This window comes from Acinetobacter sp. SCLZS86 (genome assembly GCF_021560715.1).
GTDB classification, from domain to species: domain Bacteria; phylum Pseudomonadota; class Gammaproteobacteria; order Pseudomonadales; family Moraxellaceae; genus Acinetobacter; species Acinetobacter towneri_A.
This window is the reverse complement of sequence record NZ_CP090864.1, coordinates 173,015-230,685: the sequence shown is the minus strand read 5'-3', so window position 1 is coordinate 230,685 and position 57,671 is coordinate 173,015. Positions and strand designations below refer to the sequence as shown.

At 41.9% G+C, this 57,671-nt stretch carries 45 protein-coding genes, 3 tRNA genes, 3 rRNA genes and 3 pseudogenes (2 of these 54 running past the window's edge); 16 read left to right on the top strand and 38 right to left on the bottom strand.

Annotated elements, in window-relative coordinates; translation table 11 throughout:
- The 9 genes and pseudogenes from LZP46_RS00895 to def form a co-directional block, all read right to left on the bottom strand.
- Nucleotides 1–471 (bottom strand): annotated as a pseudogene (locus tag LZP46_RS00895) (MFS transporter); its annotated part reaches 78 nt to the left of the window's first position; the annotation flags it as partial.
- A gap of 284 nt (nt 472–755) precedes the next feature.
- A 5S ribosomal RNA gene (rrf, locus tag LZP46_RS00890) occupies nt 756–870 on the bottom strand.
- Between the two features lie 191 nt (nt 871–1,061).
- Nucleotides 1,062–3,955, bottom strand: a 23S ribosomal RNA gene (locus LZP46_RS00885).
- Between the two features lie 345 nt (nt 3,956–4,300).
- A tRNA-Ala gene (locus LZP46_RS00880) sits at nt 4,301–4,376 on the bottom strand.
- Nucleotides 4,377–4,431: 55 nt separating this feature from the next.
- A tRNA-Ile gene (locus LZP46_RS00875) sits at nt 4,432–4,508 on the bottom strand.
- Nucleotides 4,509–4,567: 59 nt separating this feature from the next.
- Nucleotides 4,568–6,105: ribosomal RNA gene (locus LZP46_RS00870) — 16S ribosomal RNA — on the bottom strand.
- The 16S, 23S and 5S rRNA genes sit together here with 2 tRNA genes alongside, the layout of an rRNA operon.
- Before the next feature lie 601 nt (nt 6,106–6,706).
- Nucleotides 6,707–8,725: a TonB-dependent copper receptor gene (locus LZP46_RS00865; protein WP_236094363.1), complete on the bottom strand. Its 2,019-nt coding sequence runs from the start codon at nt 8,723–8,725 to the stop codon at nt 6,707–6,709.
- A gap of 62 nt (nt 8,726–8,787) precedes the next feature.
- Complete coding sequence (locus LZP46_RS00860; RefSeq protein WP_236094362.1) at nt 8,788–9,228, bottom strand: DUF2946 family protein; 441 nt, start codon at nt 9,226–9,228, stop codon at nt 8,788–8,790.
- 101 nt (nt 9,229–9,329) lie between these two features.
- Nucleotides 9,330–9,860 (bottom strand): peptide deformylase, encoded by a 531-nt coding sequence (def, locus tag LZP46_RS00855; RefSeq protein ID WP_236094361.1) that lies wholly within the window; start codon nt 9,858–9,860, stop codon nt 9,330–9,332.
- 119 nt (nt 9,861–9,979) lie between these two features.
- On the opposite strand from def, the gene LZP46_RS00850 reads away from it, so the two are divergent.
- From LZP46_RS00850 to LZP46_RS00840, 3 genes are read left to right on the top strand one after another with little or no spacing between them, the layout of a single operon-like run.
- Entirely contained in the window at nt 9,980–11,137 is a 1,158-nt protein-coding gene (locus LZP46_RS00850; protein ID WP_236094360.1) for a LysM peptidoglycan-binding domain-containing protein, read from the top strand.
- A gap of 20 nt (nt 11,138–11,157) precedes the next feature.
- Nucleotides 11,158–12,387, top strand: a complete 1,230-nt coding sequence (gene dprA / locus LZP46_RS00845; RefSeq protein ID WP_178319613.1) for a DNA-processing protein DprA — start codon at nt 11,158–11,160, stop codon at nt 12,385–12,387.
- A 43-nt stretch (nt 12,388–12,430) separates the two neighbouring features.
- A complete protein-coding gene (locus tag LZP46_RS00840; protein WP_236094359.1) occupies nt 12,431–13,000 on the top strand; it encodes an L-threonylcarbamoyladenylate synthase in 570 nt (189 codons plus the stop codon).
- A gap of 34 nt (nt 13,001–13,034) precedes the next feature.
- Here LZP46_RS00840 and LZP46_RS00835 read toward each other — a convergent pair.
- Together LZP46_RS00835 and LZP46_RS00830 are read right to left on the bottom strand one after the other, a co-directional pair.
- Nucleotides 13,035–14,092: pseudogene (locus LZP46_RS00835) on the bottom strand (RNA-guided endonuclease InsQ/TnpB family protein).
- A gap of 521 nt (nt 14,093–14,613) precedes the next feature.
- Entirely contained in the window at nt 14,614–15,510 is an 897-nt protein-coding gene (locus LZP46_RS00830) for a DMT family transporter (RefSeq protein WP_236094358.1), read from the bottom strand.
- 284 nt (nt 15,511–15,794) lie between these two features.
- Between LZP46_RS00830 and LZP46_RS00825 the strand changes: the two genes are divergently transcribed.
- Entirely contained in the window at nt 15,795–16,340 is a 546-nt protein-coding gene (locus LZP46_RS00825; protein WP_236094357.1) for a glutathione peroxidase, read from the top strand.
- 325 nt (nt 16,341–16,665) lie between these two features.
- A complete protein-coding gene (locus tag LZP46_RS00820) occupies nt 16,666–17,256 on the top strand; it encodes a hypothetical protein (RefSeq protein WP_236095149.1) in 591 nt (196 codons plus the stop codon).
- Nucleotides 17,257–17,335: 79 nt separating this feature from the next.
- Here LZP46_RS00820 and LZP46_RS00815 read toward each other — a convergent pair whose 3' ends face one another.
- The 10 genes from LZP46_RS00815 to LZP46_RS00770 form a co-directional block, all read right to left on the bottom strand.
- Nucleotides 17,336–17,755, bottom strand: a complete 420-nt coding sequence (locus LZP46_RS00815) for a F0F1 ATP synthase subunit epsilon (protein ID WP_004970132.1) — start codon at nt 17,753–17,755, stop codon at nt 17,336–17,338.
- A 27-nt stretch (nt 17,756–17,782) separates the two neighbouring features.
- Nucleotides 17,783–19,177: a F0F1 ATP synthase subunit beta gene (gene atpD, locus LZP46_RS00810; protein WP_004970134.1), complete on the bottom strand. Its 1,395-nt coding sequence runs from the start codon at nt 19,175–19,177 to the stop codon at nt 17,783–17,785.
- Between the two features lie 29 nt (nt 19,178–19,206).
- On the bottom strand, nt 19,207–20,076 hold the full coding sequence (atpG, locus tag LZP46_RS00805; RefSeq protein WP_236094356.1) for a F0F1 ATP synthase subunit gamma: 870 nt from the start codon (nt 20,074–20,076) through the stop codon (nt 19,207–19,209).
- Between the two features lie 83 nt (nt 20,077–20,159).
- On the bottom strand, nt 20,160–21,704 hold the full coding sequence (atpA, locus tag LZP46_RS00800; protein WP_236094355.1) for a F0F1 ATP synthase subunit alpha: 1,545 nt from the start codon (nt 21,702–21,704) through the stop codon (nt 20,160–20,162).
- 40 nt (nt 21,705–21,744) lie between these two features.
- Nucleotides 21,745–22,281, bottom strand: coding sequence for a F0F1 ATP synthase subunit delta (locus tag LZP46_RS00795; RefSeq protein WP_019837171.1), 537 nt, complete (start codon nt 22,279–22,281; stop codon nt 21,745–21,747).
- 12 nt (nt 22,282–22,293) lie between these two features.
- Nucleotides 22,294–22,764, bottom strand: coding sequence for a F0F1 ATP synthase subunit B (locus LZP46_RS00790; protein ID WP_004970142.1), 471 nt, complete (start codon nt 22,762–22,764; stop codon nt 22,294–22,296).
- 39 nt (nt 22,765–22,803) lie between these two features.
- The gene (gene atpE, locus LZP46_RS00785) at nt 22,804–23,049 is read right to left on the bottom strand and encodes a F0F1 ATP synthase subunit C (protein ID WP_000424060.1); all 246 of its coding nucleotides are present in this window, start codon (nt 23,047–23,049) and stop codon (nt 22,804–22,806) included.
- A gap of 85 nt (nt 23,050–23,134) precedes the next feature.
- Nucleotides 23,135–24,010 carry a F0F1 ATP synthase subunit A gene (atpB, locus tag LZP46_RS00780; protein WP_168419254.1) on the bottom strand — a complete coding sequence of 292 codons (876 nt, stop codon included), beginning with the start codon at nt 24,008–24,010 and terminating at the stop codon, nt 23,135–23,137.
- 103 nt (nt 24,011–24,113) lie between these two features.
- Complete coding sequence (locus LZP46_RS00775; protein ID WP_004970147.1) at nt 24,114–24,512, bottom strand: ATP synthase subunit I; 399 nt, start codon at nt 24,510–24,512, stop codon at nt 24,114–24,116.
- A gap of 172 nt (nt 24,513–24,684) precedes the next feature.
- Nucleotides 24,685–25,524, bottom strand: coding sequence for a metal ABC transporter solute-binding protein, Zn/Mn family (locus LZP46_RS00770; RefSeq protein WP_236094354.1), 840 nt, complete (start codon nt 25,522–25,524; stop codon nt 24,685–24,687).
- Between the two features lie 135 nt (nt 25,525–25,659).
- Here LZP46_RS00770 and LZP46_RS00765 point away from each other — a divergent pair, with 135 nt between their 5' ends.
- The 3 genes from LZP46_RS00765 to znuB are packed head-to-tail and all read left to right on the top strand — an operon-like array spanning nt 25,660 to nt 27,722.
- Complete coding sequence (locus LZP46_RS00765) at nt 25,660–26,154, top strand: transcriptional repressor (RefSeq protein WP_236094353.1); 495 nt, start codon at nt 25,660–25,662, stop codon at nt 26,152–26,154.
- Complete coding sequence (gene znuC, locus LZP46_RS00760; RefSeq protein WP_236094352.1) at nt 26,130–26,918, top strand: zinc ABC transporter ATP-binding protein ZnuC; 789 nt, start codon at nt 26,130–26,132, stop codon at nt 26,916–26,918. Before LZP46_RS00765 ends, znuC begins: the two co-directional genes overlap by 25 nt.
- Nucleotides 26,919–26,921: 3 nt before the next feature.
- Nucleotides 26,922–27,722, top strand: coding sequence for a zinc ABC transporter permease subunit ZnuB (gene znuB / locus LZP46_RS00755; protein WP_180060360.1), 801 nt, complete (start codon nt 26,922–26,924; stop codon nt 27,720–27,722).
- On the opposite strand, the gene LZP46_RS00750 is transcribed toward znuB, so the two are convergent.
- A complete protein-coding gene (locus LZP46_RS00750; protein WP_236094351.1) occupies nt 27,719–28,117 on the bottom strand; it encodes a hypothetical protein in 399 nt (132 codons plus the stop codon). The two genes, znuB and LZP46_RS00750, sit on opposite strands and share 4 nt — an antisense overlap.
- Nucleotides 28,118–28,228: 111 nt before the next feature.
- Complete coding sequence (locus tag LZP46_RS00745) at nt 28,229–28,849, bottom strand: LysE family transporter (protein WP_236094350.1); 621 nt, start codon at nt 28,847–28,849, stop codon at nt 28,229–28,231.
- Nucleotides 28,850–29,008: 159 nt separating this feature from the next.
- On the opposite strand from LZP46_RS00745, the gene LZP46_RS00740 reads away from it, so the two are divergent.
- Nucleotides 29,009–29,929, top strand: a complete 921-nt coding sequence (locus LZP46_RS00740; RefSeq protein WP_236094349.1) for a Dyp-type peroxidase — start codon at nt 29,009–29,011, stop codon at nt 29,927–29,929.
- Between the two features lie 37 nt (nt 29,930–29,966).
- Here the strand turns inward: LZP46_RS00740 and LZP46_RS00735 are convergent, their stop codons facing one another.
- From LZP46_RS00735 to LZP46_RS00725, 3 genes are all read right to left on the bottom strand, one after another.
- On the bottom strand, nt 29,967–30,206 hold the full coding sequence (locus tag LZP46_RS00735) for a hypothetical protein (RefSeq protein WP_180168693.1): 240 nt from the start codon (nt 30,204–30,206) through the stop codon (nt 29,967–29,969).
- Nucleotides 30,207–30,358: 152 nt separating this feature from the next.
- Nucleotides 30,359–32,110, bottom strand: a complete 1,752-nt coding sequence (locus tag LZP46_RS00730; protein ID WP_178319017.1) for a glycoside hydrolase family 19 protein — start codon at nt 32,108–32,110, stop codon at nt 30,359–30,361.
- Nucleotides 32,110–34,983 (bottom strand): type VI secretion system Vgr family protein, encoded by a 2,874-nt coding sequence (locus LZP46_RS00725; protein WP_178319018.1) that lies wholly within the window; start codon nt 34,981–34,983, stop codon nt 32,110–32,112. Before LZP46_RS00725 ends, LZP46_RS00730 begins: the two co-directional genes overlap by 1 nt.
- A 394-nt stretch (nt 34,984–35,377) precedes the next feature.
- Between LZP46_RS00725 and LZP46_RS00720 the strand changes: the two genes are divergently transcribed.
- The 3 genes and pseudogenes from LZP46_RS00720 to LZP46_RS00710 form a co-directional block, all read left to right on the top strand.
- The gene (locus tag LZP46_RS00720; protein ID WP_026438111.1) at nt 35,378–35,605 is read left to right on the top strand and encodes a hypothetical protein; all 228 of its coding nucleotides are present in this window, start codon (nt 35,378–35,380) and stop codon (nt 35,603–35,605) included.
- 205 nt (nt 35,606–35,810) lie between these two features.
- Nucleotides 35,811–35,886, top strand: a tRNA-Thr gene (locus LZP46_RS00715).
- Nucleotides 35,887–36,246: 360 nt separating this feature from the next.
- A pseudogene (locus LZP46_RS00710) lies at nt 36,247–36,504 on the top strand (PAAR domain-containing protein); the annotation flags it as partial.
- Between the two features lie 70 nt (nt 36,505–36,574).
- On the opposite strand, the gene LZP46_RS00705 reads toward LZP46_RS00710, so the two are convergent.
- The 7 genes from LZP46_RS00705 to LZP46_RS00675 form a co-directional block, all read right to left on the bottom strand.
- Complete coding sequence (locus tag LZP46_RS00705) at nt 36,575–37,405, bottom strand: SAM-dependent methyltransferase (RefSeq protein WP_236094348.1); 831 nt, start codon at nt 37,403–37,405, stop codon at nt 36,575–36,577.
- A gap of 311 nt (nt 37,406–37,716) precedes the next feature.
- Nucleotides 37,717–39,024, bottom strand: a complete 1,308-nt coding sequence (locus tag LZP46_RS00700; protein ID WP_236094347.1) for an FAD-dependent oxidoreductase — start codon at nt 39,022–39,024, stop codon at nt 37,717–37,719.
- A gap of 423 nt (nt 39,025–39,447) precedes the next feature.
- The gene (locus tag LZP46_RS00695; RefSeq protein WP_236094346.1) at nt 39,448–40,332 is read right to left on the bottom strand and encodes a pirin family protein; all 885 of its coding nucleotides are present in this window, start codon (nt 40,330–40,332) and stop codon (nt 39,448–39,450) included.
- Between the two features lie 196 nt (nt 40,333–40,528).
- On the bottom strand, nt 40,529–41,092 hold the full coding sequence (gene ahpC, locus LZP46_RS00690) for an alkyl hydroperoxide reductase subunit C (protein ID WP_230243775.1): 564 nt from the start codon (nt 41,090–41,092) through the stop codon (nt 40,529–40,531).
- Nucleotides 41,093–41,343: 251 nt separating this feature from the next.
- Nucleotides 41,344–41,895, bottom strand: a complete 552-nt coding sequence (gene ssb, locus LZP46_RS00685; protein ID WP_004970192.1) for a single-stranded DNA-binding protein — start codon at nt 41,893–41,895, stop codon at nt 41,344–41,346.
- A 51-nt stretch (nt 41,896–41,946) separates the two neighbouring features.
- Nucleotides 41,947–43,311: an MFS transporter gene (locus tag LZP46_RS00680; protein ID WP_236094345.1), complete on the bottom strand. Its 1,365-nt coding sequence runs from the start codon at nt 43,309–43,311 to the stop codon at nt 41,947–41,949.
- Nucleotides 43,312–43,526: 215 nt separating this feature from the next.
- Nucleotides 43,527–44,612, bottom strand: a complete 1,086-nt coding sequence (locus LZP46_RS00675) for a DUF475 domain-containing protein (protein WP_019837154.1) — start codon at nt 44,610–44,612, stop codon at nt 43,527–43,529.
- A gap of 303 nt (nt 44,613–44,915) precedes the next feature.
- Here LZP46_RS00675 and tenA point away from each other — a divergent pair, with 303 nt between their 5' ends.
- On the top strand, nt 44,916–45,590 hold the full coding sequence (tenA, locus tag LZP46_RS00670) for a thiaminase II (protein WP_236094344.1): 675 nt from the start codon (nt 44,916–44,918) through the stop codon (nt 45,588–45,590).
- Nucleotides 45,591–45,732: 142 nt separating this feature from the next.
- The gene (uvrA, locus tag LZP46_RS00665; protein ID WP_236094343.1) at nt 45,733–48,567 is read left to right on the top strand and encodes an excinuclease ABC subunit UvrA; all 2,835 of its coding nucleotides are present in this window, start codon (nt 45,733–45,735) and stop codon (nt 48,565–48,567) included.
- A 124-nt stretch (nt 48,568–48,691) separates the two neighbouring features.
- Here uvrA and LZP46_RS00660 read toward each other — a convergent pair whose 3' ends face one another.
- Together LZP46_RS00660 and LZP46_RS00655 are read right to left on the bottom strand one after the other, a co-directional pair.
- Nucleotides 48,692–50,392 (bottom strand): GGDEF domain-containing protein, encoded by a 1,701-nt coding sequence (locus tag LZP46_RS00660; protein ID WP_236095148.1) that lies wholly within the window; start codon nt 50,390–50,392, stop codon nt 48,692–48,694.
- A 115-nt stretch (nt 50,393–50,507) separates the two neighbouring features.
- Nucleotides 50,508–51,598 (bottom strand): IS4-like element ISAba1 family transposase gene (locus LZP46_RS00655; RefSeq protein ID WP_085940413.1). Its coding sequence is split into 2 segments (ribosomal slippage): nt 50,508–51,058 and nt 51,058–51,598, totalling 1,092 coding nucleotides; the frame shifts between segments, so codons are not numbered across the junction.
- A gap of 1,087 nt (nt 51,599–52,685) precedes the next feature.
- On the opposite strand from LZP46_RS00655, the gene omp33-36 reads away from it, so the two are divergent.
- Complete coding sequence (gene omp33-36 / locus LZP46_RS00650) at nt 52,686–53,561, top strand: porin Omp33-36 (RefSeq protein WP_236094342.1); 876 nt, start codon at nt 52,686–52,688, stop codon at nt 53,559–53,561.
- 91 nt (nt 53,562–53,652) lie between these two features.
- Here the strand turns inward: omp33-36 and LZP46_RS00645 are convergent, their stop codons facing one another.
- The 3 genes from LZP46_RS00645 to LZP46_RS00635 all read right to left on the bottom strand — a co-directional run bounded on the left by LZP46_RS00645 (nt 53,653) and on the right by LZP46_RS00635 (nt 56,588).
- Nucleotides 53,653–54,351 (bottom strand): ion channel, encoded by a 699-nt coding sequence (locus LZP46_RS00645; RefSeq protein WP_236094341.1) that lies wholly within the window; start codon nt 54,349–54,351, stop codon nt 53,653–53,655.
- A gap of 193 nt (nt 54,352–54,544) precedes the next feature.
- Complete coding sequence (locus LZP46_RS00640) at nt 54,545–56,254, bottom strand: cation acetate symporter (RefSeq protein ID WP_236094340.1); 1,710 nt, start codon at nt 56,252–56,254, stop codon at nt 54,545–54,547.
- 1 nt (nt 56,255) lies between these two features.
- Complete coding sequence (locus tag LZP46_RS00635) at nt 56,256–56,588, bottom strand: DUF485 domain-containing protein (RefSeq protein WP_236094339.1); 333 nt, start codon at nt 56,586–56,588, stop codon at nt 56,256–56,258.
- A 185-nt stretch (nt 56,589–56,773) separates the two neighbouring features.
- Between LZP46_RS00635 and LZP46_RS00630 the strand changes: the two genes are divergently transcribed.
- Nucleotides 56,774–57,671: the 5' end (the start) of a hybrid sensor histidine kinase/response regulator gene (locus LZP46_RS00630; protein ID WP_236094338.1), read on the top strand. 2,594 nt of this gene lie beyond the right edge of the window; only the first 898 of its 3,492 coding nucleotides appear in the window; it begins with the start codon at nt 56,774–56,776; its stop codon lies beyond the right edge, outside the window.

The window sequence follows — 57,671 nt, the reverse complement described above, 5'->3', positions numbered from 1 at the left end:
GGCATAACCACTAAACATAGTGGTAACTAAGGTGCTACGCATGGTTTTAGGCGCATATTCAGAAGTTAAGGCCACAAGGTTTGGCATTACTCCCCCAATGCCTAAACCCGCCAAGAAACGTAAAATTGCAAACTCAGTTGGATTAGAAGCGAAGCCACCTGCAAAGGTTAAACCACTAAACAGAACGATACAAATCATGATGACTTTCTTACGACCAATTTTATCGGCCAAAGAACCAAAAATCATCGCACCAAACATCATACCTGCCAATGCAGTACTCGCGAGCATCCCCGCTTGAACAGCACTCAAGCCCCACTCATCCATCAATAAGGGTAAAACAACCCCATTAATTGCCAAGTCATAGCCATCAAATAAAATGATCAGTAGACACCATGCCACGACATTGAAATGAAATGGTTTGAATTTTGCGTGATCGATGACATCATTCACGTTAATTGCTTGATGTGCCATTCCTCACCTCCTGTGAGTTTGTGTTTCAGTAAGCTTGAATAGCAATTTTTACAGTGAAGACTTTCATTTTTATCAGTCATCCATGTCCACTTTTGCCATTCAAGTAGATTGTGTAACTTTCACACAAAACACAAAAAATAAAAATTCAACATTAGTCTAAAACCTTTTATTAATTATGGATTTATTATTATTTTTAACATAATAAAATGTGATTATTCCTCTTAATATTTTCTTTCTCCCATAAAAAAACACCCCCAACGCTAGTTGAGGGTGTTTGAATAATGAGCTGGCGATGACTTACTCTCACATGGGTAACCCCACACTACCATCAGCGCGAAGAGGTTTCACTTCTGAGTTCGGGAAGGGATCAGGTGGTTCACTCTTGCTATGGTCGCCAGCACAACTGTTTACGGAGACTTGCATTGGTCTTACTCACGACTGTGATGCACTGCGTTTTCCGAATCTGTAACAGATTGGGCTGTATTGGGTCTGAATTTTATTGTTTAGCGTTAACTAAATCAAGATCAGTCTGAATTGACTGATTGGATTTGAATCGATTGAGCATTCAACGCCAACTGTTTGGGTGTTGTATAGTCAAGCCTCACGAGCAATTAGTATTGGTCAGCTTCACATATCGCTATGCTTCCACATCCAACCTATCAACGTCGTAGTCTTCAACGGCTCTTTAGGAGGCATAAAGCCTCGGGGAAATCTTATCTTGAGGTAGGCTTCCCGCTTAGATGCTTTCAGCGGTTATCCCTTCCGAACATAGCTACCCGGCGATGCGACTGGCGTCACAACCGGTACACCAGAGGTTCGTCCACTCTGGTCCTCTCGTACTAGGAGCAGATCCTCTCAAATTTCCAGCGCCCACGGTAGATAGGGACCGAACTGTCTCACGACGTTCTAAACCCAGCTCGCGTACCTCTTTAAATGGCGAACAGCCATACCCTTGGGACCTGCTTCAGCCCCAGGATGAGATGAGCCGACATCGAGGTGCCAAACACCGCCGTCGATATGAACTCTTGGGCGGTATCAGCCTGTTATCCCCAGAGTACCTTTTATCCGTTGAGCGATGGCCCTTCCATACAGAACCACCGGATCACTAAGACCTACTTTCGTACCTGCTCGACTTGTGGGTCTCGCAGTTAAGCGCGCTTTTGCCTTTATACTCTACGCGTGATTTCCGACCACGCTGAGCGCACCTTCGTACTCCTCCGTTACTCTTTAGGAGGAGACCGCCCCAGTCAAACTACCCACCAGACATGGTCCTCGTCCCGGATAACGGGACAGAGTTAGAACCTCAACATTACCAGGGTGGTATTTCAAGGACGGCTCCACTCGGACTAGCGTCCAAGTTTCAAAGCCTCCCACCTATCCTACACAAGTAAGGTCAAAGTTCAATGTCAAGCTGCAGTAAAGGTTCACGGGGTCTTTCCGTCTAGCCGCGGGTACACCGCATCTTCACGGCGAATTCGATTTCACTGAGCCTCTGCTGGAGACAGCGCCGCCATCATTATGCCATTCGTGCAGGTCGGAACTTACCCGACAAGGAATTTCGCTACCTTAGGACCGTTATAGTTACGGCCGCCGTTTACTGGGGCTTCGATCAAGAGCTTCGCTTACGCTAACCCCATCAATTAACCTTCCAGCACCGGGCAGGCATCACACCCTATACGTCCACTTTCGTGTTTGCAGAGTGCTATGTTTTTAATAAACAGTTGCAGCGGCCTGGTTTCTGAGGCTGTCGACAGCTCAAGGAGCGAGTCCTATCACCATCAACAGCGTACCTTCTCCCGAAGTTACGGTACCATTTTGCCTAGTTCCTTCAGCAGAGTTCTCTCAAGCGCTTTGGTCTACTCGACCTGACCACCTGTGTCGGTTTCGGGTACGATTCCAGTGTAACTGAAGCTTAGAGACTTTTCCTGGAAGCAGGGTATCAGCCACTTCACTGTACAAGTACAGCTTGCTATCAGATCTCAGCATAGAGCACCCCGGATTTGCCTAAGATGCATGCCTACTTCCTTTCACCTGGACAACCAACGCCAGGCTGACTTAACCTTCTCCGTCCTCTCATCGCATTACACTGAAGTATTGGAATATTAACCAATTTCCCATCGACTACGCCTCTCGGCCTCGCCTTAGGGGTCGACTCACCCAGCCCCGATTAACGTTGGACTGGAACCCTTGGTCTTTCAGCGAACGGGTTTTTCACCCGTTTTGTCGTTACTCACGTCAGCATTCGCACTTCTGATACCTCCAGCAGACTTCTCAATCCACCTTCTTCGGCTTACAGAACGCTCCCCTACCACGCATAATAAATTATGCATCCGCAGCTTCGGCACATAGTTTTAGCCCCGTTACATCTTCCGCGCAGGCCGACTCGACTAGTGAGCTATTACGCTTTCTTTAAAGGGTGGCTGCTTCTAAGCCAACCTCCTAGCTGTCTATGCCTTCCCACATCGTTTCCCACTTAACTATGATTTTGGGGCCTTAGCTGGCGGTCTGGATTGTTTTCCTCTTGACTACGGACGTTAGCACCCGCAGTCTGTCTCCCGGATAGTACTCATTGGTATTCGGAGTTTGCATCGGTTTGGTAAGTCGGGATGACCCCCTAGCCGAAACAGTGCTCTACCCCCAATGGTATTCGTCCGAGGCGCTACCTAAATAGCTTTCGGGGAGAACCAGCTATCACCGAGTTTGATTAGCCTTTCACCCCTATCCACAAGTCATCCCCTGGCTTTTCAACGACAGTGGGTTCGGTCCTCCAGTTAGTGTTACCCAACCTTCAACCTGCTCATGGATAGATCACCCGGTTTCGGGTCTATACCCAGCAACTATACGCCCTATTAAGACTCGATTTCTCTACGGCTCCCCTATTCGGTTAACCTCGCTACTGAATATAAGTCGCTGACCCATTATACAAAAGGTACGCAGTCACCAAACAAGTTGGCTCCCACTGCTTGTATGCATGCGGTTTCAGGATCTATTTCACTCCCCTCACAGGGGTTCTTTTCGCCTTTCCCTCACGGTACTGGTTCACTATCGGTCAGTCAGGAGTATTTAGCCTTGGAGGATGGTCCCCCCATATTCAGACAAGGTTTCACGTGCCTCGCCCTACTCGTCATCATTATGTGTGCCCTTTCGTGTACAGGACTATCACCCACTATGGTTGCACTTCCCAGAGCATTCCACTAAAACACACATAACTTAATGGGCTTTTCCCCTTTCGCTCGCCGCTACTGAGGGAATCTCAATTGATTTCTTTTCCTACGGGTACTGAGATGTTTCACTTCCCCGCGTTCGCTTCGTATGACTATGTATTCATCATACGATACCTACCTTAAGGTAGGTGGGTTTCCCCATTCAGAAATCTCCGGATCAAAGGATATTTGCCGCCTCCCCGGAGCTTTTCGCAGGCTATCACGTCTTTCTTCGCCTCTGACTGCCAAGGCATCCACCACATGCACTTAATTACTTGACTATACAACCCCAAACAGTCGTTAACACTTACAAGTGAGTGTAACAACAGGCTTGCGCCCACAGTTTGTTGCTTTGTGCACTTAAGCACTGTACAGCTTCAATCTAAATTCATATACCAAAACGCTTGATTCAGTTAATTTGCTAGTTCTCATTTCAATTCGTAATTAAACCGTAACACCGAAGTATTACTGTCAATCTTGAATTAAATGAGTTGAACAATTTATTTCAGACTCAATTTTTGCCAATCTGTTAATGAATTAATGCGTCTTCGTCAGACCGCACTAAATACTGTGATATTTAAATCACAGAACTTAATAAGCTTATACTTACTAAATTCTGTAATCTATGGTGGAGACTAGGAGAGTCGAACTCCTGACCTCCTGCGTGCAAAGCAGGCGCTCTACCAACTAAGCTAAGTCCCCAGCTTATCATCTGTGATTCGATGTATCTTCTTCTGCATAATTGCTTCGTCAGTAGTGGTGGGTCTGACAAGACTTGAACTTGTGACCCCACGCTTATCAAGCGTGTGCTCTAACCAACTGAGCTACAGACCCTCAGATACATCCATGAAGAACAACTTGTTGTGGATTCTTACCAATCGTCAATCTTTCGTTAAGGAGGTGATCCAGCCGCAGGTTCCCCTACGGCTACCTTGTTACGACTTCACCCCAGTCATCGGCCACACCGTGGTAAGCGTCCTCCTTGCGGTTAGACTACCTACTTCTGGTGCAACAAACTCCCATGGTGTGACGGGCGGTGTGTACAAGGCCCGGGAACGTATTCACCGCGGCATTCTGATCCGCGATTACTAGCGATTCCGACTTCACGCAGTCGAGTTGCAGACTGCGATCCGGACTACGATCGGCTTTTTGAGATTAGCATCACATCGCTGTGTAGCAACCCTTTGTACCGACCATTGTAGCACGTGTGTAGCCCTGGCCGTAAGGGCCATGATGACTTGACGTCGTCCCCGCCTTCCTCCAGTTTGTCACTGGCAGTATCCTTAAAGTTCCCATCCGAAATGCTGGCAAGTAAGGAAAAGGGTTGCGCTCGTTGCGGGACTTAACCCAACATCTCACGACACGAGCTGACGACAGCCATGCAGCACCTGTATGTAGATTCCCGAAGGCACCAATCCATCTCTGGAAAGTCTCTACTATGTCAAGGCCAGGTAAGGTTCTTCGCGTTGCATCGAATTAAACCACATGCTCCACCGCTTGTGCGGGCCCCCGTCAATTCATTTGAGTTTTAGTCTTGCGACCGTACTCCCCAGGCGGTCTACTTATCGCGTTAGCTGCGCCACTAAAGGATCAAATCCTCCAACGGCTAGTAGACATCGTTTACGGCATGGACTACCAGGGTATCTAATCCTGTTTGCTCCCCATGCTTTCGCACCTCAGTGTCAGTATTAGGCCAGATGGCTGCCTTCGCCATCGGTATTCCTCCAGATCTCTACGCATTTCACCGCTACACCTGGAATTCTACCATCCTCTCCCATACTCTAGCTAACCAGTATCGAATGCAATTCCCAAGTTAAGCTCGGGGATTTCACATTTGACTTAATTAACCACCTACGCGCGCTTTACGCCCAGTAAATCCGATTAACGCTCGCACCCTCTGTATTACCGCGGCTGCTGGCACAGAGTTAGCCGGTGCTTATTCTGTGGGTAACGTCCACTTAGCCCAGGTATTAACCAGGTAAGCCTCCTCCCCACTTAAAGTGCTTTACAACCAAAAGGCCTTCTTCACACACGCGGCATGGCTGGATCAGGGTTCCCCCCATTGTCCAATATTCCCCACTGCTGCCTCCCGTAGGAGTCTGGGCCGTGTCTCAGTCCCAGTGTGGCGGATCATCCTCTCAGACCCGCTACAGATCGTCGCCTTGGTAGGCCTTTACCCCACCAACTAGCTAATCCGACTTAGGCTCATCTATTAGCGCAAGGTCATAAAGATCCCCTGCTTTCTCCCGTAGGACGTATGCGGTATTAGCATCCCTTTCGGAATGTTGTCCCCCACTAATAGGCAGATTCCTAAGCATTACTCACCCGTCCGCCGCTAGCTCAGTTACCGAAGCAACCTCGCCCGCTCGACTTGCATGTGTTAAGCCTGCCGCCAGCGTTCAATCTGAGCCATGATCAAACTCTTCAGTTAAAATCATTTTGAAGTTTTAATCTAAACTTCCAAATCTGGCTCATCAATTTTCTGACTTAAATTCGCTCAAATAAACTTCGAGTAATTTAAACCAATCAATCAATGATAATAATTTCGATCAATCAATCAGTAAAAATCCACACAAGTTGTTCTTCATAATCTCTTAATGATCTTCTCAATGCTTCGTCAGCATCAAGCTAGGTCGGCTATACTACTCCCTATTTCTAGAAAGTCAACACGCAATGTTGATTTTATTTTCAAACCCACTTACTCAAAACAAACTCAATTAATCTTAAATCAATCAACCAAGCTATTGTTTTTCAACAAGTTTTTATCAACATCACCGCCGATGGATGTGCATTATAGGCCAATTATTTTGCCATGCAAGGCTTTTTGTAAAAGAAATATATCGGGTGTTTATTTTATAAACCCAAAAATAGATAAGCTACTGTTTTATCTTATAAATTTATTTTAAGAAAAATCTACTTAATTCTTTAAAACCCAGCCATGAAACGTAACTTAATGTTTTATATATAATTATTTTTATGCAAAAGCAAAAAGCAGAGCCGAAGCCCTGCTTTTGGTTTAAATAAAGTTCTAATTAGAATTTCATACTAATACGCGCCCAATAGTTACGACCAATATTATTAAATTGCTCATTCGCAGCAAAACCCAAACCTGCATTACCCATTTTGTTTAAATGCTCGGTATAAGTTTTATCTAGTACGTTATCAACACCCACAGACACATCAACACCTTTATTGAGGTTATAGCTGCCGTTTAAAGATAATATGCCAAAACCACTACTCTCTTTGAGGTCATAGCCCACGATATTACCTTCATCTTTACTGATACGACTTTGACCATCCACCACACGTAATAATGCGCCTAAAGTATATTTATCCTGAACATAGCGCAGGTTTAAACGCCCTTCCAAAGGTGAAATTTGTGGTAACGGCGTATTGTTTGTAGTGTTTTCACCCCACGCATACATAGCACTCACATCTGCCTGTAAGGCATCAGTAAATTGATAGCCAACACCAACTTCTGCACCGGCAATGGTTGCATCCACATTGCGCGTATGCACATCTGTCATACTCGTATATTTAGTTAGAATATAGTCATTAATCAAACCCGCATAAGCCGATGCCCAAGAACTAAATGCACCATGCTCATGTTGATAGCCAAAATCCAGTTGAAGTGTTTTTTCAGTATCAATATTTTTAAATGTATTTGGATTACCATTTCCTGATTTTGGTGTAAATAATTCCCAATAATCAGGCATACGCTCTACATAACCCAAACCGACATACGTTTTTGCATCATGGTGTGGATGCTGATTTTCCAAACGGATAAAGCCACTTGGCAAAGTTTCTTTACGTTGTTGAGCTGTTTGTACTGCATCAACTTCGACCTGATCAATACGCACACCTGTGACTAACTTATTTTGATCATTGAATTGATAACCAAGCTCACCAAAACCACCTATAGATTGAAACTCCATATCCACAGTACGAGGCAAATTTTTATAGCTGTTCATTCTGCCTTTACGACCACTATGCTCATTATTTTGAGTATCAACACCTGTCACAAAGTCAACTTTATCCCACTCATGTGTCACCGCCATACGCGCATTTAAAGTTTTCCGTGCCACATTGTTTGCCATAGGATGCATCATCCCCCCTGCAGGATTAAACTCACGCAGGCTGAAGTTATCCATCACGTGATCGTTAAAGCTATAGTTCACCTGCGCTTCAATTTTCTTAATCACATCGGTGATGTTTTTCTTTTCTACACGTAAACCCAAACTTTCGCGATCAAATTCAGAACCATCCATTGTACGGCCTGCATAAACCACTTCGGCATCACCACGACCACCTGTCAGTTCTAGCCAAGTATTTTCATCGGGTGTCCAGCCTAAAGCGACATCGGCATTCCAACGCTCCCAATCCGAAGGAACTGTCGTACCATTGCCATCTTTATAGCTGTCTGCCACAGAGCGGTTAGCATTTAAACGAATATATTTCTGCGCATCGCCCGCAGCCGCTTCAATATTATGATCCAAACGGCCAAATGAACCCATCAAAACACTGGCTTGTCCACGATAGTTTTGACCTTTACCAAATTGTTCAGGCTTACGCTCAAACAATACCGTTGCTGCCGAACCCGTGTTGGCATATTGCACCGTTTGCGGACCTTTAATCACGGTAATTTCATCAAAACTTTCTGGTGAAATATAAGAGGTTGGCGAATCCATACGACTCGGACATGCGCCCAAGTTTTCAGAACCATCGGTTAAAATTTTAATACGTGAACCAAACATGCCACGGAAGGTCACATCACCATTGGTACCTGCGCCACTGTTCACTGCACTAAAACCGACAATACTTTGTAAATAATCTGCACCATCTGTGGCAGGAATAGGCTGAATGGGTTGTTTTGGATTGGCACGTACCACCAGACCGTTGGCATCATTACCCTGCTGTGCAGTCGCAACAATAGGCGCAAGGCTATGCGTATTCGCAGACAGCATACTTTGATCGGCAAAAGCACTTGCAGAATAGCAGGCAACACAAACTGCAGCCGCAACAGGCTGTAATAAAAATTTAGGCTGAGCCATTTTATTTCTCACTTAAAACATAAATACAGTTAGGGTCAAAATAGACCCAAAAAAAATTGAATTTATGCAAAGTGAGGCGGGGCACGTCCTTGCGGAAGTAAAAAGAGTTGCTGAAGTGCAAACCAAACGTGTTGAAAACGTTTTTGGAATGCCAAAAGGCGCACTTGAATACGATCAAGCACTTCTCTAAGCTCTAATTCAGGTGGTAGGACCAAGTTGCCATATACCGTACAGTACTGACATTGATGTGAAGCATCGTGATGATGATGTTCATGCTGTACGGTCAGTTGCTGATCATCGACCTGTGATGTAGATGAATGTGCAACATGCGAAGAATTTGTATGCACGGCGTGGGCTTGTGGCAATAAAAGTGCACGCGTGATGGTTTCACAGACTGGCGCAACTTGATATTGCTCAGGCAGCAAAGGCTGTAAAAATACAGCAATCTGTAAAAAAACTGCAATAAATGAAAGCAGTAAACCACTACGCAACAATGAAAACATCTATCCTGAATTTGTGTGGCGCAAGTATAACAAAGCCTAATCGAAATTGGGCCGATTTTTATGCTTTGGTCTAAACATGGACAACTAGATTGTGGTTTGTTTTAACGCTTAACCGCGACTTTTTCTTTCTGGCGCTGACGCACTATTTTTTCAACTTTTTCACGGGCGCGCTGACGTTTGAGCGGCGATAAATAATCGACAAATAATTTGCCATTTAAGTGATCCATTTCATGTTGAATACAAACAGCGAGAAGTTCATCCGCTTCTAGCTCAAAGGATTGACCCTCAAGGTTAATCGCTTCAATTTTTACGCGTGACGGACGCTCAACTTTGTCGTATATTTGAGGCACTGACAAACACCCTTCTTCATACGGTTGGGTCTCTTCAGTCAATGGGGTAACTTTGGGGTTAATGAAGACCATGGGTTGATCTTTATTTTCAGATAAATCCATGACAATCAGCTGAATATGATGATCGACCTGCGTTGCAGCCAGACCAATTCCGGGTGCGGCATACATCGTTTCAAACATATCTGCAGCAAGCTGACGAATCTCGTCGGTGACTTCTTCGACTGGTTTTGCAATGGTACGCAGACGGGGATCCGGGAAACTTAAAATAGGTAATAAGGCCATGGGACATCCTCACTTATGCCATTGATCAAAAAACCGAATGAAGGAATGCTTCATCAAAAAAATGTGTGTAAGATCGTTATTATAACGCAACTACATACATAATTTTAGGAATTATGATAATGAAAAAGGTTTTGACAGACACATCCTCTTTTCGTGTCTTGGGGTTTAAAAAGCAAGTTTTAGCACTCGCAGTATGTCTCACAGTGGGACTTAGTGCGATCAGTGTGGCTGAAGCAGCACCTGCACGAAACATCAATCCGCCTGCCTTAAAAGCCAGCGCACCAAATGTGTATGTGGTAAAAAAAGGCGATACCTTATGGGATATTTCCAAAAAATTCCTGAACAATCCACTACGTTGGCCTGAAATTTGGGCAAGTAACCGTCACGTAAAAAATCCTCACTGGATTTTCCCGGGTGACCGTTTATTGATGTGTACCTATGAAGGTCGTCCAATTATTGGTAAAGATGAAGGCGACGGTTGTGAAGGTATTATCCGTCGTTACACAGGCAAGAGCACCAATTTACAACCACAAATTCGCGTGGAATCTTTAAATAATACCATTCCTGTGATTCCACTTGACTATATCAAACACTGGTTAGAGCGCAGCAGCATTATTGCCGCAAATGCACTGCAAGGCACACCGTATATTTTAGGCACTTCTGATCAACGCGTGTTGGCTGCTAAAGGTCAAAGTGTGTATGCACGTGGCGCAGGTCTGGAAGTAGGTCAACGCTATGCTGTATATCGTGAAGGTGAGCCATACATGCTAATCGATGCCAATGGTCAAAAATTCAATGCAGGCTTAGAACTCACCCAAGTTGCAACTGGTATTGCAGTACGTGGCGAAAATGACATCACCACACTTGAATTGACCGATACCTACAATGCCGAAGTACGTCGTGGTGATCGCGTCTTGCCTGTTTATGACCCAATGCTGCCAACCCTGTTCTATCCGACCCATGCTGAAAATGTAACTGCAGGCGGTCAAGTGGTTCGTGTAATGGGTTCTATTGGTACGGCTGCTAAACACAGTGTGGTTGCCATTGACCGTGGTACGCTGCATGGCGTGCAATCAGGCCACGTATTCTCTGTCGCTCAAAAAGGCGAAGTTGTGACTGACCCGAAAACCAAAGAGCGTGTGCAACTTCCAGGCGAACGCATTGGTAATATCATGGTCTTCAAAAGCTTTGATCACATCAGCTATGCCTATGTATTAGACAGCGAATTGCCAATTAAAGTGGGTGCGAACTTACAAACACCCCTAATGGACGACTAAAAATAGTCTGAGATGGTGACATGTTGAATTCATTCACCCCACATCAAATTGACTACATTAAGTTGTGGTATTTGGTTCAGCATTCACTGTCGAGTTTTTATAAACTAGAACAATATTTTGGTTCCGTGGCTGCCGCAGTGCAGCCCGAACATCTTTTGGCTTGGTCAGAAGTACGTGTACATGCCAACCATCAACAGCGTGCTAAAGAATATCTTAGCCAGTCAGGGCAACAGGCCTTTGAAAACGTCTTAAAACAATTACAACAGCATTGTGATTTTATCCTGACCTTGGATGATCCCAACTACCCCAACCAATTACGCCCCTATGCAAATAAAACTCCAATTTTATTTGGCCAAGGCAATGCTCAGGCTTTATTGCAAGCTCAAATCGCAATTGTTGGCAGTCGTAAAGCCAGCCCACACGGACGGCAAGTGGCTTATGATTTTGCCTATTATTTAAGTGAACAAGGTTTCTTTATCAATAGCGGTTTAGCACAAGGTATTGATGAGGCTGCACACCAAGGCGCTTTGGCACACCGTCGTACCATTGCAGTCATGGGCACAGGTTTAGACAGCACCTACCCGAGCGCCCACCATACACTCCGCCAGCAGATTGTGGAGCGTGGCGGTGCAGTGATTACAGAATTTTTACCTCACACCAAACCTTTGCAGCAAAATTTTCCACGACGTAATCGGTTGGTGAGTGGATTGAGTCTTGGCGTTATTGTTGCTGAAGCCAGTTTAAATAGTGGATCACTGATTACCGCTAAATGCGCAGCCGAACAAGGTAAATTAATTTTTGCTATTCCTGGACATATTTACAGTGAATTTCATCAGGGTTGCCATCAATTAATTCGTGAAGGTGCAATTTTGGTGGATCATCCTGAACAGGTGCTTGAAGATTTGGCATTGCCGACTCAATGGCAATATAAACAACAAAATATTGATCAATTGAGCTCTGACTCAACCTTACCATCTTCAAAACTGGATGCTCAAACAGGACAAAGCAATACAACCAAGCCTGATACAGCAACCTCGCTACAAGCCACCCATGAAATCGTGACGCATATTCCTGAGCATTTATTAGCGTTGTATCATCAATTGGATTGGGTCGGACAAAGTATTGACCACTTGGCACAACAGCTCGACTTGGAAATTGCCGTACTTACAGCTTATTTGATGGAACTTGAGCTCATGGGCTTAGCAATGCAGCAATCAGGCCTGTATCTGCGTTGTCGTCCCCACAAATAAGGTTCACAATAGCCCTCTCCCATTTCTGTTTAGGTCAACTCCCATGATTACAACCTCTGTCACCGAAGCCGCTGCATGTCTACAACAAGGACAGGTACTGGCCTATCCTACAGAGGCCGTTTGGGGTCTAGGATGTGATCCATATAACCAACAGGCTTTTTTGGAAATTCTACGCCTCAAACAGCGTCCGATTGAAAAAGGTGTGATTTTACTGGCAGGGCACCTGTCACAGGTAGAACATCTGCTTGAAGATTTAAAGCCAGATATGCAAGATCGTGTAATTGCCTCATGGAGCAATACACATCCGACTGAGCGTGCCACCACTTGGCTGTTACCCACCACAGCGGCAATTCCAGAGTGGATTACAGGTCAACACCCGAAAGTGGCTGTGCGCGTAACCAATCATCCTTTATGTATGGCTTTATGCCATGCCTTTGATGGCTTTATTGTTTCAACTAGTGCCAACCCTGCTGGCCATGAACCTGCGCGCTCCCTGCAAGAAGCAACCCAGTATTTCCAACAACAATTGCACTACTTAAATGGTGATTTAGGTTTAAGCCAACAGCCTAGCCGAATTTTAGATGCAGAGAGTGGGGCAGTGATTCGCGCCTAGCTTTAGACAAATTTTAGTTGACATCCTCCCCGACCTAAAGGACGGAGATTCCTACTGCTAGACGCTCATGCCCGAGCGCAAGAATATTCAGTGCGGAATTTACATCCCGATCATGGAGCGTACCACACTCCACACACTGCCATTCTCTTATTCCAAGTCCTGCTCTACCTTCCGGACTACTGGAGCGTGAGCCACAGCACGAACAAATTTGGGTGGTATAGGCTTCATTGACTTCTTCATAACATACCCCTGCGTTCTCGCATTTATACTTGAGCATGGTTCTTAGTGTTGTCCAACTGGCATCTAGCACTGATTTAGCCAATCTGGTTTGTGCTAATGCTTTGGCATTCACGTTGCCAACGAAGATGGCTGCATGTTCATTCACCAGTTTTCGGCTGAATTGATGCAGCATGTTTTGTCTTACATTTTTAATCTTGGCATGGATGGCTTTGACACGTTTCTTATTTTTTGCACGTTGAGCAATACCAAGTTTTTGTTCATATTGCCGATAGATTTGAGGTGCTTTAAGTTTTACGCCATCTGAACAAGTCGCTAAATCTTTTAAACCTAAATCTATGCCAAGTGAGGTTTTAGCGTTGTTTTTTCTATTTTGACTGCATCAACTACAAGACAAACATACCAACGTCCACGACTATCTTCTACGAATGTGCCTGTTTTGATATTGTATTGACTTAATCCGTAACTACCCCATAGTTTAAATTGATGCTTGCCATATTCAACATAGCCATCAGCATATTTGATTGCAACCTTTTTAAACGGTATCCAACCCAGTGAACGTCTAGCTGATTTTTTATTACTGACACGCCATTTTAGTTTTGCTTTTTTGAACTGCTTGCGTCTTGTGACCAATTCTTCTGTCACTGCCTGAATAGTTTGACTGTGCAAGTTGCATTCTTTCGATGTGCCTTTCGTGTATTTTGCAAGGTCGTATGCTGAAAAGAATTGTTGTTTACGTTGTAGATGCTTAAAACACAAATCATTGACATAATTCCAGACAAAATTTACTTCGGATGCTAACTGATTTAGCACCTTGCAATGTTTGTCTTTTATGCGTAATTTGAGTGTCTTCATCCAATTATTTTAACAGTATTTTTCTTAATAGTGACTATAGTACAAGTATTTAAAAAGACATTTCGTGTCGTTCATATGATTTACTCCAGTCGCTTATATCCTCGTGCTGAACCACGAGGTTTTACGCTCCAGTGGATAAAAAAAAACTCAACCATATAGGGATGGTTGAGCATAAAAAGGATGTGTATAAAAGCACATCCAGAGGGTTTGAAAATCTTGCTGTTAATGATATTTCACTAATTATTGAATACAGTGGATCATTTCCAGTACGTGAATTATGGAGTAATTTAGTCGACTATACAAATAGATTTTTCCTATTAATCCAACACAAATATTCGATTAAAGATTCATCTTTTTTTCTTAACAATTTAAATTATCTTACTATTTTTACAATTATTTTAGAAAAATTAAAAAAACTGTCATCATTCATAACGCTCAATACTGAATAAATTTTGAATAAAAGGTATTTCAAATATACCTTTATGTGATCAAAAAAACACCAATTAAACTCAACTTTTTGCTTAAATTTGTACACGTGCTTTCATTTGCGCCAACACAATACCCGTTAAAATAATCAATCCACCGATACTGTGATAACTCCCCCACACTTCTGCCAACCAAAAATATGCAATAATGGCCGTAAAAACAGGCATCAAATTCATAAAAATACTGGTGCGATTCGGTCCTAAATATTGAACAGCCAACATCCATACCAAAGGCGCAATAATTGAAGGAAATATACCTGCATACAGCACACTTAAACCATTTTGACTATTTAAGTGGTCTAAGCCTAACCACACAATAAATGGAAGATGATAAAGCAAGGCGAATATAATTTGCACATAAAGACTTAGCATGAGCGGCAATTTTAAATTCCATTTCTTTAAAAAAACCCCATAAAAGGCGTAAAAAAACACCGCCAAAACCATGAGCATATCACCCGCATGCCCTGTCAGCTGACTGAGTTGACGTAAATCTCCTTGTGCAATTACATACAACAAGCCCAAAAATGAAATCATGCAGCCTAAAACAGCAAATCGTGTGGGAATCTCTTTTAAGATCAGCAACGAAACCAAGACCGTAAACATGGGAATAAATGCATTAATAATGCCCATATTAGTTGCAGTGGTGTAATTTGCTGCGGTATAGCTGAGACCTTGATACAGCACCAAACCAAATGCACTGAGCACTGCCAACTGTTTCAAATGGGGGCGAATCAACTCACGCTGCTGCCAAACTTTTGGCAATATCCATGGTGTCAAAATCAGAAAAGCAATCAACCAACGATAAAAACTGATACTGACGGGTGAAATATACTCTGCAACATAGCGCGTCACCGCAATATTTAACGACCAAATCAATACCGCAATCAATGGCAACAAAATTACCCAAAATACGCCTTTATCTGATCGTATCATGTGTTCATCATCCTTGTTGTACCAAGCAGCATACCTGCTGTGAGACCTTTTTCTATAACTGATTTGTGATGCAAAGTGCTAAAAACCCAGTATCTATTTATGACACTTTTCGCTCAATTTATCCATCAATAAAACAAAATGCAGATACGAATTACATTTTTCTGCGCAATTTCACGGGTATGCGGGATTCCATCAGTGCCGTAAATTTCTTTGCTTTAAAACTTGCTGTATCCAAAAATTACAGTTACAACAGTAGCGGTAAATACAAATTCTAGGAAGCAACTATGCGCACTTCAGTTTATGATATTGCAGTGAAGACCAATCAGGGTACGGAAACCACATTAAACCAGTATGCTGGAAAAGTGTTGTTGATCGTGAACGTGGCATCAAAATGTGGCTTGACTCCGCAATACGAGGGCTTACAGCAACTCTACGCAGCAAAACAAGCACAAGGCTTAGAAATTTTGGCCTTTCCATCGAATGACTTCTTGGCACAAGAACCTGGCAGCGATGCAGAAATTCAGGAATTTTGCTCACTGAACTATCAGGTGAGTTTTCCATTGTTTGCCAAAATTCCAGTCGTGGGTGCAGAAAAGCATCCTCTTTACACGGCTTTAACGCAAGCAATTCCTGAACGCATTGGTGAAGGCCCATGGTGGAAAGATTTGGTTGATTACGGCTTAACCCCAAATGAACCGCCTGAAGTGTTATGGAACTTTGAAAAGTTTTTGGTGAATAAACAAGGTGAAGTTGTAGCGCGTTTTGCTCCAGATTTAACTGCAGATGATCCACGCATTGTAGAAGCAATTGAGGCTGAACTGGCTAAATGATTTTTTATTCAGTAGGTGAAACAGTTCTTTCATAAATTCTCTTTAAATCCATAATAATTCAGCCCCCTTATCCTCTTGCGGAATATATTCCTCATCCTGAGCCATATATGGCGCAAGAGAAGGGACTATCAATATCAATTCGACGCATGATTTATAATCATTTTTCATTTATGAAAGAAGTGTAATACATAGGAGTTTCTTTAAAACTCCTATTTTTTTTGATTTAGAAAAAAATTAAGATTTGTTATCGCTTTGCAACAATCTGTTTTTTATTCATATTTTAGTTTTATATTCATTCTCATTGAGTACCAAAAATCACATGAATATGAAAAATGTATCTTTGAAGACACTCCTTCCGTTTGCACTATTGAGTTCTGCCTTTCTACTCAGCGCCTGTGATCAAATGAACACGCCGCAAACCCATACAACAAACCAAGATGATTCCAGCGTATCATCCAACAGCAATACAAACCCAACCAACGCTCCATTAAGCAGTGGCAATATGTTCTACATTGTGCGCGATGTGGCCGATCTACAGCTCAAAGCAGGTCAATATGTCGAACAACTGAATCAAACCAAGTCTGAATTGCAAACCGCTGTAGATGCGCAAGATCCACAACAATTACAAATTGCAGCGACTCAATTACAACAGCAGTTACAAGGCTTCAATCAAACACTAAGCAGCCTAGACTTAAAAACACAGGAAATTGATACCATCCGTCAAAACTTATTGGCTGCCAATCAGCAAGTTTTGGCTTCACCATTTTTAAATGGACAAGTCGATTTAAGCAAAGTGGACTTTAAGAAACTGGAACAGCAAATGGGGAGTATTCAAGCTGAAATGCTAAAACTGGCGGGGATGATTTTACAAGGTGAGTCGAATCAGCCAACTGAAACCACCAATACAGCATCTTAAGCAAAGATAAGGCTTCAATTCCAAACAGCATAAAAAAAGCCACTCTTTCGAGTGGCTTTTTTCAATCTTAAACCGACAATTAAAGTGCGCGGTTTTTGATTTTGCGGATGGTTTCCAACTGTGCAGCAGTTTCTGCCAAAGCAGCCAAAGCAGCAGCAGAGTCCAAATCGCTCTTTTGATTTGCCAACAATTGTTCAGCGTGTTTACGCGCTTCAATAATTGCCGCTTCATCTAAGTTTTCTGCACGAACTGCAGTATCTGCAAGAATCGTAACAACATGCGGTTGAACTTCTAGAACGCCACCAGATACATAGATTAATTCTTCTGTACCATTTTCCAGCAGAACGCGGATTGCACCCGGCTGAAGCAAAGTTACCAGTGGTGCGTGACCCGGCATAATACCGAGTTCACCGCCAGCACCTTTTGCAATTAGCATAGTCACAGTGCCCGAGTACAAAGACTCTTTTACACTTACAACATCACATTGCATAGTCGCCATGAGAATCTCCTAAATTAGAGCTGCTAATTAAAGTTTCTCGGCTTTAGCAATCACTTCGTCAATACCACCAACCATATAGAACGCTTGTTCTGGGATATGATCGTATTCACCAGCTAGAAGACCTTTAAAGCCACGAATTGTATCTTTAAGCGGTACAAGTTTACCAGGCGCGCCAGTAAATACTTCAGCTACGTGGAACGGTTGAGAGAAGAAACGTTGGATCTTACGTGCACGGTATACAGTAAGTTTGTCTTCTTCTGACAATTCGTCCATACCAAGAATTGCGATAATGTCTTTCAATTCTTTATAACGTTGAAGAACGTTTTGAACTGAACGAGCAATTTCGTAATGCTCAGTACCAACAACTAATGGATCTAACTGACGTGAAGTTGAGTCTAGTGGATCGATCGCAGGGTAAATACCTTGAGATGCAATGTCACGGCTCAATACTACAGTTGCGTCTAAGTGCGCGAACGTTGTAGCAGGTGATGGGTCAGTCAAGTCATCGGCAGGTACGTATACAGCTTGAATAGATGTAATCGAACCAGACTTAGTTGAAGTAATACGTTCTTGAAGAACACCCATCTCTTCTGCAAGTGTAGGCTGATAACCTACTGCAGATGGCATACGACCTAGAAGTGCTGATACTTCAGTACCTGCTAGTGTATAACGGTAGATGTTGTCTACGAACAATAATACGTCACGACCTTTACCGTTTTCATCTTTTTGATCACGGAAGTACTCAGCCATAGTCAAACCAGTTAACGCTACGCGTAAACGGTTACCAGGTGGCTCGTTCATCTGACCGTAGACCATTGCTACTTTGTCTAGAACGTTAGAGTCTTTCATTTCGTGATAGAAGTCGTTACCTTCACGAGTACGCTCACCAACACCAGCGAATACAGATAAACCTGAGTGCGCTTTAGCGATGTTGTTGATCAACTCCATCATGTTTACGGTTTTACCAACACCCGCACCACCGAACAAACCAACTTTACCACCTTTTGCGAACGGGCAAAGCAAGTCAATGACTTTAATACCAGTTTCTAGAAGGTCAGTAGAAGCCGCTTGTTCTGCATAAGAAGGCGCTTGACGGTGAATTGGTAAACGCTCTTCAGTTGCAACTGGACCAGCTTCGTCGATCGGGCGACCAAGAACGTCCATGATACGACCAAGAGTCGCCGTACCTACTGGTACAGAGATTGGCGCGTTAGTGTTTGTTACGTTCAAACCACGCTTAAGGCCTTCAGTAGAACCCATTGCAATAGTACGAACTACGCCATCACCAAGTTGTTGCTGAACTTCTAATGTAGTTTCAGTACCGTCAACTTGGAGAGCGTCATAGATCTTAGGAACGCTGTTGCGTTCAAACTCGACGTCGATAACCGCGCCGATGATCTGAATGATACGACCGCCACTCATTGCTGTCTCCTCAATTCAAACTAATAATGTTAAACGGCAGCGGCACCACCAACGATTTCAGAAATTTCCTGAGTAATCGCGGCTTGACGCAGCTTGTTATAAATAAGTTGTAGGCTCTTGATCAGTTCACCTGCGTTATCTGTTGCAGCTTTCATTGCAACCATACGCGCAGACTGTTCACATGCGATGTTTTCAATCACACCTTGATAAACCATAGACTCGATGTAACGAACCAATAAACCATTTAACAGCTCTTCAGCTTCTGGTTCATAGATATAGTCCCAACCGTATTGACGGTTAAGGGTCTTGTTTTCTTCAGCAGCTGCTAAAGGTACAAGTTGTTCGATTTTTTGATTTTGAGTCATGGCATTGACAAAGCCGTTTGACACTAGATAAATACGATCTAACTCGCCTTTATCATAAGCATCCAACATCACTTGTACAGAACCAGCTAACTGTTCAAGACTCGGCGCATCACCAACGTTTGTAGTTGCACCAAGCACTTTACCGCCGTAGTTTTTAAAAAACGAAACCGCTTTTTGACCAATTAAAGCAAATTGAACTTCAATTGACTGCTCTTGTTGCTGCTGAACGTGTTTTACCACTTTCTTGAACAAGTTAATGTTCAAACCACCAGCCAAACCACGATCTGAAGACACGATGATATAGCCAACGCGCTTAACTGGGCGTTCAACCATATAACGGTGTTTGTATTCAGGGTTCGCTTGTACCAAATGAGCAATTACACGGTGCATATTTTCGGCATACGGACGGCCTTGAGCCATGCGCTCTTGCGCACGACGCATCTTAGAAGCTGCTACCATCTGCATCGCTCGAGTAATCTTCTGCGTGCTTTTGATACTAGCTACTTTGGCGCGAATTTCTTTTAAATTTGCCATACGCTTAACCTAGTATTCGAAAGCCCTTTCAGGCTTCCGAAGGTTGATTCCGTGAACCAAACCCCTAACTAGCCAATGCTAAATTAGTAAGTTTGAGTCGCTTTAAAGCTTTCAATACCTGCTTTGATTGCAGCTTCGATGTCTTTGTTGAAATCACCAGTTTCATCGATTTGTTGCATTAACGCAGCATGTTCTGAACGGAAGTAAGTGATTAACGCAGCATCAAAGTCTACGATTTTCTTCACTTCTACGTCAGCCATATAGCCTTCGTTAGATGCATAAACTGAAACAGCTTGGTCAGCAATTGAGTATGGCGCATATTGTTTCTGCTTCATTAACTCAGTTACACGTTGACCATGTTCAAGTTGCTTACGAGTTGCTTCGTCAAGGTCAGAAGCGAACTGAGCAAACGCTGCCAATTCACGGTATTGCGCCAAAGCGGTACGGATACCACCAGACAATTTTTTGATGATCTTAGTTTGAGCAGAACCACCAACACGCGATACAGAAATACCCGCGTTCACAGCAGGACGGATACCCGCGTTAAATAATGATGTTTCTAAGAAGATCTGACCATCTGTAATCGAAATTACGTTGGTTGGTACGAATGCAGATACGTCACCTGCTTGAGTTTCAATAATCGGCAATGCAGTTAAAGAACCAGTTTGACCTTTCACTTCACCGTTAGTGAATTTCTCAACGTAGTCAGCAGATACACGAGAAGCACGCTCAAGTAGACGCGAGTGTAGATAGAACACGTCACCTGGATACGCTTCACGACCTGGTGGACGACGTAAAAGCAATGAAATTTGACGATACGCAACAGCTTGTTTAGACAAGTCATCATAAATGATAAGCGCGTCTTCACCACGGTCACGGAAGTATTCACCCATTGTACAGCCAGAGTACGGAGCAAGATACAACATTGCTGCTGGATCTGCCGCTGCTGCTGCAACAACAGTTGTATACGCCATAGCACCAGTTTCTTCTAGCTTGCGTACTACGTTTGCGATAGTCGATTGTTTTTGACCAATTGCTACGTACACACACTTAATGCCAGAGTTTTTCTGAGCGATGATCGCATCGATCGCCATTGCTGTTTTACCAGTTTGACGGTCACCAATGATCAACTCACGTTGACCACGGCCTACAGGGATCATGGTATCAACTGATTTATAACCAGTTTGAACAGGTTGATCCACTGATTGACGCCAAATTACACCTGGTGCTACTTTTTCTACAGCATCAGTTAATTTTGCATCAATAGGGCCTTTACCATCAATTGGGTTACCCAAAGCATCTACCACACGGCCTAAAAGTTCTGGACCAACCGGAACCTCTAATACACGACCTGTGCAACGAGCTTTTTGACCTTCTTGAAGGCTTAAGTAGTTACCTAAAACAACGACGCCCACTGAATCCTGTTCTAGGTTCAGTGCCATACCAAATAAGCCGCCGTCGAATTCGATCATTTCACCGTACATTGCATCAGCAAGGCCGTGAATGCGCACAATACCGTCGGATACCATAACAATGGTACCTTCGTTTTTAGCGGTCGCGCTGGTGTCCAGATCGCCGATACGCTGTTTAATGAGCGCACTGATCTCGGATGGATTCAGTTGTTGCATTGCGCTATACCTCAATCTTTTATTAGTTCAGTCTTCGCAATTAAGCTAAAAGACGTGTCCGCATTTTTTCAAGCTTGTTAAGCGCAGAATCATCTATCACTTGGTCGCCTGCACGAATAACTACACCCGCAATTAACGCTGGGTTCACTTCTACAGAAACATTTACTGCTGCAGCGAAACGTTTTTCTAACGCTTGAGCAAGAATTTGTTCTTGTACAGAAGTCAATGGGAATGCTGATTCAATCACAACATCCACAGTATTGTTATTCTGTGATTTGAGCTGTTCGTATTCTGCTTGAATTTCAGGAAGTAAAGCCAAACGGTTATTTTCAGCAAGCAATGTCAAAAAGTTTGACACTGCTGCAGTTTGGTCTTCACCTAAAACTTTGGCAAAAATACTCACCTGCTCAGCAGGCGTAAGCTCAGGGCGATTTAAGTAAGCTGAAAATGCTTCGTCTTGCACCGCAGCACTGAGCAAGTTAAGTGCTGTTGACCAAGTGTCAGTTGCACCTTGCTCAGAAGCGTAAGCAAATGCTGCTTTAGCGTATGGGCGTGCCAACGTCAAGAGTTCAGCCATAATCTGCCTCTCTTAAAGTTTAGCAGCCAGCTGAGTCAGCATGGCATTGTGAGCTTCTGCGTCAACTTGCTGGCTAAGAATTTTCTCTGCACCAGTTACTGCAAGCGCAGCTACTTGTTGACGTAATTCTTCGCGAGCAGAATTGATTTCTGTATCAACAGCTTCTTTCGCTTGTTGACGGATACGCTCACCTTCAGCAGATGCTTGGGTACGCGCTTCTTCTACCAATTGTGCTGCACGACGATTCGCTTGTTCGATCAATTGAGCCGCTTGTGCTTTAGCTGCATCTAATTCAGCTTTTACTTGAGCTTGCGCATCGGCAAGGTCAGCTTTGGCTTTTTCAGCTGCATTTAAGCCGTCAGCAATACGACGCTGACGCTCACTAATCGCATTGATTAGTGGTGGCCATACAAACTTCATGCAGAATGCGACGAAAATCGCAAATGCAATCGCTTGGCCAAACAATGTGAGGTTGATATTCATTGCAAATTCCTCAAATAGTGAATTTCGGAATTAAGCTGATTAACCTACAAATGGATTAGCGAAGATGAAGAACAAGCCAATACCAACACCGATCATAGGCACAGCATCAAGAAGACCCGCGATTAAGAACATACGAGTTTGAAGTTGTGGAGCCAATTCTGGTTGACGAGCAACAGCTTCAAGGAAGCGACCGCCTAAAAGACCAAAACCAATCGCAGTACCTAAAGCACCGAAAGCGATCAAGATAGCAGATGCAATTGCAACTAGACCTAAAGTGAGTTCCATGATAATTCCTCAGAGGTTAGGTTTTATACCAAATTAAGTTAAAAAATTGTGTGCCCAACCGCCCGTTGACAGTTAGGCCATACCATTAATGCTTTTCGCTTGCCATACTCATGTACACGATTGTCAACATCATGAAAATGAATGCTTGTAGCGTAATAATCAAAATGTGGAAAATCGCCCAAGGCACAGACAATGCCCACTGGATCCAGAACGGTAATAACGCGATAAGAATGAAGATTAACTCACCCGCATACATGTTACCGAATAGTCGTAGAGCCAATGAAACTGGTCGCGCCAAGAAAGTAGTCAATTCCAACAATAAGTTGAATGGAATTAAAAGCACTTTAGCAACTGGATTACTTGGGTTAAATGGGTTAAGTGCTAACTCACCAACGAAGCCGCCAATTCCTTTTTCACGAATACTATAGAAAATAATTAAGAAGAATACAGAAATAGACATACCTAAGGTAATGTTTGGATCTGTAGTCGGAACAATTTTAAAGTAAACCTGATGAGGATCTACACCCAGCATAGAAGCAATCGCCTGTTGAGCTACATAAGGAATAAAGTCAACAGGGATTAAGTCCATCAAGTTCATGAGGAAAATCCACACGAAAATGGTTAATGCTAGGGGTGCAATTAATCGAGACTTCCCGTGGAAGGTATCACGTACACTAGAATCCACAAACTCGATAATCACTTCAATTGCTGACTGGAATTTGCTAGGCACGCCCGCATTTGCAGCTTTCGCCACGATCCAGAACAAGAAACAGAAGATCAGACCAAGTCCAATAGACCAACCCATTGAATCCAAGTGAATAGCAGTGAACCCCATCTGTTGAGCTTCTTCAGCAGACTCAGCCAACTTCCATGAACCGTCTGGCATTTTGCCATAGGTCATATTGGTCAAGTGATGCTTGATATACTCGGTCGAAGTAAGGGCATGTTCTTCAGCAGCCATAAATCACACCTGGTCAATGTAAAAAAACTAATAGAACAAACGAATATCGCGTGCTGCTTGATATCTCGCCTATTCCTGAAAAACTTTTCAATTTTTGCTGCGTTTAAACTCGTTTTTGTAATCGTGACACCCAAAATGGCGCAACCCACGACATGCTTTGAACGAGCATAAAACCACAAAACAATGCCACCGGGGATAACGGCTGTACATTGCTTAAAATTAAAATGAATCCTACGATCACGATTGCAAACTTACCGAGCATTCCTCTATACATGTTCGAAAGAACCTGTCTGGACGCTCGTGCACCTGCTGCTCGAAACGACTGCCATGAAAAATAACAACTTGCCAGCCAACAAACACTAGCACCAAGTGCAGCGCTTAAGGCAGCCGTTGAGTCTTTCAAGACCCACGCTATCAGGGCTGAAACTGGAATCATGAATGCTTGTAAGAAGACCAAAGCTTTAGCTAATCGTCGGTCAATCAAGCGACTAGTTCGGCTCATTTTTTTATCCACTCACAGCATTAATGCTTGACAAGTTCAACTGATGATCGTTTTTTATCGCAGGCATTATAGAGTTAGCCCCCTGAACATGCAATCGTTTCCCGACCTTAGTCGTGATTTTTTGCATGTTAGTCTCGGAATTGTCATATTTCAATTTTGCTTAAAAAACGCATCATTTTCGTGCATTTAATACACAAGCCTTGGTTTGCTTGGCTAATTGCTGCCACGCTTGCACAAAATCATCTGCGCCGCGCATGCTTTCATCGACCTTTTGAAACACAATTGGATTCAATTTCATATACTGATTTTTACTGGCATGTCCTTCAGCAAGCAGGCACATTTTTGGATTTGGACGGTGATCGTTCAAATATTTGATTTGAGCAACCGTAGGGGCAATATGTGGATCATTGGTCATCGAACCTGCAAATTCTAAATTTAAGGCACGTTCTAAATATTGATAAGCATCGTGATAAGCCCAATATGGCTGTGCTGCGGTTTGAGTCTGAAATTGACTTGCACTTTTGAATAAGCTCTGCGCGAAGGCACGTGCGTTGTTCCAGTATGCATCGCGATGTTCAGGCATTTGCTGAGAACGTAACGCGGCAATAAAGAAGCCGATACGCACTGCATTGTTTGGATCGAGCCAGACATGACTGTCTACCGTATTTTTTAAGGCTGCGCCACGCTCAGAACGCTGCGGCAAAGTTTTCATAATGCCCGTATCTAATAAGGCAATCGCTTTAGGATTTTGATGTAATACACGTTCTAGCGGTGCTTCATGCGCTTTACCCAACCAAATAATTAAACCCGCATCTTGGATGATTTTTCGATGTGCAGGCGTGAGTGATACATCATGCCCTGTTTGATCTGCCAGTAATAACGTGGGTGTTTCGATATTTTGCGTGACTTTTTGGGCAATCAGATAGATAGGATGTGTAGACACCACCAAAGCCTGCGCCATGCTGACAGTACTGCACAACACCAAAAGACAGAAACTAAATAAACGAAACATTGCGACATATCACGAAAAATCGATAAATGTTATAGTATAACAAATTTATAAAAATACCTATGTATAATCGAAACTGATTACGCTTCATGCTAAGATTTACTGTCGTTTTTCTTTTAAAGTTCAACTGGGGTGGCTATGAGCTTATGTTCGCACGAGCATCACAATGCATTACATGGCGTTCACGACCATCACAATGTCGATCAACGTCTTGTCGAAGCTGAGAGTTTATGCGCGGCAGCAGGTGCTCGCTTAACACCGCTACGTAAAGAAGTACTGGAACTCATTCTCAAGGCATCTGCACCAATGGGTGCTTATGATTTATTGGCGAAAATTAAAAGTGAGTCTGATCGTCCTGCAGCACCGCCAACGGTGTACCGTACTTTGGATTTTTTACTGGAAAAAGGACTCATTCACCGTTTGACTTCTATCAATGCATATATTCCTTGTTGTCATCCACGCGAAGGACACCAAGCGGCGTTTTTGATCTGCACGGAATGTAAAGTCGTTAAAGAAGCTTCAGCGCAAGGTTTATTAGAGCAACTCGATCAATTGGCAGCCTCTGACCGCTTTAGCCCGCATCACAGTATTATTGAGATTTCTGGAAAATGTCAGCAGTGCAACAGCAAATAACCACTGCACCACTCATCGCCTTGCACAATATTCAGGTGCGAATAGATGAGCGCGATATTTTAAAAAATGTCAATTTTGAATTGCATGCAGGTGAAATTGTCACACTCATTGGTCCGAATGGCGCAGGAAAATCGACTTTAATTAAAGTCTTGCTTGGTATTGTCAAACCGAATGCAGGCAAGCTAGTAAATGCTCGCAAGCTGACCTTTTCTTATGTACCGCAAAAGTTTAATCCTTCTCACAGCTTGCCTTTAAGAGTGAAAGATTTACTGGCTTTAGAAAAATGCCCAGACGCAATTAAAGCAGAAATTATCCGCGATACTGGGATTGCCAAACTGCAAGATTCGAAAGTACAACAACTGTCTGGTGGCGAGCGGCAGCGGGTGTTATTGGCACGTGCTTTATTGCGTCAACCTGATGTTTTGGTACTGGATGAGCCGATGCAAGGACTAGATATTCAGTCCGAAGCTGAACTGTATGACTATGTGCGCAACTTACCGAGCAAATATGGCTGTGCGGTGTTGATGGTGTCGCATGATTTGCAATGGGTCATGCAAGGTACGCATCGTGTGGTATGTTTAAATAAACACATTTGCTGTAGCGGTTTGCCCGAAAATGTACAGCAACATCCTGAATACCAAGCTATTTTTGGAACCAATCGGGTGTTTTATCAACATCACCATGAACACTGCGCCCATGGCGATCATGCCGAGCCTTGTCAGCATGATTCACGTCCTCATATTCACCCTGAACCGGAAGCTTAACCCATGATGGATTGGCTACAATTGCTGTTACCTGCATGGATCATGGGCAGTTTATTGGTATTTTTGACCGCCCCACTGGGCTGTTTAATGCTGTGGCGACGCATGTCCTTTTTTGCCGATACGATGGCGCATGGCACTTTATTGGGTGTGGCAATTGCAGGCGCGTTAAGTTTACCTCTGTGGATGGGCGTGACATTCTTGGCATTATTATTGGTGGGTGTTTTGTGGATTTTACATGATCCACGGTTGCCGAATGATGCATTATTGGCGCTCTGCTCTGCGACCTTGCTCTGTTCAGGTTTGCTCTTTATTCAACATATTCCGAGTTTGCGTCCTGAGTTGCTGAGCTATTTATTTGGCGATTTACTCACCATTTCATGGGCAGATTTACCCGTATTTGCCCTAGTGATTATTGCAGCCTTAGCGGTACTCTATAAGTTTTGGCAGGCTCAAATTCAAATTGCAATTGACCCTGACATTGCAGTCAGTGAAGGTGTGAATGCACAATGGCAACGTCTGATTTTTATGTTGTTATTGGCATTATTTACAGTATTGGCTTTACGTGCAGTCGGCTCTTTATTGATGGGTGCATTGTTGGTGATTCCTGCCTTAACCGCACGTTTATTGGCTCACTCGCCTAAACAAATGGTGATTTGGGCGTTTATTGTGGCGCAAATTGCAGTCAGCGTAGGTTTATGGTCAAGTGCAGGCTTAAACATTTCAACAGGTTTAAGCATTGTGATGACTATGGCGATCATTTTTGCAGTAATTTTTAGCGTGCAAAAAGTCAGAAAGATAGCTTAGTTTTTCGTTAATGAATATCTATATTTTTGTATTGCAGCAATGAGCATTACGACCAAAAATGGCAGTATATACGCTATCCACAGTGCTATATCACTATGAATCACTTGCTGTAAAAGACTCAATTGCTGCTGAGCTTCTGAAACAGCATTCCAATCTATTGTTTGTAGATAAAACATTGCATGAATGGCAATCAACAACACAGCCGTAATATTAATCAACACCACACTTTGCCACACCGTATGTTTAAAATAAGTTTGCAAGGCGGCAAATACAAAAGAAAAAATCAAATTGATACTCAAATGTGCCATCAAAGCAATTGGCCAAAACACGCTATCTACTGAAAACTGAATTGCTAATCCAATTGCAATTAAAGTTGAAAAACTTAAAAGCAACATGCTGATCCACCAATGTTGCCAATAAAGTGCTCGCGGAATACATTTTATTTTCAACGTATGTCTCAATCTATTTTTATAATTACAGCGTACACTTTTGTGTAATTGAAGACATTACTGATGCACCAAACTTAACAAAAATGCAGCACCCGCAAATAATGCAGCAAAAGTACGATTCATCATTTTTTGCTGCTTCGGCGATCTTAACAAACGCAAAACTTTGGCAGCCAAGCCCGTATAGCCCGCCATCACAATCAAATCAATACTGATCATGGTCAACGCCATAATTGCATATTGCGTCCATTGCGGTTTCGACAAATCTAAAAACTGTGGCAAAACTGCCAATAAAAACACAATCGCTTTTGGATTGCTCATGTTGACCAGAAAGCCGTACATCACCAGTTTTCCAGCAGATTTTCGGGTCAATTCATGTTGAATTTCAATGGACTGTGCAGGTGCTGCCCACTGCAAATAAGCCAAATACAATAAATATGCTACCCCAAACCATTTCACAATCAAAAATGCCCAAGGCGTTGTCGCAAACAAAACCCCTGCCCCCGCAGCTACAATCGCGATTTGCAATAATAAAGCCAGTTGTAGACCAATCGCATTCCAATAACCATGTCGAAAACCATAACTCAAACCGCTCGACATCGAAGCAATCGCACCCGCGCCAGGTGAAACACTAATCACCCAACAGGCCAACATAAACGCAATCCAAACTTGATAAGACATATATCGCTGCTTTTCACAAGACAGTGCATTATATGATATTTCACTTAATCTCATGGCTAAAAACGTTGAATAAAATCGGGTTGAGGCTATTAAGCCTACATACAATCAGGCACAATAAAGTCAACTTTATAGAAAACAACAAATTTTCAGGAGCTATACATGACTGCCCAATCTGTAATTTTGCCACTACCTTCAGATCATGCTCGCTTTCTTGTACTTCGTTTAAAAGACTTAAGCATTGCTGAATTAAAAGAAAAATTGGCTGACTTGTTTAGCACACGGGATCGTTTGATTACCCAACATCCACATGCCCAAATTAAAACTGGCGTTGCTTTTGGCCCTGAACTTTGGGCACAACTCTATGAGCAATCTCCAGATGGTTTTAAACAATTACAACCGATTCAAGGGGCGTACCCAATGCCTGTCGTGCCTGCCGATGTGATTATTCATCTCGCGAGTGCCCGTTCAGATATTTGCTTTGCGCTCAGTCAGACCTTTTTTGAAGGGATTCAAGACAAAATTGAAGTCTTGGATGAACGGGTCTGTTTCCGTTATTTTGATGGACGCGACATGACGGGATTTATTGATGGTACTGAAAACCCACAATTTCCAGATGATCGTGCCGAAGTTGCACTTTTAGGTGAAGATGCAGGCGTGTTTGCCGATGGTTCTTTTATTTTTGCACAGCGCTATTGCCACGATTTAGAAAAATGGAAAAAGCTCAAAGTCGATGCCCAAGAGCATGTGATTGGACGCACCAAACTGGAATCGATTGAATTAGACGAAGATGTACAACCTGAAAATTCGCACGTTTCACGTACAGTCGTTGAAGATGATGCAGGCGATGAAATGGAAATTTTGCGCCACTCTTTACCTTATGGTGATGGCAAGGGCGATCAGGGTTTATTCTTTATTGCCTATACCAAAGATTTGAGCATTATTGATGCCATGTTAGAACGCATGTTTGGTACTTCAGGTGATGGCATCCATGACCGTTTATTGCACTTTGTGACTGCCATGGATGGCGCATATTACTTTGCCCCAAGTGAGGAGCTGCTAGAAGAAGTTTTGGAAGGTTAAGATAAAGAGGCCGACGAGAGTCGGCTTCTTGATTTTATTAAATGCAATTAATACCCTTTGCATCTAAATTTATTTTATTAAAAACTGTTGTCTTTTTAGTTTTTAAATTTAAATATTCTGCTTCATACAAGATATAGCCTTGTGACATAAACCTGTATTGTCCATTCACTTTATTGTCAATAATCTCTTGTACTGTCCTATAAATTTCAGGCTTGGCGTTATCCCCCATATCCACTTCTTCAATCCTTAAAGTCGTAGATAGTTCAATTTTTTTCATGAATGGATAATACATAATTGAATTTATATTAGGATATTCACTAGGCACCAATAGAACAGATTTGCTACCACTACTAAAACAATAGTAATCTTTTTCTGAAGAATAAACCTGTGTACAAGAAACTAAAATAAATAACAAAATAAAGAAAATTCTCATAATTCTTTTAACCTTTTTTCAGCAAATAATTTCGCAGCATTCGCCGTATAACCATAACGCTTTCGACTCACTATCTGCCCACCTTCTTTTTTAGTACCAAATGGAAAGGTTGTCGTTTTAGTCATTTCAAGAAAACGCATATATCCTTTTTTTGCTTCGTTTAAATTTTTAATTTTTCCCTTTTTTTTACCTAGTGGATCATTCCATAGTCCCCAACCAAAGCTTTCACCACTTTTATTCTGCGCAATAGAACTTTCCTCAAAACTCAAATATGAGTCCAACGTGGCTATTATTTTTTTATTAAGATATCCACATTCTTTAATATTGAAAGCGGAAATAGCTCTTTTTAAGTAGTTCTCTCTATCATCGAAACCATTATATCCCCCATTAATTAAAGAGCATGTGGCTATCAAATCATTATTTAGTGCATAAGGAGTTAAGCCACCTGATTTAGAATGAAGCCAATACCACACCGCCGAACCTACCGCATGTTTTTTCTCCGTAGCAATACGTACTTTATTGGCTCCTAGAAAGTTCTCATTAATAGCTTTACCATATCCCTCATAATTTGATTTATAGGTAATTTGCATTAGGCCCCTACCTTTATATCCATCATAAACCTCACTTTCCGACTTTCCTCCTAGCCCTTCCTCCATAAGTCTATAACCCGCAGTTTCATGTAATGTATGTGCGATAAAATGTGCTTTTTCTAAACACCTATTCATACTTAATTTTTTAAATTGTTGATTCAAATCATTTAAAAAACTTAATGCAGTCGAAGTATTTGTAATCTTCTTAAATTCTTCTACAGTGATATCTCTATTACAAGCACACTCTGCGTTATCTATTCTTTTATTTATGGTTGGCTTATCCTGATTAGTGTTACCTTTAACGACATCCACATCCAAAACCAATTTAACATTATTTTGTTTTAAGCTTTTTACTAAATAAGTTTCTGGGCTTAAAGGAGAGCCATCTGGCTTAAATACAGTAATCTGAATTTTCTCACCAACCCTGCTTTGAACAGGAATTTTTCCATTGGATATAGAAAGAATTTTTTTAGTTTGAGTACCTAACGCAACAATTTCCACTTTGGTATTTTCAACCACATAATCTTGATGATTACGATCCAAAAGACTTATGAATGTCTTACTTATAAAATTTTCATAAGGCTCATCTAGTTTAATTATGATTGGTGTTTGAGAGCCATTTTCTGAGTTAATAGTACTTTTCAGTACAAATTTATCTTCCAAATTCAAAACTAGAATTTCTATGTCCCGATTGGGTGAAGAAAGTACTTCTACAATTCCTTGCTCATCTGTCGTACGTTCAAATGAACTTTGTCTTCCTTTGGGACGAGATTTCACAGGGAAATTAATTAAAACTTTTTCATTACAATCTATGACTTTAAATAAAGTTGTGACAATTCCTTTTGAGCTAGGTGTAATTTTTTCTTTCCGATATTCTTCTATGCTTTTAGGTAAAAATACTTTTAGAGGATTGTTTCTAGAAGAAACAAGAGATGAGTTAAGCGTTTTAATCACAATATAATCTTTAGCATTAGGAGGCTTTGCCAAAATTTCTACAGTTCGATTAGGCGAACCTTGAAATATAAATAATCCCTCTTTATCTGTTTTTTTTGAATTTTCTCTTGATGAACCTTTATAACGCGATTTAACGTTTAAATTGATAACATATTTCCCAGAGGCATCATAAATTTTTGAGATTACTGTAACTAAATTACTCATTACTTAACCTCCTCTTCAGCATATACATCGTCCTCAGAGTTAATCTCCGTGACCTCATCCATTAGTTCATCTATATTGTCAAGATTCGATTCTTGGATCAGTTGTGTATATAAAGACGCGAAGCCTAAAGCAACAAAGTCTGTCGGTTGAGAGGTATAAAAGCGTAACGTACTCAATTGATTATTTTCATTTAATATAGATTTATTAGTTTTAATGAGCTTTCCATTCAATTTATCTAAAACAAAGATTTCTTTTTCTCCTGTAGAGGGCTGATTCCACTGATAATTAATTTTATTACTGAATAACGTTGGTGACTTAGGCAAGCTTATTTTTTCTTCAATAATCTTCTCCCCACCCTCAAAACAATGCTGTCCTGCTTTCGCCTCAAATTTAGCTGAAGTACTCACAAAAACACCTTTTGAATTAATTTTGATTTGTGAACCACCTGCCGTTAGCACAATTTCTTTTGGACTGGTAATTTCCACCCGATCTTCCGTAGAAATCAGCTTGATTTTCTGGCGTGCAATTGCATCTATAGCACCATCTTGTGCCTGAATTTCGACTTTACCCTTGGCTGCAAAAGCACGTATACCTTGCTCCGCTGCAAATAAACTGATTTTATCGCGTGCATGTGTAATCACAGATTTTTGGGTAGAAACATTAATACTGCCTGCGGCACTTTGATGAATATGTTGATCTGCAGAAAGGTGTAAATCTTGCTGAGTTGAAACTGCAATTGAGTTGGGCGCACAAAGAATCATAACCGCCTGCTTAAAACTTGCCGCTTTAGTTTGATCTTCTAGTTCAATTTGATTTAAAAATTCTTTGAGATGCTCCAGTGTTTCCAAAGGATCTGTTTGCTGATTTTGTGCCAACTCACTTAAGCCTTTGCTTGCCGCTAAACTAGACTCCAATTGCCTTTTGGCAGGACTCGCATCTAAATGATACGCTTGTGCCTGTGCTTGTGGATGAGTTGAAAGCAGTAAGCCTGCACCTGCACGCACAGCTCCCCACCGATCAGTTCTTAATTCAAAGCCTTCGCCGCGCCCAATTGAATCCTCCTGCCGCATTGGATGGCTCAAATATCCTAAATTCAACTGACTCGCAGCATGACTACTCTGCAATTGCGCACTGAATTGTTTGGTGGTGTCATTGAAGCGAAGTTGGTTAAACCCTGCACCACGTATTTCTTGTGAACGAATCCCGCTCAAGTATTTGGTATCGGGTAGAGTTCCAACTGTATCGAATTGTGTCTGTTGTCGTTCTGCCTCATGTAAACGTCCAACCACAAAAGGACGATCAATATTGCCATCAAAGAAATCCACCACCACAATTTCACCAATACGTGGGTGAAATCTTGCACCATAACCCTCACCTGCCCACGGTGTGAGTACATCCACCCACGCCGAATCGCTCTCATTGTCGTTGGCACCCGCACCACCATCATGCAAGTGGTCATCACTTCGGGTAAATAAAAACCGAACTTTAATACGCCCCCACGCATCTACATGCACGGTTTCATCCTCAGGTCCAACCACTTTAGCGCGCTGTGGATAAGCCACGGGACGATGCACTAATGGATTAAACTCTGGAACGAGCGCAATATGTCGTCGAATCAAATTCAATTGACAAAATTGTTGAGGATCACCCTCCAACGGTAACTGAAATGTCCACTGACTTTGTTGCAGCAGACTCAAAAAATGCTGTTGTAATTCAGGTGCTAAATTGTTTTGGTTATAAAACTGTTTGGACAGTATTAAAAACTCTCGTTCAGTTTGGGGATGTTGATCAATTTCAGCATGCCCGTGTAATTCAAACCAATACCCCACTTGCGCATCACGTAAATTACTTTGCGCGGAAAAATATTTTGCCTGCAAATCATAATACTGAGCCAATTGTTGTCCCAATTGTTCTAATTGTTCGGTACTTGCAGCTGTCACCTGATCTTGCCCAGTTAAGTCTTGCATCCACGCAGGACTCACGCACCACGCCTGTTCTAAACTTAAAGCTTCACTATTTTGTGTGCTACTTTGTAAGGGCGATGTGAACTGTACTGAATTTTGGTCCTGTGCCAAAAGATCGGGTTGCCAGCGTTGTAACTGTACTTCAGTGGGTTGCAGGTTACGCTGTGCCATCCAAGTGTAAATGCTATCCCGCTGCTCGATTGCACTTGTACGCTGAAATGCCACTCGTCTACGTTTTAAGGGCTGATAATGACTATTCTGCTCAATCAGTCTTAATTTTTGTGTATCCATAGGCGTTAAAAAATGCTCAACCCAAGGTTGTTTTTCATCCACCAACCAATTGATGCCTTCGCTACGCCACAAACGGGTTAAAAACTCATAATCGCTTTCGTTGGATTGTATGATGAGAGGTCGAATTGCATAACGCTGACTGAGACCACTTAAATCTAAACTTAAACTTGCAGCAAATAATGCACTGCGGTCTTGCCATTCTTTAAACAGAATTTCACTCACCTCCACCACAGTTTTATTCATAAATACCCGACTGTTGCGGCGTTTATGCCACAAAGCCGTTGCATCCTGAATCTGCAATTTATAGAGACTGAGCGTGCCATCACTTTGCCCTTGCGCTGCTGCAGTAATAATGCCGCTATGTCGAAATAATTCGCCTTGATCGGTGAGTTGATCTACAGCCACCCGACTGCCAATAAATTGTTTCAACGGCAAATTTGCATGCGGTGAGAGGCATAAGACATCCATCTGCAAACCTTGGTTGATGGCATGCTGACCATAAACGCACTGCAAAAAGACCTGATGATTTAAGGCTGAATTAGAAAACTGGATATGAATTGTGCGGTGTTGAGGGCTTAAGCCAAATTTTTCTAATACAGCAAAGAGTGAACTTTGCATGGTTATTATCGTTGCTATTTTTATCGTGGCGCTATTCTAATCAGCAACTTGGCAATTATCTAGAGCGTAAAATGAATAAAGCAATAAATGGAATTTGCAGTTAAGACCATCTCCATCGCCAATTTTGATAATCCTCAATCCCTCTATTGATGATAAATCAACAAACATGACACATTACGTTACTCTGCAATAAAGACAATCTTTAACCACTATGCTACAACTGAGTTATGCCGTCAAAAAAGGGGATGTGAAGAAATTTATTGTTTTTTATCAAAACCTTTTTTTATTTTTACTTGGTCATCTAAGCTTTCTACATAAAAGGGTCATCATTAAGTTTTAGCATAATAAAAGCATGCAAATGCCTTACATATATAACTGCTATTCGGGAGCGAACATGAATAACAGCCAAAATTATGTCAAACAAATTAAAAATGCTAAACGTGGAGGATACACGCCTACCATCGCCAAAGACATCAACAAACATAAGATTCAAAAAGCCATTCGCCTAATTGAACAATGGAGAACGCTCGCAAATGAACTTAAACCACAAATGCAACTGGATATGGCCTTTACCTTAGAGGAATGTGCACAAGATTTAGACCGCATCTTAAGAAGTAAATAATCGCTTTTCACACTTTACTTCAAGTTATTTTCTTCCTTGAGCCCACTCGCTGGGCTCATTTCATACAAAACCTTCTGTGTAATTTCCTCATTTGTAACGCGCCAAAACACTGTGTACAAACTCTGCAAAAACGCTATGCCTTGCATTAAACGGTTACTTTTTGGCTTGCGTACAGGTAAAAATTCTGTAAAATTCTTTTCACAACGCCGGCATAGCTCAGTTGGTAGAGCAACTGACTTGTAATCAGTAGGTCCACAGTTCGAATCCGTGTGCCGGCACCATATTCAACCTCATAAGTTTCTAATTTATGAGGTTTTTTGTTTATAAACGTATATTTTTATCTTCCTCATGCTGCTCGAATCTCCAATTTATTTAGGGCTTCGATGTATCTGCAAAACTTCAATTGCAATACAAGATTGTGACTTTTCACTTGTTAAATGTATTTTATGATTTAGAATGCTGTACACATATTTCAGATCGTATTTTTATATTGATGGTCTATTTTGTTGATGTTTCATCCATATAAACTGACATTTAAAAATATTTTTGTGAATTAAAATAAAAATTTAAAATTATAAGTCTTAGAAAATTGAGTATTAAAACAATGCTTCTCTAAAATTTTCCAGTTTAAGGAAGACCTCATGGCTCAAAGCTTTGCAACGCATCATTCCATGACCAATCATGGTGGAATCATCCTTGCCAACCAAATGCGTGTTTCTCAAATGGGAAATTTATTTTTAGTGGCGGGTGATGGACATTTCTGCCCTCAGTGCCAACGTTGGTCCACGATTATAAAAAGTCACGATCATATTCTTTTTGATGATAAAGCCGTGGCTTATGTCGGAGATCAATTGACGTGTGGCGCAAAAATTTTACCGAAGCAGTTTCATGTGGTGGGTAGGATTTAAAGCTAAGCATGGACAACTAAACACCGAAAAATCCCATCATCTAACAGCTCATTACGATTGATTAAGCTTTTTCCGCACTCACCTGCACATATTTAATCCAGCCATCTGTATAGAGCTTGGCACATAAACGTGCGGTCATAGCAATTTTAAACCAGTCTACATCTCGCCTTTGCACTCGATGCCTGAGATGCTGATTCACATAATCAGCAAAACCTGCTAGAACCTGGGCCGATAAATCTTCCACTTGAATCTGTTTAAATTCAAACTGTGCTAAGACTGCCCGAAGCTGACTTTCAGACATTAGATCTTTAAAATTGACATCGGCAGATTTTAATAAGGCACGATATTGCAGCTGTTTGAATACATGCGTTGGCGCTTGCTCTGCCCAAATTAAATAATGAAAGCCCATGCGTCCATTTGAATTCAAAACTGCACTCACCTGACTTAAAAAGGAATTCAAATGACTGTGATATGCCGCATCGATACAAAACACCACATCAAAACGGGGTTGTGGAAAAAGTGCTTGTAAATTTAAAAATGAAGCAGCGTGAATTTTAATATTTGAATTTAAATGTTGTCGAATCGACTGCACATGATGATCTTGTAGCTCAATAGCCTCAAGTCGTTGTACTTGATAGTGTTCTAACCAGTATTTAAGACTAGCACCTTGCCCACAGCCTAAATCCAGTACAACATCTTTTGAATTTAAATGCACTGCTGCTGCCAAATGCGCGGCTAAATTTTGACATGCAGCAGGATAATCATATCCCACTGCATCTGACCAATAACCTAGATTGCTCCACGGCAATGCGGAAGTATCTCCCAAATATGCCGCATGAATGGCATATTTATGTTTTGGAAAATGCGGTCTTATTGCCTGTTGCCATTTCATACTGACTCAGTCTAATTCAAAAAAGAGGGGCTGTTGATAATTCATCTATGTTTGCGACATGAGAGATATATCTCGCAAGGTTTTTTAGCCGATATAAGGCATGAGGCAGGAAATTTAGTCATTCTAAATGACTGACTCATAACGCAATAGCAGCAAAAAATATGCTTGTCCTGAAAGGCTGTGGCTAAAACTTTCTCAGATTGCGTTATGAAACTTGGCAATAGTCTCGCTATTCCCTGCGTTTCATGCCTGATCTGCTCAGTTTTAGCCTACAGCACAAACCATTTATGAAATATCAACAGACCCTAAACTTAATAACCTAATTGTGGCGCAACCTCAACTTGTGGTTTTAAATCAATAAACGGTAATGGCGCACCAAAAATTTCTGCAATATGCATGGCTGAGGTCACTGCAGATTCTAAAATAGGCAAACCATCACACGACCATGAACCACAGAAGAACACTTTACGATTGTCTTGATGATGCCGTTGCTGCAACTCTTTGTTTAATGCCACCGTCTTTGAATCCACTACAGCGCGGGTTAAAGTCACCGTTGAAATGATCTTTTTCGGATCAATTGGTGTGACTGGACGCCATGTTTGGAACACTGGAGATTTGCCGACCAACGTTGGTTCAATCGAGTTAAGCCATACCGTAAATTGCTGACGGGTAAATTTACGATCCATCATATAACTTAAAACTGACCAGTCTTTACGTTTTGGCGGCATCACCGTTTGATCGGTGTGAATCACCAAATCACCCTGCTCGAATTTGAATTGTTTAAGCAATTCAATATCTTCAGAAAATTGTTGATTATCTAAGAAGTCTTGAACTTTCGTGGTTGGCGTTGCAATTACCACACGGTCAAATGTTTGCGACTGACCCTCAGAATTTTCAACAACCACACCATCTTCTTTTTGATGAACGCGAGTGATCGCTGCACCACTTTCAATATTAATGCCTTCAATCAACTTATCAACTAATGCGGGCGTGCCACCTTGTAAACGCAATAATGCATCACCATCAGTTAATTGGCGTAAAAACACCAATAATGGTTTTGCTGGCCATTCGCCAATGGTCTTAGGGTCACAAGTACAAATGGTGTAAAGCACTGGCATCACTGCACCATGCCAAAATACTTCTTCAATCTCGTTGCGATTGATAAATTCCGCAAGGGTGATGTCTTGGTTCTTGGATTTAAAAAATTTAGCAATAGCAGTTTTTAACTGCAACATGCCTTTCACTAAACGCCAACCGTATTGCTGGATTCCTTTACGGTTGTTAATGATTGGGAAATTACCAATACGAGTACGGCTTGTGGTCAACCAAGTTTCGGTACGATCTTCAAATAACCAACTGCACGCCATATATGTACGTACAGGATAAGTTTTAATGCCTAAATGTGTGGCCAAGCTGAGGGTGTTTTTCCACAAATGTGGATTCATGACCCGTAACGGCGCATCAATTAAACCATCTTCAAATTCGATGCTATGACTGTCCATTCCACGACCAGGCAGCGCCTCAAAAATTGTAATGTTATGCCCTGCATCTTTAAGAATTCTTGCGGTAGCCAGTCCAGCCATACCACTACCGATCACTGCGATATCCAAACCGATCATCCATCTTTTTACATACTTTATGAAATTATGAACCATGCCTAAGGAAAATGAGCTATTAAAAACTACCAGATTGAGTACTTTTCACAGAGAAACAACACAAAGTACATTGGCAATATGATTACATTTTTTAACAATCAGAAAGTGCTTAAATAAGCCTTAGAATTTATTCGTATTATTTCTTTAATTCCATAAATAGTGTTCTAAACCATATAGATAAATTAACCATTTTTATAATTTTCGTTTTACAAATAAATCTCTTAACGCTATGATAGTAGGCACAAAATTAATAACTAAATCACAAATAATTATCATAAAGAATATGATCAATCCGCTAAAACTAGAAATTTGACAGCGCCAAAATAACAAAAGCCTCTGTCGGAACATCGACATGAGGCTTTTTTCTTGGCTAAGATTTTTTAAAACTTAACCCGCTTGATGTTGAATCGGAATTTCACCGAACTTACCTTGATTAAAATCTTCAAAAGCTTGAATGATTTCCTGCTTGGTATTCATGACAAATGGACCATAGCCTTGAATAGGTTCATTTAGTGGCTTGCCTGTCAGCACTAAAAATTGCGTATCTTGCAGTGCTTCAAGCTGAATTAACGCTTCGCCATCTTGAGCAAACAAGACCACTGAATGATCTTGCACAAGTTGGCTGCCATTGACTTGCACTTCACCCGCCAACACCACCAATAAAGTGTTGTGGTCTACCAGCACATGCAGCGATTGGGCCTGTGCGGCTTTCAATTGCCCATCCCAAACATTAACAGGGCTAAAGGTGCTAGTAGGTCCAAATTGCTCAGCGTACTGACCTGCGATAATACGTAAATGCCCCGCCTGATTTTCAAACTCAATTTTAGGAATATGTTGAGATTCGATGGCTTGATAGCGTGGCGATGTCATTTTATCTGCGGCAGGCAAATTGACCCAAAGCTGTACCATTTCAAACAATCCGCCTTGTGCTGCATAATCTTTGGAATGAAACTCCTCATGCACCACACCTGCACCTGCTGTCATCCACTGCACATCACCTGTTTTGATGGTGCCACCACCGCCTGCTGAATCTTTATGCGTCACTTCGCCTTGATAGGCAATCGTTACCGTTTCAAAACCACGGTGTGGATGTGAACCCACACCATGCTGTGCCGTAGTTGCATCAAAATGATACGGCGCCGCATAATCCAAGAGTAAAAATGGACTGATCGCCTGACCTAAACGGTCATAAGAAAATAGATTTTTAACAGGAAAGCCATCGCCCACCGAATGCATGTTTTGGTTGCGATATAAACCGATTATTTTTTTCATGTGTTACACCTATTGCTAGGGGAGTAGATGCATTGATCTTAATCGTTCATCACACCCCAACCTAGTGCAAATTCGGCATACAGCATTGCAAGAATAGAATACTCTTGCCGAAACTTACACATGCTCAAACAAATTATGGGCATAAAAAATCCAGAAACGAAGTTCTGGATTTTTAAAATTGAGTGTGATGATTCGGTTAGATTTTACCAACTAAATCAATTGATGGTGCTAGGGTTGCATCGCCTTCTTTCCACTTGGCAGGGCAAACTTCGCCAGGATGTGCATGCACATATTGCGCTGCTTTTACTTTACGCAACAGCTCTTGCGCATCACGACCAATACCGCCTGCATTAATTTCTACAATTTGGATTTTACCTTCAGGGTCAATCACGAATGTACCACGATCTGCCAAACCTTCTGCTTCAATCAGTACGTCAAAGTTTTTAGCCAAGGTCCAAGTTGGGTCGCCAATCATTGGATATTGAATTTTTTTGATTTCTTCTGAAGTGTCGTGCCACGCTTTATGGGTAAAATGCGTGTCTGTAGAAACTGAGTAAATTTCCACACCGATTTTTTGGAATTCAGCATATTGATCAGCTAAATCTGCAAGTTCAGTTGGGCACACAAAAGTGAAATCTGCAGGGTAGAAAAACACCACTGACCATTTGCCAATAAAGTCTTGCTCAGATACTTCAATAAATTGACCATTGTGGTATGCAGTTGCGTTAAATGCTTTGACTTGGGTATTGATTAAACTCATGGATAATTCCTCATTTCATTTCAGGGATTGCTTATCTTGTGTAGTTAGAATACGAAAATCGAAATAATCGGTAAAACAGTGTTTTTTTATAAAAATAATCGGATTTATAAATTAAAAATCCTATCATAGTTTGAAATTTAATCGAGAAAATAGATATTTGCTATATATCTGCATAAAAAAACCCTTTGTCGAAACAAAGGGTTTGGAGGATGATTTTCCATTTTGAATCAAATGGCTATCTCTAGTATGTGTCAAAACGGCAAATCATCATCTAAATCTGCTGGTGCAGTTGCAGGCGCAGCTTGTGGCTTCGGTGCAAAACCACTCGGGTTATTGTTGGCATAGCCGCCACCCTGATTCTGGTTAAAACCGCCTTGATTTTGATTCGCATAACCTGTGGCTGGAGCTTGGTTATTGTTAAAACGTGGTTGAGCAAACCCACCATCTTGCTGGTCAGATTGTCCACGGTTCGAAGAATCGAGCATTTGCATTTGATCACCACGAATTTCAGTGGTGTAACGCTCTTGACCGTTTTGATCGGTCCACTGACGTGTACGCAATGAACCTTCAATATATACTTTAGAACCTTTGCGTAAATATTGCTGCGCAATCTCGCCTAAACGGTTATGTAAAACAATGCGATGCCACTCTGTTTGCTCTTTACGCTCACCTGTGTTTTTGTCTGTCCAGACATCACTGGTTGCGATAGAAAATTGAGTGAGAGACCCCCCATTTGGGAAAGTTTTTGTTTCAGGATCACGACCTAAAGTACCCACTAAGATGACTTTATTTACACCACGCATTAGATGTTTTCTTCCTATTTGTTTCTATTATTTACTTTATAAGAGTTATGCTTAAATGGCTACCTCTTTCCCAAACAAGTGCGTTAATTGTTGTCGCGCAGCATCATCAATATGCTGTTTATCAACCTTTACATACGCCACTTGTTGGTCAGACATCACCACGACCTCTTCAATACCACGAATTGCCAATAACTGAGAAGTCCATTCATCTGTTTCTCTATTCTCAGGCAAGCGCAACACCAAAGACGAAAGATAGCGCGGCTGCGCCAATCCAAAACTAACAAGCAGCCAAATTATAGCAATCGCAGTCAAAATACTCCAACCCATTGCGGTGTGGTTGAGCATCAATAATTGCCCACCAATCATCCCACCAAAAAATGCTCCCAAAAACTGACTGCTCGCATTCACACCCATCGCGGTGGCTTTAGATTGAATTGGCGCAGCCTTTGACAACCACGAAGGTAATAACGCTTCCATAACGTTAAAAGCAATAAAGAATAAGCCCAAACCCAATAAAAGGATGTACTTCGATTCAAACCCAAAAATCAGCACCAACAGACCTAAAATAATACCTGCAATGGCGGTCAGGAAAATGCCACGCATTTTGCGATATTTTTCTGCTAAAACAATGCTTGGAAATGCCACGAACAGACTGACCAACAACAATGGCAAATACACCCAACCATGATGCTGCAAAGGAATATCGGCAAATTGGATTAATTGCGAAGGCACATAAATAAACATGGCAGTAAGTAATAAATGTAGGGTAAATACCGATACATGCAGGCGGTTTAAATCGCCCATTTTCAGGACCTGCTTTAACTGCGTGATGTAGCCTTGCTGAAAATTACGATGATGGCGCGTGACTTTAGGCACCAATAACAGCATGAGAATTGCTGCTAGTCCCATTACTGTGGTCACCCAAAAGAGCCCAGAAATACCAACCCAGCCCGTCAGCCACGGTCCTAAACTAAAGGCTATCACAAAGGACATACCGATACTCATGCCCATCACCGCCATGGCTTTCATGCGGTTTTCTTCACGGGTCACATCGGCCAATAATGCCATCACCACAGCAGATACCGCACCACCACCTGCAATGGCACGGCCAATAATCACGCCATAAATGGTGTCGGATATGGCTGCAATTGCACCGCCTAAAGCAAACAGTAATAAGCCCAAAACCACCAATGGCTTACGGCTATAACGGTCTGCAATCAAGCTAAATGGAATTTGCAAAATGGCTTGAGTAAGTCCATAAACACCAACAGCAAGACCAATGAGTGTAGGAGTTGCGTATTGATATGACTGCCCTGCCACTGAAAATACAGGAATAATCATGAACAGACCCAACATGCGCAATGCAAAAATACTGCTTAAAGCAAAGGTCGAGCGGCGTTCTAAGGCATTCATCATATCAACCGACTAAAACTAAATAATTTTGAATTTGCAGATATCCTACAACATTCAGCTTAAGGATGCTGATTTTTCCAGATGTTTATTCAACAGACCCTACTTTTTCAATAAAAAAGGGCACAACGTTGTGCACCCAAATTTATATTTTATACAGTCTTCGTCACGGTATTACTCTATGATTTCGCAACAATATAGTAGCGGACATCAGCATAGCATTAACCCGCTTTTGCCTGACGCTTTTTAAATTGAATGGATGCAATCACAGCCCAAACAATAAAGGCAACACCGATTAGACCTGTCACCACTTCTGGCACATGCAAGCCTGTACCGCTGGCAATCATAATAAAGGCTAAAGCACCAATCGCGTAGTGCGCACCGTGCTCAAGGTAAATATAGGCATCCAAGGTGCCTTTATCGACCAAATAAATCGTCATCGAACGCACGAAAATTGCACCAATCGCCAAACCTAACATGATAATCACGACGTCAGAGGTGATTGCAAATGCACCAATGACCCCGTCAAAACTGAACGAAGCATCGAGTACTTCTAGATATAAAAAGCCGCCAATACCTGCTTTCACCACGCCTGTTGGTACGCCATTTTCATCATGACGCACAGCATTGCCTTGTTCATCGACCTCTGGTTCACCGCCCAGCATGTGGCTCAGCACTTGTACGCCAATATAAATCACGATGCCCCAAATACCCGCCATCGTCACCACAAGACGTTTATCTTCCACCACGTTTGCCGCCATGATTAACAACGTCACCAAGGCCAAAAATACCGACATGGCAGGTACGCTTGCCAGATTGCTCAAACGACGTTCCAACCATCTAAACCAGTGCGTGTCTTTTTCATCATCCAAGAAAAAGTTGAGGAAAACCATCAACAAGAATGCGCCACCAAATGCCGCAATTTCAGGGTGATGTGCCATCAGTTTAGCTGAATATTGCTTCGGATCATTCAATGCCAGTTGCACCACTTCCATCATGCCCATATCGGCGGTGACCGCCACAATGACCACAGGGAAAATTAAACGCATGCCAAAAACAGCAATGATAATCCCCACGGTTAAAAACAGCATTTTCCAGAAATGATCCCAACCGCGCAGCACCGACGCATTCACCACCGCATTATCAAACGACAACGACACTTCCATAATCGCCAAAATTGCGGTAATGGTTAGTGCGGTGAGCATGGTTTGCACACCTGCTTCTGGGCCATGGGTATAGCCCCAATATGCAGATAGCGCAAGACACACAATCGAAAATACGATTGAGAAACCAAAATGTTTCATCATGAGAAACGACCTATCACTATATTTTGATCTGAACTTTTCATCTGCCGAATTTGTACCAGCAACACAAAGTACAGTTTTGATTAAGCTTTAACAGATGCAAAAATTCTGAAAGTTGAATTGCCCGAGTTTTAAATCGGATAAAAACTGAGAATGTAAAATTTTATGTTGCAATTATGACGCTTTTTTCTCAACTTCGGCAAAATTCTTCGTATGATTTTTGGTTTCCCGATCAGATACAGCGACAACCGTGTTTTTCGTTCCCAAACTGCTATAGTGAAATGCAACGACATATAGGAATTTAGGATGCGCTTTTCTCAAGATGCTTGGCAACGTAACCTTGCCCTTTATCACAAGACGCTCGCGTTACCATTTAATCAGGAGTTGGCACAAGGCACCTTAAGTAAAGCTGCTTTTGCACATTATGTGATTCAAGATTCACATTACTTAATTGCCTACGGGCGTGCACTGGCAGTCTGTGCGGCTAAAGCTTTTGATGCAGATGATATTATTCAGTTCGCAGATGCAGCCAAAATTGCAATTGTGGTGGAACGTACCTTACATGACAGCTTTATGCAGGAGTTTGATATTTCCAAACAGGAATTTGAAAGTACTCCGCTGACCCTTGCCTGTCATCACTACACTTCTTATTTAGTCGCAACCGCATGGTCGGAAAGCTATCCTGTGGTATTGGCATCGCTACTGCCATGTTTCTGGATTTATGCAGAAGTCGGTAAAGATATCGTCAATAATTCTGCACCGAATAATCCGTATCAGGCATGGGTTGATACCTATTCAGGCGAAGAATTTCACACTGCAGTCAATAATGTGATTCAAACCATTGACCGTGTTGCTGCGCGCTGTGATGCCGACACCCTTGAAAAAATGCACCACGCTTACACCAAAGCCGCAGAACTGGAATGGTTATTTTGGGACAGTGCCTATCATCAACGTCAGTGGCCAGGTTTAGATCAAATTTAACTGCCGCCCTCACACACTGTATGGCGATCACTCCATACAGTACGACAAGCCATGACCGATAAAGCATGAAAAATAACACTTGAACAATTTTCATGCGCTATCATATATAAGTTTTTTATTTGCAAAATATCGAGAAGTTTTTATGAGCCAAAGTCATATCCGTATTCGAGGTGCACGTACCCATAACCTAAAAAACGTGAACCTTGATATTCCACGCGATAAATTTGTGGTGATTACGGGTTTATCTGGTTCAGGAAAATCTTCACTGGCATTTGATACCCTCTATGCAGAAGGACAGCGTCGTTATGTCGAATCACTTTCTGCTTATGCACGCCAGTTTTTATCACAAATGGAAAAACCCGAAGTCGATTCAATTGAAGGTCTAAGTCCCGCAATTGCTATTGAACAAAAATCGACCAGTCATAACCCGCGTTCAACCGTGGGGACCATTACCGAAATTTACGACTATTTGCGTTTACTGTATGCCCGTGTTGGTACACCGTACTGCCCTGAACATGATTTACCGATGGTCGCGCAAACCGTTTCAGAAATGGTCGATGCTGTAAAAGCACTAGAAGAAGGCACTGCCTTAATGCTCCTCGCGCCAGTAATTCGTGAGCGTAAAGGCGAATATGTGCATCTGTTTGAGCAGCTACAAAGTCAGGGTTTTGTACGCGCCCGAGTGGATGGCGAAGTCATGGATATTGACCCACCACCAGAACTCGACAAAAAGAAAAAACATACCATTGAAGTGGTGGTAGACCGTTTTAAAGTCCGAGATGATTTGGGCAACCGTATTGCCGAAAGCTTTGAAACTGCGCTGCGTTTAGGTGGCGATTTGGCCATTTTATCGTGGATGAATGCGGAACAACCTGATCGTATTTTTTCAGCCAAGCACTCTTGCCCACAGTGTGACCGTGCCGTAGCAGAACTTGAACCACGCCTGTTCTCATTTAACAATCCTTTTGGCGCTTGTCCAACGTGTGATGGTTTGGGGACACGTAGCCATTTCAGTGCGGAAAAACTCATTCCAAACCCTGAACTGTCGATTAGTCAGGGCGCTATTCGCGGCTGGGACAGACAGCGTCCGTATTATTACAGCATGCTAGAAAAAGTCGCGGCACATTATCAACTTTCACTAGACACGGCATGGAATCAGCTCGACGGCGCGACCCAAAAGAAATTTCTGTACGGCACTGGCAAAGACAAAATAGACCTGAGCTATACCGATGAACGTGGGCGCCACCATAAACGTGTGATTGCGTTTGAAGGTGTGTTGCCACATTTAGAACGTCGCTACCGTGAAACCGAAAGTAATTATGTGCGTGATGATTTGGCGCAATATTTATCTAATGCGGCCTGTGATGCCTGCGGTGGATCACGCTTAAATGAAATCTCTCGCAATGTTCGCGTGAAAGACAAAACCATTGCCCAAATCACTCAAATGTCGATTGGCGATGCCGAAGACTACTATCAAGGCTTAAATCTTGAAGGCGCCAAAGGTGAAGTCGCGGATAAAATCTTTAAAGAAATTCGTGAACGTCTGCACTTTTTAGTGTCGGTGGGTTTGAATTATTTGAGCCTGTCACGCTCTGCCGAAACTCTTTCGGGCGGTGAAGCACAGCGTATCCGCTTGGCATCTCAAATTGGTGCAGGGCTTATGGGCGTAATGTATGTGCTAGATGAACCTTCAATTGGCTTGCACCAACGTGACAATGATCGCCTGTTGGAAACCCTAATTCGCTTACGTGACTTGGGCAACACGGTGTTGGTGGTAGAACATGATGAAGATGCGATTCGTGCCGCCGACCATATTATTGATATTGGTCCAGGCGCAGGTGTGCATGGTGGACATATTATTGCCGAAGGTACTTATGCAGAACTGGCCGAACATGCAGACTCACTCACAGGGCAGTATTTATCGGGTAAATTAAAAATTGAAGTGCCGAAAACACGTACTCAACCGCCACATCCTGAACAACAAATTAAACTCATGGGCGCAGCAGGACACAATCTAAAAAAAGTGGATCTCACTTTGCCTTTAGGCGTGATGACTTGTGTCACAGGCGTGTCAGGTTCAGGAAAATCCACCTTAATTAACCGCACTTTATTGCCTTTGGCTGCAACACAATTAAATGGCGCAACTACATTAACCGCAGAAAAATTCGACTCGATTGATGGTTTGCAATATTTAGATAAAGTTGTGGATATTGACCAAAGCCCAATTGGGCGAACTCCACGCTCGAACCCTGCGACCTATACAGGCTTGTTCACTCCAATTCGTGAACTGTTTGCGCAAACCCCTGAAGCCAAAGCACGTGGGTATGCAGCAGGACGCTTCTCCTTTAACGTCAAAGGGGGACGCTGCGAGGCCTGTGAGGGCGATGGTATGATTAAAGTTGCCATGCACTTCTTGCCAGATATGTATGTACCTTGCGATGCCTGTCATGGTAAACGCTATAATCGCGAAACTTTGGAAGTCAGTTATAAAGGCCGCAATATTTCTGATGTTTTAGAAATGACTGTTGAAGATGCCATGCATTTCTTTGATGCCATTCCTGTGATTCATCGTCGTTTAGAAACTTTAAATCAGGTGGGCTTGGGTTATATTCGCCTTGGACAATCTGCCACGACGTTATCTGGTGGAGAAGCGCAGCGCGTGAAACTGGCACGTGAACTGGCCAAGCGAGATACAGGCAAAACCTTGTATGTATTGGATGAACCGACCACTGGTTTGCATTTCCATGACATTGCCAAATTGCTCGATATCTTGCATGAGCTACGCAATAAGGGTAATACCATTGTGGTGATTGAACACAATCTAGATGTGATTAAAACTGCAGACTGGATTGTCGATTTAGGTCCTGAAGGCGGTGCAGGTGGTGGACAAATCATTGCCGAAGGCACACCTGAAACTGTCGCAAAATCTAAAGTTTCGCACACGGCAAAATTCTTAAAACCAATGCTGAAAGGCTAAAACAGATGATTACAGTTTTTAAGCCCATTCAAATTTAAATCCAGATTCAGCACAAACTTGTGCTGAATCTTTCACTCTAGGCTTTTTATCACTTCGGAAATGCTCGTGGATCAATTACTGTGACTTAGTCACCAGCAACAGCATTGCGCCCAAGTGCTTTGGCTCTAAATAAATGTTTATCGGCTTTTTCCAACAAACTACTCCATGATGCAGCACCCACCGCCACGCCAGCACTGACTGATATTTGAATATAATCATTTAGTTCTGGGATAAAAATTTCCTGATTCACAATATGACAGCGCAATTTATCTGCCAAATGTAGCGCCTCAGTAAATTCTATTTGCTCAATCAAAACCAAAAACTCATCGCCACCATAACGCACCACCAAGTCTGAAGCACGGACATGCGCCTTGAGCGTATCGGCAATACATTTTATAGCTTGGTCACCCACCACATGCCCGTAGGTATCGTTAATGTGTTTGAATTTATCCACATCTATAATAATCAAACCAGTTTTGGTCAATTTTTCAGGTCGATGTTCCAAATATTTGATGTATTCCTCAAGTGCCAAACGGTTGGAAACACCCGTTAAGACATCGGTATTGGCAATATTACGCAGCTGAAATTCTAAAATATCGCGTTGCTCTAGGCGTTGTTTTAGTTTTTGAATGGCCTCCAAAAGTGTTACTTTGTCTGGATTTTGCGTACCATGAGCTTCATCATCATAAGCTGCCAAGCGCAAAATTTGGTTGCGTGCCTGAATTAAAGGAATAAATACCTTCGAGCGCGCATAGACCATGGTAAAAATAGCAGCCAATAACGAAATAATTGACGCTACTAGGGTTAAAATGAAAATACGCTGAGCTTGATGATAATCTTTGTGCGCAACCTGCAAACTGTGCGCTAATATAAATGACTGCAAACTGACCACAGTGTTGAATTTATCCACCAATTTTTGGGTGAGTTCAGTGCCTGTCAATGAATAGGGTTGTCCATGAATACTTTGCTGAATCAATTGATTGACGATAGGAATTCCCTCATCCAGAAACTCCTTTTTTAATTGATCATGCAAAATATTATATTCAGGAATTTTATGAGCTTCAGGCAAAATGGTATGGATTAAATCCCACAAATAATAGGCTTGGCGTTGGGTTTGCAAAGAACTCGCCAAATTGGCTTCAGGAATTTTTTCAGCAAACGTTACCGCGGCAATAATATTGGATGCCACCCTGCCCGCTTGATCACGCAAATCTGAAAGAACAAAAATCACACTATAATAGCTCGATACCGATGAGTCTTTTGCCACTGAATCGAGCATGACGTGTTTCAGCACATGCTGAGAACTATCCCATGCCGCAAACATTTTTTGAATCGCATGATCCATCTGTTGAGAGCTACGCAAATGTTGCGGAGTTGCTGCATATTCATCGACCGCCTGACGCCCTTGTTCTAAAGCGGTCTTTAATTGATGCGATAAATGATGCGCATGGATAATAAAACTTTCTTTTCTTAAAATATTGATGGTCTGTTCTACTTGCTGATCCACGCCAGCACGGTACGCTTTCAGTTCTTGTAAATTTTGCTGAAATTCAGCTGCTGAACTCGACATGACTTTGTTCGCAGGCGCTCGTTCACGCGAAATACTATTGGTCAGTTCAGCCACTTTGCCTAATACAGAAATTTCAATTAAAGCACGTTTTGTTTTTTGATAACTCTGATAACTATTCACCATCAGAGGAACGCAAATAAAAAGTAATGACACGATAATAATGATCATCGAGATCAACAGTCGCTGACTGATATGTTCTGAGCGCAACTTCATCATCATGCTAAGTTTCACCTACGTCATTATAACTGTGCAAAATCGTGAACTTGATCACTAAATCGGCGAGTATATTACATGAGCAATCTTTAAATTACTTCTCTGTACACGACAAATTTCACAGAACCCTTATCCTATCAGGGTTCTGCCTTCTTAAAATTGCCAAAATTTCCTTAAACTCTTCTTTTTTCCCAAAACCAATTAAACGCTGAATCGCCATTTGAACATAGTCTAAACCATAGCGAAATAAACTCATTGAGAGTCGTCCATGCTTCTTTATTTTTATCGCTTTTTTTTGATCATGTTGCCATTCACCCGTTAAGTAACACCAACAGAAGCTTATAGCTAACACCGCAATCAATTTTTTCACTCGTCTAGGGTCTGTCAAGCGCGTATTTTCAAGATTAAACCCGCGTCCTTTGAGACAACTGAATAAGGTTTCAATTTCCCAGCGTAATGCATAATCCTGAATAGCATTGGCATTAAACTGAGGAGAAACGACGAGTAAAAGCTCTCCATTTTCTAACTGTAGTGCACTTATATATAGTTTCACCCGACCAACCAAAATCCGTCGTTTACGACATTCAATTTGACCAACTTTAAGATGGCGAAATAAATCACTAATTTTATGATTCTTTCCTAAATGATTGGTGACAATGAAGTTTTTTTAACACGAATGCAGAAGTTGATGTCTTGTTCAATTAACCATGTAAACCACTGCTCACCGATAAACTCTCTGTCTGCGAACACATTCACAATACGGTCTTTACCAAAAATGGCTATAAAGCGTTGAATCAAAGCAATACGCTCTTTCGTATCTGAATTTCCACGTTTATTAAGCAATGTCCAAAGGATAGGTATCGCTATTCCACGATAAACGATTGCGAGCATCAGGATATTAATATTTCGTTTTCCCCATTTCCAATTGGTTCTATCTAAAGTCAGTTGCACTTGGTCGAATGAAAACATATTGAAAATCAACTGAGAAATTTGACGATAATCAAAATACTGACCTGCAAAGAAGCGCTGCATACGTCGATAAAATGATTGTGGTAAGCACTTGATGGGCAAGGCTTTAGATGCAGAAGAAAGATTACATGTTTGCTTTAAAATAATCACAAGCATGATGAGCGCAAAGCACTTTAAATGTGACTTGTTCCATTTTAGATATTTGTTTAAGATAAGATATAACTCATTGAGATGTGTCATAGTATTCGTCGTTAGAAAACAATTATTATGACATTATTTCAATGAGTTATCTATTTTTGTCGTGTACAGAGAAATTACTTACAAAAAAGATAATTAATTCACTTATATTTTAAAGCCGTCTAACTAAGTCATCTCATTCAAGAAAATTTCTAAAAGCATGCCCTGCGCCGACTTACCTAAAACGACAAATACAAAAAATAATGGTTCAACATGCAAAAAATATTTTACAGATGCAACATTTAGGTGCATAATGCACCTCATTAGGGCGAATTTAGTTTTTACTCAGCAGAAAACTAAATTTACCCGCAAATTTGGCGCAAAATCCCAGTTTTTGAAAGAAAACTGGGATTTTTTTATGGGTTTTGATCATATCACACCCTCAAACTGCACCATATCAGTGCAATTTTCGCAAAACCATTTGCGTTTTCACATGCAAAAAAAAACCCAACCTTGGGGAAAGTTGGGCAGATAAAAAGAAACATTTATGGAGAATTAGATCGCACTACTGGATCAAGCAAGCTCAGGATTTGATGGCTAAATTACGAGATAAGTCACATAATTTACAAACCCGACTTGAGTAGTAGGTCTTCATGCTGCAATTATGAAATAAATCACAGTTTATGTAAAGCTTAGTCAACTAGTCTGATTTATTTTTATACAAATAGTCAAAATTAATGTGATTAAATTCACATTATGCCGACTATTCCACTCAAATTTATTCTGAACAGACCTTATTTTTAGTTTGTTTTTTATCCAAAAATCATGATTTCACCCTAAAACAGGTGAGTTTTTCCGTTATTCTTCACTCTCCAAGAATTATTATTACAGATAATTTCAATTAAATTTATCGATTAATCCAATTAATGCTTTGCTTATTATTTCTACTTTTGTTGCAAAAACGAACATATCGACTTGTTATCCATACAGTTTTTAGGTTGACAGCAAAAATTTTATTTGAATATTTTTTAAACACCAAAGTCAATTGGACTTAATTCTTAAATAAAGTCCTTTTAGTTCATTGACTTAATAAATTGTTACACTAAAATGGTCAATGTTTCATCCATTTTTAACAAAACTGGTAACTATCATGAAAAAACTCGGTTTAGCCACTGCATTATTATTAGCCATGACCGGTGCTCAAGCGTACCAATTCGAAGTTCAAGGTCAATCTGAATACATCGACAATACAGTAAACGATAAGAATTTCACTGGTGCTGTTCAAGGTACTTACTACTTCAAAAATGTTGATGCGACTAAAGGTCCATTGGCTGAGGCTGCGTTCTTAAACCAAGCTTCTAACTTCTCTTTAGCATACAACTATGGTGAATATGACGAAGATGGTTTAGATATCGTTTCTCACACATATGGTGCTAAAGCTGAAGCGTATGTACCAACTCAATTAGTTCCTGTGTATGCAAGTGCAGCATATAGCCATACAATTAATGACAGCAAAAATAACCTTGAGTTTGATGACCAAGGCGACCGTTATGCTTTAGAACTTGGTGCAGTAGTAGCGCCTAACTTCTTGGTTGCTGTAGGTTATACAAGCGTTGCCGATCAAACTTCTTATGATGCTTTCAATATCCTTGCTAATGGTGTTGCTAAAGCAGCGCTTGAGTCAGACACAATCGATCAAGACCAAGATGCAATCACTGCACGTACAAAATATGTAGGCGCAATTGACGGCACCAATATGGCTGTTGGTTTTGAAGCAGGTCTTGTATATGGTGAAGATACTATGTACAACTTAAAAACTGATCTTTACTTAACACCAGCGCTTAGCGTAGGTGCTTCTTATGTAGAGACAAGTGCTGACTCTAATGTCGATTCTGCTTGGGGCGCGAACGTAAACTACTTCATCACTCCTTCAGTTGCTGTAGGTGCTAGCTATGTAAATGCGAATGCTGTAGGCGAAGCTGTTGACACTCAAACTGTTGGTGTAAACGCTAAATTCCGTTTCTAATTTCACATTAGATACTGAAGTTAAAAAAGACGCTCATCTGAGCGTCTTTTTTTATGCCTGAAATATTTCATGAAAAAATTGAACTGCTATTTCACTCAGATGAATCATCATGGTGATGATGCGGTAAGTGGCGAATGTATTGCAATGCGATTAAACGTGACACGATCAATGCCAAATACATCACGCCACAGAACATTTGCAACATGGCAATCACCCTTGCTTCTGGGCTGATCGGTATAAGATCAGATAAACCTGTCGCGGACTGCAAACTAAAACTTAAAAACAGTAAATCCAACCAGCTTTGTAAACCTGCAGCATTTGGGTTCTGAAAACTTTGTGGAATTAGAATCTGGCAAATGCTATATAAAAAGGCAAATCCCCAAGCGATTAAGGTAAACACCGCTGCGGCAGCAAAGAGCTCATCTTTGGTTAAGTAACGGTCATGGAACATATAGCGCAATAAACCATAAGCGGCACTAAAATAGGCTGCCGCTTCACACGCATGACTTATTACCAGAATAAGCGGATGCCGCACACCCAATAAAATAAAGAATGAAAAGAACAACGCCGCATAAACAAAACTGAGACCCAAAATACTCAACATTGGCGTTTGTCGAATCACTTTGGCAATGAGCAGCAACACCAATACCCCCACCATCCAGGTGATGACTTTATAAGGCATGTTGTGATGTGAAAAGAGTGAGAGCAGCAAAATCACAAACTGCAAAAACAACAGCCATGCCGAAGGCAAGACCTGAAACCTTTTCCAGACATTGTCTAATATGTACATATATCTGCTGCCTATTCTTTTTATATTGCATCCAACATAGCAGCTTATTTACGCATGTAATGCAATCACTCTGTATCAAAATTGCATATCACAATAGCCTTATCCATAAATACTCATCGGTATGCTTACCCAAGCCAACATACAGGCATAAAAAAAGTCCCATTGCTGGGACTTTTTTGAGGTGTTTCAGACCTTAGTGGTCAGATGCACCTGAGATACCAATACCAGTTTGTGAGCGTACGAACTGTGCATCGAATGCTTTACGTTCAGCTTGTGCTTGCGCAGAGTTGTCAGTGATAGAGAACAACCAGCAGCAGAAGAATGAAAGTGGCATTGCAAAGATCGCAGGACCATTGAATGGATTGATTGGTGTGTCAGAAATTTGTAGCGTATCTACCCAAACTGCTTTAGACAATACAATCAAGGTTACTGCTGAAACTAAGCCTGCTACCCCACCAATCACTGCACCGCGAGTCGTTAAGCCTTTCCAGAACATAGACAATACAAGTACTGGGAAGTTGGCACATGCTGCTACAGAGAATGCTAAACCGACCATGAACGCAACGTTTTGTTTCTCGAAAAGAATACCCAAGATCATTGCGAAGATTGCTAAGCCTAAAGTTGCAATTTTAGACATGCGAAGTTCAGATTCAGGTGTCGTTTGACCTTTCTTGAATACGTTAGCATACAAGTCGTGAGAGATTGCTGAAGCACCAGACAATGTCAAACCAGCAACTACCGCAAGAATTGTTGCGAATGCTACTGCTGAAATGAAGCCCATGAACAAGTCGCCGCCAACCGCATCAGACAAGTGCACCGCAGCCATGTTGTTACCACCAACAAGTTCTAACTTGCCAGTTACTGCCATTTTCGCAACATCAAGGAATTGTGGGTTGTTTGATACGTAAAGGATCGCACCAAAACCAATGATGAAGGTTAATAGGTAGAAGTAACCAATGAAACCTGTTGCAACTACAACTGATTTACGTGCTTCTTTCGCGTCTTTTACTGTGAAGAAACGCATCAAGATGTGTGGTAAACCTGCAGTACCGAACATTAACGCCAGACCAAGTGAAATCGCATCAATTGGATTAGACGCTAATTTACCAGGACCCATAATGTTTGCAGCATCTGCCAAGCTCAAGTCATGTACTTTAGAGAAGACTTGGATCGATTGCTCGAACATGTTCGTGAAGCTGAAGCCCACACCTTTCATTACCATGAAGGCCATGAAAGTTGCACCTGAAAGTAACATCACCGCTTTGATGATCTGTACCCAAGTTGTTGCCAACATACCACCGAACATTACGTAAGCCATCATCAGTAGACCCACGATGACTACAGCAAGGTTGTAGTTCAAACCAAAGAGAAGTTTGATTAACTGACCCGCACCTACCATTTGTGCAATCAGATAGAACGCAACCACAACAAGCGAACTGAATGCTGCAAGGGTACGTACTGGCTTTTCAGATAAACGGAACGAGACCACGTCAGAAAGGTTATATTTCCCTAAGTTACGTAAACGTTCAGCAATCAAGAACAATACAATTGGCCAGCCCACCATGAAGCCCAGTGAATATAGCAAGCCATCAAAGCCTGACATAAACACCATTGCGGAAATACCGAGGAACGATGCTGCTGACATATAGTCACCTGCAATCGCTAGACCATTTTGGAAACCAGAAATACCACCGCCTGCGGTATAGAAGTCCTTAGTGCTCGTAGTTTGCTTCGCTGCCCATTTAGTAATGAACAAAGTTGCACCAACGAAAATTAAGAACATAATAATTGCTGGCCAGTTGGTTGGCTGCTGTTCTGCTGCACCTAAATCTGGTCCTGCAAATGCCATACCTGACATTAATACAGTAGACGCAGCCAGTGCTTTCAATGAATTCCATTTCATCTTAGTGCGGTCCTTTCTCATGTGTAATTGCTTCAACTTCACGCATCGCTTCTTCATTCAATTGGTCAAGTTTGCTATTCGCAATTGATGCGTAAACCGCACATAAAATGAAAGATAAAACGATAATGGCCAGACCCAGTGGAATACCCCAAGTCGTCACACCGCCAGAAATTGAACTCAATAAAAATTCTTTGTTATAGCCCACTAAAAGCATAAAACCTACGTACACAAACAACATGATTGCTGTTAATGTCCAGCTTAGGTTACTTTTTCTGCGAACCATTTCTTTGAATTTTGGGTTTTGTAGAATACGATCTACTTGTACCTCATCCATAACCTGCTCCTTAAAGCGCCCTGCCTTAGGCGCAAATTTTTAATTCGAATTATTTCGAACTTAAAATTAACAATGTTGAAGCCGATTTGCAATTTAGACTTTGGTCGCTAAAAAAATGATCAACCTCAGCGCAAAGGCTATGGAATAGGCTATCATAGCCCTATTGTCGATACTTTTAAGGCATCATGAACAGCTGGCTCATTATGGGGGTTTTAGCCCTCTATATCGCATTACTTTTTATTTGTGCTTTCTATGGGGAAAAACATGCCAGTCGTTTAAGCACCCGTGGGCGCATGCTCATGTTCAGCTTAACTTTAGGGGTGTACTGTTCATCATGGACTTTTTATGGCGCAACGGGCGCAGCCGTTCGTGAAGGGATCATTTTTTTACCGATTTATTTAGGGCCATTACTGTTTGTCGCTATTGGTTATGATATTTGGCGACGTTTAGGTCGCGTGCGACAACACCACGCCATTTCATCTATTGCTGACTTTATTGCCGCACGTTATGGAAAAAGCGGACCACTGGCATCACTGGTCACAATTTTGGCCGTGATTGCAATTATCCCCTATTTGGCTCTGCAATTACGTGCAATTGCGCTCAGTGCCGCAGTGATTTTGGATCAAAGCACCAATGTCGAAAGTACCACCAATGCGGTGTTGTTCCTGACAGGTTTATTGGCAATTTTAGCCATGCTGTTTGGTACCCGACAAATTGCCAATACCGAACAACACGGCGGCTTAATGCTCGCAGTTGCCTTTGAATCCTTTGTCAAATTATTTGCCTTGCTTGCTGTGGCCTTCTTCTTTGTATTTGAAGCGCCCGACAATATTCATCAAATTGCCAATGATGTTTCAATTACCTTTCATGAAGTGCAGCTGTTTGGGGTGCCTGAAACCTTCTGGGTGCAAACCTTATTGGCGGCCTTAGCGATAATTTGTTTGCCGCGTCAGTTTCACGTTGCGGTAGTCGAACTGCGCGATGAAAAACATATTCGTGGTGCGCGTCGTTGGTTTGCCGTTTATCTGATTTTAACCACCATCGCGATTGTTCCAATTGCCAGTTGGGCTTTGCATGCAGCTC

Coding starts and splice junctions, on each gene's coding strand:
- LZP46_RS00865 (WP_236094363.1), bottom strand. CDS start 8,725: ATGGCTCAGCCTAAATTTTTATTACAGCCTGTTGCGGCTGCAGTTTGT.
- LZP46_RS00860 (WP_236094362.1), bottom strand. CDS start 9,228: ATGTTTTCATTGTTGCGTAGTGGTTTACTGCTTTCATTTATTGCAGTT.
- def (WP_236094361.1), bottom strand. CDS start 9,860: ATGGCCTTATTACCTATTTTAAGTTTCCCGGATCCCCGTCTGCGTACC.
- LZP46_RS00850 (WP_236094360.1), top strand. CDS start 9,980: ATGAAAAAGGTTTTGACAGACACATCCTCTTTTCGTGTCTTGGGGTTT.
- dprA (WP_178319613.1), top strand. CDS start 11,158: ATGTTGAATTCATTCACCCCACATCAAATTGACTACATTAAGTTGTGG.
- LZP46_RS00840 (WP_236094359.1), top strand. CDS start 12,431: ATGATTACAACCTCTGTCACCGAAGCCGCTGCATGTCTACAACAAGGA.
- LZP46_RS00830 (WP_236094358.1), bottom strand. CDS start 15,510: ATGATACGATCAGATAAAGGCGTATTTTGGGTAATTTTGTTGCCATTG.
- LZP46_RS00825 (WP_236094357.1), top strand. CDS start 15,795: ATGCGCACTTCAGTTTATGATATTGCAGTGAAGACCAATCAGGGTACG.
- LZP46_RS00820 (WP_236095149.1), top strand. CDS start 16,666: ATGAAAAATGTATCTTTGAAGACACTCCTTCCGTTTGCACTATTGAGT.
- LZP46_RS00815 (WP_004970132.1), bottom strand. CDS start 17,755: ATGGCGACTATGCAATGTGATGTTGTAAGTGTAAAAGAGTCTTTGTAC.
- atpD (WP_004970134.1), bottom strand. CDS start 19,177: ATGAGTGGCGGTCGTATCATTCAGATCATCGGCGCGGTTATCGACGTC.
- atpG (WP_236094356.1), bottom strand. CDS start 20,076: ATGGCAAATTTAAAAGAAATTCGCGCCAAAGTAGCTAGTATCAAAAGC.
- atpA (WP_236094355.1), bottom strand. CDS start 21,704: ATGCAACAACTGAATCCATCCGAGATCAGTGCGCTCATTAAACAGCGT.
- LZP46_RS00795 (WP_019837171.1), bottom strand. CDS start 22,281: ATGGCTGAACTCTTGACGTTGGCACGCCCATACGCTAAAGCAGCATTT.
- LZP46_RS00790 (WP_004970142.1), bottom strand. CDS start 22,764: ATGAATATCAACCTCACATTGTTTGGCCAAGCGATTGCATTTGCGATT.
- atpE (WP_000424060.1), bottom strand. CDS start 23,049: ATGGAACTCACTTTAGGTCTAGTTGCAATTGCATCTGCTATCTTGATC.
- atpB (WP_168419254.1), bottom strand. CDS start 24,010: ATGGCTGCTGAAGAACATGCCCTTACTTCGACCGAGTATATCAAGCAT.
- LZP46_RS00775 (WP_004970147.1), bottom strand. CDS start 24,512: ATGAGCCGAACTAGTCGCTTGATTGACCGACGATTAGCTAAAGCTTTG.
- LZP46_RS00770 (WP_236094354.1), bottom strand. CDS start 25,524: ATGTTTCGTTTATTTAGTTTCTGTCTTTTGGTGTTGTGCAGTACTGTC.
- LZP46_RS00765 (WP_236094353.1), top strand. CDS start 25,660: ATGAGCTTATGTTCGCACGAGCATCACAATGCATTACATGGCGTTCAC.
- znuC (WP_236094352.1), top strand. CDS start 26,130: ATGTCAGCAGTGCAACAGCAAATAACCACTGCACCACTCATCGCCTTG.
- znuB (WP_180060360.1), top strand. CDS start 26,922: ATGATGGATTGGCTACAATTGCTGTTACCTGCATGGATCATGGGCAGT.
- LZP46_RS00750 (WP_236094351.1), bottom strand. CDS start 28,117: ATGTTGCTTTTAAGTTTTTCAACTTTAATTGCAATTGGATTAGCAATT.
- LZP46_RS00745 (WP_236094350.1), bottom strand. CDS start 28,849: ATGTCTTATCAAGTTTGGATTGCGTTTATGTTGGCCTGTTGGGTGATT.
- LZP46_RS00740 (WP_236094349.1), top strand. CDS start 29,009: ATGACTGCCCAATCTGTAATTTTGCCACTACCTTCAGATCATGCTCGC.
- LZP46_RS00735 (WP_180168693.1), bottom strand. CDS start 30,206: ATGAAAAAAATTGAACTATCTACGACTTTAAGGATTGAAGAAGTGGAT.
- LZP46_RS00730 (WP_178319017.1), bottom strand. CDS start 32,110: ATGAGTAATTTAGTTACAGTAATCTCAAAAATTTATGATGCCTCTGGG.
- LZP46_RS00725 (WP_178319018.1), bottom strand. CDS start 34,983: ATGCAAAGTTCACTCTTTGCTGTATTAGAAAAATTTGGCTTAAGCCCT.
- LZP46_RS00720 (WP_026438111.1), top strand. CDS start 35,378: ATGAATAACAGCCAAAATTATGTCAAACAAATTAAAAATGCTAAACGT.
- LZP46_RS00705 (WP_236094348.1), bottom strand. CDS start 37,405: ATGAAATGGCAACAGGCAATAAGACCGCATTTTCCAAAACATAAATAT.
- LZP46_RS00700 (WP_236094347.1), bottom strand. CDS start 39,024: ATGATCGGTTTGGATATCGCAGTGATCGGTAGTGGTATGGCTGGACTG.
- LZP46_RS00695 (WP_236094346.1), bottom strand. CDS start 40,332: ATGAAAAAAATAATCGGTTTATATCGCAACCAAAACATGCATTCGGTG.
- ahpC (WP_230243775.1), bottom strand. CDS start 41,092: ATGAGTTTAATCAATACCCAAGTCAAAGCATTTAACGCAACTGCATAC.
- ssb (WP_004970192.1), bottom strand. CDS start 41,895: ATGCGTGGTGTAAATAAAGTCATCTTAGTGGGTACTTTAGGTCGTGAT.
- LZP46_RS00680 (WP_236094345.1), bottom strand. CDS start 43,311: ATGATGAATGCCTTAGAACGCCGCTCGACCTTTGCTTTAAGCAGTATT.
- LZP46_RS00675 (WP_019837154.1), bottom strand. CDS start 44,612: ATGATGAAACATTTTGGTTTCTCAATCGTATTTTCGATTGTGTGTCTT.
- tenA (WP_236094344.1), top strand. CDS start 44,916: ATGCGCTTTTCTCAAGATGCTTGGCAACGTAACCTTGCCCTTTATCAC.
- uvrA (WP_236094343.1), top strand. CDS start 45,733: ATGAGCCAAAGTCATATCCGTATTCGAGGTGCACGTACCCATAACCTA.
- LZP46_RS00660 (WP_236095148.1), bottom strand. CDS start 50,392: ATGATGAAGTTGCGCTCAGAACATATCAGTCAGCGACTGTTGATCTCG.
- omp33-36 (WP_236094342.1), top strand. CDS start 52,686: ATGAAAAAACTCGGTTTAGCCACTGCATTATTATTAGCCATGACCGGT.
- LZP46_RS00645 (WP_236094341.1), bottom strand. CDS start 54,351: ATGTACATATTAGACAATGTCTGGAAAAGGTTTCAGGTCTTGCCTTCG.
- LZP46_RS00640 (WP_236094340.1), bottom strand. CDS start 56,254: ATGAAATGGAATTCATTGAAAGCACTGGCTGCGTCTACTGTATTAATG.
- LZP46_RS00635 (WP_236094339.1), bottom strand. CDS start 56,588: ATGGATGAGGTACAAGTAGATCGTATTCTACAAAACCCAAAATTCAAA.